A 57,671-nucleotide genomic window follows, 5' to 3' on the forward strand; every position below is an offset into this window, starting at 1 on the left:
GGCAGCCAATTAAGCTAAGGTGTGATAGGATTTCTCCTATCAGAATTACTTTGACACGGAATATTTAACAGTCTCTTTTATAAACTAAGACTTTCTAGAAACTTTTCTTTTTGTGATTTGTCTAAAATTATTTTATTACTATTTTTTAAATTTTCATCGATTTTATCAAACTCACTTGTAGCAAAGAATAGATCAATGTTGTTATTTTTTAAGAACTCATTTAAATCTGATTGTTCAATGAAATCTAAATCCAAAACAATTTTCTTATAAAATTCTTTTTTGTTTTCAAGTTCTAATAATAAATTATCCAATGAATTTACCTGTTTTACAATAAAAGATTTCTTTTTTAATTTTAGAACTATATCCAAATAATATAAAGGGTCCTTGTTCATAAAAAGAATACTTTTATTATCTTTTTTTATAGATATATGTGCTTTCTTAGGAGAAATTTTTTTCTGATTGTTTATTCTATCTTCTGCTTTTCTATTTTGTGTTTCTATATTTTTTTTGATTAGAATAGTAAATTTACTACCCTTATTTAATTCACTTTCAACAGTAATATTCCCACATAACATACTTGTCAATTCTTTTGAAATTGATAATCCAAGACCTGTTCCTTCATATTTTCTATTTAAACTTCCATCAACTTGTTTAAATCTTTCAAAAATGTATTGTAACTTATCACTAGGAATTCCAATTCCATCATCTTTTATTATAAATTCAATAAATTCATTTTTATTGTTTATAATAAATTCTATTTTACCTTTTTGTGTAAATTTAATTGCATTACTTAAAATATTTATTAATATTTGTCCAATTAGTTTTTCATCATTTTTTATAAATTCAAAAGAAGGATCTTTTTGAAAAACAAATTCTAAACCTTTTTTTTGAATTTGTACTAAAAACATTTCGTAAATTTTATTCATTGATTTATTAAAATCAAAAGGCTTTGAGCTAACAATAAGTTCTCCTGCTTCAATTTTAGAAATATCCATTATGTCATTTATCAAAGCAACAAGTTTTTTACCACAATCATTTATTATTGTTAGATTTTTAATTTGAACAGCATCTAAATTTTCTTTTTTATTATTCATCATAATTGATGATAAAATATTTATGGAATTTAAAGGAGTTTTTAATTCGTGGCTCATATTAGCAAAAAAAGAATCTTTATGTTTTTGAGTCTCTATTAATTCAAATTTTTGATTAGTTAAATCTTTTGTTAAATTCTTTAAATCTTTGTTTCTATTTTCTAAATCAATTTGCATTTGATTTAATGAATTAGACAGAATACCTATTTCATCTTTTAAATTTAAGTAAGGAATTTTTATTTTCTTATTTTTACCAATATTTCTTGCTACTTCAGATAGATTTATTAGTTTATTATTTAATTTATTCCCAACTATAAAAGATAGTATTGTGGAAAAAATTATTTCTAAAATAACCAATAAAATATTGTTATTTTTAGTTTCATTTAAAAAAGTTCTATTTTCAGAGTGATCAAAAATTATATAAATAGAACCTATATAAACATCTTCTTCAGTAAAAGTTTCGTGTCTTAATTCATATATCTTGTCATTTAAAGATAAGTCTTGATTAGATTTAATTTTTAAAATTTCTTCAATACTTTGATATTTAAATTTAAACTTAGAAGATACAATCCTATCTTCTTTATCTAATATAATAATTGAATTAATATATTTTAGTTCAGCAACATTTTCAGTTATATTATCCAATGTTCCTAAATCATAAATACTTAAGGGCACAAGTATCAAGTTTTTCATAAATGACATATTAGAATCAATTTTTTCACTAATTAATTGTTTAGAAGAATTAGTTATTGTATTAAAATTAAATACAACAATTAATAGTATAAAAAATACTTCTAATGTTACAAAGGATAATATGAATCTATATTTAAATGACATTATTGGATTATTTAATACCTATATTTTTAATTACATCATATTCATTTGTTGTTGTGAGAATAAATTCATTTATACTTAATAAATCTTTTAAGTCTTCTGGCATTTCTATAATTGCATTTGATATTTTTTCAACTATTTCTTTACTAACTCTTGGGTGACTTGCAAATGGATGAGATGGATAAGGTTTAGTTTTATAAACAATTTCTATTTTATCTTTGTCTTCTATATCTTTAAAATTATCAAAGGTTCTAATAATTCCACCACCAAAATCACCAATTTCTCTAGCAATTCCTTTATAAACAGAATCATGAGAATTTACATAAATTACTTTTGATTCCTTATCAATATCAAAATTATATTTTTCTTTTAATTCATATTTTGTTAAAAGTGTTGCTGCAAAAGCATTTGGTGAAGGAAAAAGAAAAGTAGTACCTTTTAAATTATTAATATTAAATTCTTTATCTTTTTTACCTAAAATTATTCCAACTATATCTTTTTTTGACCTTGCAAATGCACTATAATTTTGTTGCTTATTTGCAACAATAAAATGATAAGGATTCATAAAAGCTATGTCATATTGACCATTAGAAAATTTCTCTTCAAATATTTGTATTGATTTTTCTGTTTTAAAAACAACCTTTATTCCTATTTTCTCAGATAAATACTTTGTTATTTGTAACCATTTTTTTGATAATTCCAATGGACTTTGTTGTGGAACTACACCTAGTGTTATTTCTTGAGAAAATAAAGCTGTGGTAAAAGTAATTAGAAAGAGAATTTTTTTAAACATTATTGTTCCTTATTGTAAAATATTTTTTATTGTTATGTATTAGATCTTTTAAGAATTATTTAATACAATCATAAATTTTAAACCATTTTCACTATTCATAACTTTTAAATCACCTTTAAAATTATTCTTAATGATTAATTTAACCATATATAAACCAATACCCGTACCTGTAGTTTTCGTAGTGAAATATGGATCTAGAAGTTTTTCTAAGATATCAAGTTTTACACCACCTGCATTATCCTCTAAAGTTAAAACTGTTTTTGAATCTTCTTTAAATAATTTTAAAAAGATTTTTCTATCTTCAATATTTCTCTCAATAAAAACATCAAGAGAATTACTAATTATGTTGATTAGAACTTGAACAAGTTCCATTTCGATACCAGTTGTTTTTAATGTCTCATCTATTTCTAAATCTAGTTTTACATTATTTAAAGAAATTTTACTTTCTAAAATTTTTAATGCCCCTTGTATTGAATCATTAATATTAAAAACTTCTGCAGTTTTATTGGGATTATAAAAATCTAAAAATCCATTAATTGTTTCAGTCATATAGTTAATTTGAGATTTCGTATTATCATTAAAATCTTTCATAACTTCATCATTAAGTTCACCATCTTCATAAGAGAATTTTAAACATTCAGAATGTAGAGATATTACATTTAAAGGCTGCTTTAATTGGTGAGATATAATTCCTATCATTTCTCCTAAACTAGCCATTTTACTATTATGAATTAATAAATTCTCTGTTTTATCTAACTGTTTTTTTGATTTATTTAAGTTTTCATAAATATCAATATATACTTTTAATTTAGCTGTTAATAAATTATTGTCAATAGGTTTTGTAATATATTCAATTCCACCTATTTCATAAGCTTTTGATTTATATTGCTCAGTATCATATATTCCTGTAATAAAGATTATAGGAATATCTTTAATAATTTCTAACTCTTTTAAATATAAGGTAAACTCAAAACCATCTACATCTGGCATTTGAACATCCATCAAAATTAAATCAATTGATTTATTTAATAAAATTGCCATTGCATCATTTGCACTAGTTGCTGTAAAAATATTTAAATCAAAATTTTCTTCAATTAATAATTTTAATGAATAAATATTTTCATCAATATCATCAACAATTAATATATTAAATTTCTCCATCATTATTCTCCTCTTTAAAAAGTTGAATACTTTTTAGTTTTTCTATTAAATTTTCCATAACTTCCCCTTCTTCTAAAATCATAAAATTTAAATCTTTATTCATTTTATCATTAATTATATTTTGTAAATTTTCTAATTTAGAATCTAAAATAATCAAATGATTTTCATTTACAATTTCATTTATCTTTTCTTTTAATTTTTGCTCATTTAAAATAGGTGTTACATTAAAAGATTGTTTTTTTAAGTTTATAACTAACTTAAATTGTTCTATACTATTTGAATGATAAATATATATTTGTTTTTTTAAAAAACTATCGTTAATTAAACATTTTGATTCTTTTACATCTATTTTTACATCATTATAATTTAAATCTAGCTTTTCTTGATTTTTTTTATAAATAATATATTTAAATGTAGAGCCTATTCCTATTTCACTTGCAGCACAAATATATCCATTTAACATTTCTGCTAATTGTTTTGAAATAGCTAATCCAAGACCTGTTCCTTGGTATTTTTTACCCATAGAATCATCAACTTGTTTAAATCTATCAAAAACATAATCTAAATTTTCTTTCGCAATTCCTATACCTGAATCTATTATACTTATTTCAAAATATTCATCATACTCTTTTGATAATATTTCTACTTTACCTTCATTTGTAAATTTTATTGCATTACTTAAAAAGTTTTTTATAATTTGTTTTGTTCTTTGTTCATCTGTAAAAATATTATCATTCTTGATTTGAAAATTATTAATAAATTGAATATTTTTATCTTGTGCAACAGGAGCAAATAAATCATATAATTCTTCAATTAAACTTTTTAAAGAAGTATCTTTTTTGTAAATATTCAATTCACCTGCTTCTATCTTAGAAATATCTAATATATCATTTATTAATACAGTCAAATCTTGGGCACATTTATTAATAACCTTTATATTTTTAAGAGATAAATCATCTAATTTATCATCTTTATTATTAGCCATGATTTTTGAAATTATACTAATTGAATTTAATGGAGTTTTTAGTTCATGACTCATATTTGCAAGAAAATCATCTTTTGTTTTATTAGCTTTAATAAGCTCTTTTTTTTGTTCTTTTAATAAATAGTTCGCATTTTCTAATTTATTAAAATTTATACAGGCATGTATACTTAAATTTAATTTTGGAATTAAACTTTCAAACATTGAAAGGAAAAAAGAACAATCAGTCCCTGTATTCTTTGATACTAAAAATAAAATACCATTATCTAAGTTGATTTTTAAAATAATTAAGTCTTTATCATTAATAATTGATAATTTATCTTCATACTTTTCATATTTTTTATAATCAAAATTATTAATTTTTCCAAAGCTATCAAAATCTTCAAATGTCATTTCTTCACTAAGTAATGAAAAATGACCATAGACAGCATATGATTCGCTTACAAAAGTTTTTAAAACTTCATGTATCATTTCTTTTAAATTAAGACTATTACCTATTGCACAATGACAACGATATGCAATTGATATTTGATCTACTAGCAAAGTACACCTACAATACATGATTTATTATAAAAGCTAATATACATATCTGTGTCACTACATATTTCACCCAAGGTTAGTGCACCAAATAAAGTTGAACCTTCTTTCATAAAACTTTTCATTTCTTCTAGTTCACTTGGGAAATTATCCCCTAGAAAAATAGATCTAGAAATACAATCAAATATAATAACATCTTGATTTTCACAAGAATCTGATTCTATTAAAAGTTCTTTAACAGCGAGTCCTGTAGATTTAACTAAAGAGCTAGGCTCACCTTTTAAAATATTTACTGTTGAGTTTTGAAAAATATCACCAACCAAAACTATATGATTATTATCATCAATATAGATAGGATCTCTTACTATTGTTTGGCTATTAAACTTAACAATACCAAAGGGATATGATTTTGCAATATCAAAAAAATTATCATCAGTAAAAGTCATTCCACTATGTTTTTCTATAACACTTTTATAAACATCAAAGGCATTGTTGAAATTCAATGTTTTTAATATATTTTTTTCAGAACTTGTAGCTAAAAATGGTCCCTCTAAATATTCCCAACCACTAGCAATTTTAGTATGAAGTTTCATGGGAGTTGCAATTATTATTGCTGCATTTTTATATATTTTATCTTTTGTAAAAATTACAGGATCATTTTCAAAAGTCATTTTTCCTGCACCACCACCTATAATTTGTGCATTTTCACAAACTACTTCAAACACATTTTCTAAAAAGCTAGTAATATTAGGACTTAATCCATCAAGTAATACTAAGAATGATTTTCTATTTTCAAAAAAAGTAGGATTCGTATCTAAATAATTCAAATCTTCAACAAATAAAAAATCAGAATTTTCTTCTAAAAAACATACAATGATGCCTTTATTATAATAATTTTCATTAAAAACTACAAAAGGAACTATTCCTCCAAAGATTTCGCCATTATAACTCTTTAAATCTTCTAGATTAAAATTAGTATATTCTGCAACTAAAATAAAAGCTTTTTGAGTGTTAGTCTGATTCTCTTCTAAAAAATCTTTTAAACAAAAATAAAATTTACCTTTTTTCATTATAAGCCTTTTAATTTTTCTCTAATTTTACTAGAAAAAAGTACTACAAAAGTATTAAAAAATAATATTATTTATGAATTAATAATATTTATTAGCAAATCTTTTGTAATTGGTTTTTGAAAGAATTTACAACTTGATTTAGAGAATTTTTTATCATTTTCATTTTCATAAATTATAAAAAAACTATCACTAGTATTTGATAATAACATCTCTTTTTCATCATTATTGAGTTTTGAAATATCAATTATTATTTTCTCGTATTCATTTTCATTTTTTAATTTTAGTAATTCTTCTAAGTTTGATGCTTGTTTTACTTCATATTTTTTCTTTAATTCAATAATAATACTAAAAAATAATAAATGATCATTATTTAAAACTAAAATTTTATTTTTCTCTTCTTTAATAATGGCATCACTATTAATTTTGAATTTTGAATTAAAAGCTTCATGATTTTCTTCTAATTGAATATCTTGTTTGATATTATCAACTTCTTCTATATTTACTAAGTCCTTATTTTTAGGCAATATTACTTCAAAAGAAGAACCCTCATTTATTTTACTTTTAACACTAATTTTTCCATTTAATAATAAAACTAATTCCTTGCATATACTAAGACCTAATCCTACTCCACCATATTTTCTTGTTGTAGTACCATCTATTTGAGTAAATCTGTCAAAGATATATTCTAATTTGTTTTCATCAATTCCTACACCTTCATCTTCAACTAATATTTTTATTTCATCTTCACTATCTTTGATTATTAAAGATATAGTTCCTTTATGTGAAAATTTAAATGCATTACTTAATAAACTTTTTATGATTTGATTAATTTTTGTTTCATCGCTATACATTAAATCTAACTTTTCATCTAATATTAACTTTGACAATAAATTTTTTTCTTTGGCTTGTTCTTCAAACTTTTTATAAATTTTATTTATCATTTCTTTTATATTTATAGTTTTATTTGATAAAACAATATCTTTAGTATCTATTTTTGATAAAGCTAACATATCATTTACTAAATATGTTAGGTTTTCTCCACATTTATTTATTATTCCTAAATCTTTAACTTCTTTTTCATTAAAATTATTAGATTTATTTTTAATCATAATACTACTTATTATATTTATAGAATTTAATGGAGTTTTCAGTTCATGGCTCATATTCGCAAGAAATTCATTCTTCGATTTATTTGCATTTTCTGCGTAAATTTTTGCATCATTTAATTTTTTATTTCTTTCATTTAATACATTTAACATATGCATAAAATTATCATTCAATTGAGATATTTCTTCAATATTTGTATTAACTTCTTTAAATTCTATATCTTTTTTGATGATAAGTGTTGTCTGATTTGACAAATCAACTAAAGGTTCAGTTATTTTTTCAGAGAAAAAGTTGATTTTTCTTAAAAGTGAATAGAAAAATATTATATAAAATAATAATAAAAACCCAATAGCTAAATATCCTATTTTATTTGATAAGTTTTCCAAATCCTGTATTGATTTTAGAATATTATTTTTATCAATTACAATCATTAATTTCCAATTTGTTTCTTCAACATTTTGAGATAAAGCTAAATAATCTTTATTATCAATATTTAATGTTTCAGCAGAAGTATCATCTTTTATTAAATTTTTGAATTTCTCAGAATATATATAATTACTTTTCGTAACATTATAATCCTCTGGTTTTTCAATAGTTTTTAAAATAGCATCTGTATAAAGATGTTCTTTTAACTCTTTTAATCCTAATAGTGTCTCTATTTCTTCAGGCATTGCTATTATCATTCCATCTTTATCAACAATAAAAAGCTTTGCATCATAAAGGAATTCTTGATTTAATATATTTTTTACAAAACTATCAATAGTTATATCAATACCAGTTACACCTTCTAAAAAGTCTTTATTGTAAATTGGAACAATACAAGATAACATCCAACCTAAACCAGCAGGATCTAAATAAGCGCCTGTCCAAACAGCTTTTTTTTGGGGATTATGATTTTTATCTGCTAAATAATAGAAGTTATAATCTTCCATTTGAATATGCTCACCATATTGAGTAGAAACATCATCGATAAAAGGATACAACCTATTCATATTGTCCCAAGAATTAAAATAAGCAGCAACGGCTAAGGGATTTACATCTACAATATTTTTTAAAGAAACATCCATGGCTTCTGTAAAAATTGCTTTATTTTTTTCAACTGGAGTAATTTGCGTTTTTGATGAATAATATAAACTAGAACCTACTTTATTAGTTTTATAAAATACATTATTATCTGCAAAATCAAATTGTGGTTCTTCATTTGGAAGTGAAATTCTATTAGGATTAGAAAGAATTAATTCATGTTCTCTTTGTAGTATAGTAGCTAATTGAGATATTTCAGAAAGTTTGTCATTAACAATATTTGATTCTTTTTTTAATAATTCTTTGGTGTTAGTTTGTGCTTGATTTAGTAAAAAATCTGTATTTTGAATTGAAATATATTTATTGATAGAAAAATATAATACTAATAAAGTAATTTCTACTATCAAAATAGGAATTAATGAAAATTTTATAAAATGATTGGATAAGATTTTTCTAAGTTGTAGTTTGTTTATGTTATTCATGAATTTTCCCATTATTTTTTTAAATATTAAGAGTAAAATTCATTAATATAATCTTTTTTAAAGTTTTACTCCAAAAAGATTATATTGTTTAATAGTATCAAAAACGTATCATTTTATGAAATTAACCATATCTTTAGATTTTTGAATTAATTGAATAGGTTATTCATTTAAACCAATGATTTTTAAAGGAATAGTTTGTTCCATCAAATCCCTTGTGTATTTTTTGTAAATATTTCTAAATATTTTTTAATAAATAAGATAAAACTCCACCATTTTTATAATAAATAAGTTCTGTTTTTGTTTCTAATTTACTTTTTACAGTTATTATTTTTACCTCATCATTTCTTTTTATTTCAATATTGATTCTAGCGTTTATTTTTATTTCACTTGATTTTATTGATATTTGCTCATCACCTTTTAAATGTAAAGTTTCAATATCATCATCAATAAATTCTAAAGGTAATATTCCCATTGAGATTAAATTTAATCTATGATTATGAGCAAAGGATTTTGCAATAACAGCCTTTACTCCTAAAAGTTTCGTTCCTTTTGCTGCCCAATCTATTGACTCACCTATTCCATAATAGCTTCCTGCAAATATTATAAGTGGAGTATTTTGTTTTTGCATTTCTTCACTAAAATCATATATAGATACTATTTCACCATTTGAAAAATTTTTTGTAAAACCACCCTCTTTTGGACTTACTATTTTATTCTTTAATTTTGAATTTGAAAAAGTTCCTCGAAGCATTATCTCAACATTTAATCTTCTATTCTCATATTTACCAAATTCATCAGCTTTAAGCTCTTTTGATTCAAGATATTCTGCTGTTTTTGTATATGGCAATATTTTTCCAGTAGGTGTTATCTGCTCTGTTGTAATAGCATTTCCTAAAAGAGCTAATATTTTTGCATCTATTATTTCAATTTTATCTAGGTTTTTATTTTCAAATAATTTTTTATTTTTTTCTACTTGTATATTAGTATCTTCTTTATCCCATTTATATATAGGTAGATTCTGATATCTTAATTCTCTATAATATTCATTTCCATAAAAAATATTCTCATATGCTTTTTTATACACTTTATAATCAATATTTTTTAAATACTCATTTACCTCATCATTACTAGGCCATATATCACTTAGTTCAATATCTTTATATATATTATTTTCTAAAATATTAATATCAATACGACCAACTAAACAATATGCTATTACTAATGCAGGTGTCATTAACCAATTTGAATTTATTTTAGGATGTATTTTCTCTTTAAAGTTTTCCATAGAAGATACAATAGATACAACATTTAAATCAAATTTATCTATATCCATAGAAATTTTAAGCATATCTAATTCTTTTGTAGAGTAAAAAGCTAAATCTTTAGTAACTATTTCAAAACCCAATTCTTCAAAATATTTATATAAATCTAGTTTTATTAAATACTCTTTTATAATTAATGAATCAGCAAAAAGTATTCTTTTTATATTATTGTTAATACTTAGTTTTAATTCACAAGCTTTTTTTGCCAATAGGCCTGCTTGTATTAATGAAGCACTAGTAGTTGATGAGATAATAGCTAAGACAATATCATTATCATTTACATAATGTCCTTTTTTAAAAGTTGTAAACTTAGATACTAGTTCTTCTATACTTAAGCTATCTTCTATTTTTCTAGGACCAGCAACTGTAGTTTTTATAGATGATAAATCAAGAGTTATGTACTCATCATATATTAAATCATTATTATTAAACATTCCTTGTTTTGTATAATACTCTTCTACTAGACTTACACTCACTCCTCTTGTTTTCTCCATATATGCAATAGTTGTATTATCTATTGCAAAATAAGAACAAATCGCACCATATTTTGGCGTAAGACTCGTTATTGTTGCTCTATCTTCTATACTTATATATTTTAGACCACTTCCATAAAATTCTACTATAGTATCAGATATTTTATGTTCTCTTAATATATTAATAAGATTTAATAAAATATCATTTATTCCTACTGCTTTATTAGGTGAGCCAATTACTTCAATACCTATTACTTTTGGAAATAATAAATTAGTTGATGAGCCTAAAAGTAGTGATTGGATTTCTATTTCATGTATATTATAAGAAAGAACGCCAAGAGCATTTAACATAGTAGTTTGAGAATCACTTCCAACTAATGTTTCTGGATATAGATATATTTTATCATCTTCAATTTTTGAACTAATCATAGTAGATAAATATTCTAAATTTACTTTTTTACAAACTCCTAAAGAACAAGGAATCACAGAAAGATTTTCAAACTCATTACTAGCCCACTTAATAAAACTATACTTTTGTTTATTTATATTTTCATTACTACTATGCAAAGAGTTATTTATTACTAAATCTAACATAATTTTAGGATTTAAATCTTTTGGATTTTTACCTTGAGAATAGACAAATTCTTTCATTAAAGCTAATTCTATAAGTATTGGTATACCAACACTATCTTCAAGTATTACTCTATTTGGATAAAAATCAATTTTATTTAAAAAATTTCTATGTATAAAAGTTGATATTATTGCAGATATATCTTCTTCTTTTGCATTTCTTATATTTGATTCTAATAATATTTTTGTAGCATTTGGTAGTTTTCTTAGTAATGGATATTTATCAAAAATCCTTTTCAAATCACAATAATAGTAAACATTTTTGTTAAAAATAAAACTATTTGTAAATCTATTCACTACTATTCCTTTTATAAACAAAGATATATTAATCTTTTTATTTTTTTCTTTAATATTATAATTTTAATACTTATATATATTTTATCTAAGAATTATACTTTTATTTATTTTGAAATGATACTTTTTTGTTTTATTTATCATACAAAAAGTAAAAAAATTTAAATACTTTCAGTGGATAAACTATTTTCTATTTTTCTATCTATAAGTGTGTAAACAATAAATAATACTAGCAACCATATAAAACAAAACACCTTTGAGTTAATTACCATAAATTGTATCTCAAAACATATACAATAATTATAAATAAAAGAATTTAATCTCTTTAAATCAAATACTTAAACTTATCATCATTTATTCAATAAGCTATTAAGAAATCTATCCTATAATATAGGCTTCAAAATTTTAAAGGCGATATATGCAAGATACTATAAAAATTTTTAACGCAAAAGAAAACAATTTAAAAAATATAAACCTAGAAATACCAAAAAATAGGCTTATTGTATTTACAGGACTATCAGGTTCTGGTAAATCAACACTAGCTTTTGATACACTTTATGCCGAAGGGCAAAGAAGATATATAGAATCACTTTCTGCTTATGCTAGACAGTTTTTAGATAAGGTTGGAAAACCTGATGTTGAAAGAATTGAAGGATTAACTCCTGCAATTGCAATTGATCAAAAAACAACTTCTAAAAATCCACGTTCTACTGTTGGAACTATTACAGAAGTTTATGATTATTTTAGACTTTTATATGCAAGAGTTGGAAAACAACATTGTCATCAATGTGGAGAACCAATTTCTCAAATGAGTGCAAGTGATGTAATCACTCAGGTTTTAACACTACCAAATGAATCAAAAATAGTTATTTTAGCTCCTATTATAAATAGAAAAAAAGGAAGTTTTGCTGATTTACTTGAAAACCTAAGAAGTAAGGGTTACGTAAGAGCCATGATTGATGGGGTAATGGCAAGACTTGATGAAGAAATAGAACTTGAAAAAAATAAAATGCACACTATTAAAATAGTAATTGATAGGGTTGTAATAAAAGAAGAAAATAGAGATAGAATTGCTCAAGATGTTGAAAAAGGTTTAAAAGAGAGTTTTGGAGAACTAGAAATCGAAGTTTTAAATCATGAAGAAATGGGTGTTGAAAAACATATTCATTACTCTGAGCATATGGCTTGTTTCTCATGTAAAATCTCTTTTGAACCACTTGAGCCTTTATCTTTTTCTTTCAATTCTCCTAAAGGTGCTTGTTCATCTTGTGATGGTTTAGGTATTAGATACGCACTTGATATGAAAAAAGTAATTGATGAAGAGCTTACTATTGAAGATGGTGCTATAAAAGTAATATATGGATTTAATAAAGGTTTTTACTTTAAAATGCTTTTAGCATTTTGTGAAAAAATGGATATTGATACTAAAATTCCATTTAAAGAGTTAGAAGAGCATCAAAGAAAAGCTATATTACATGGAAGTGTAGAAGATGCTGTATTCTTTTGGAAAAAACATAAACTTACAAGAAAATGGGAAGGAATCATAAAATTAGCCTATGACATGATAAAAGATGAAAAAGAGATGGCTGATTATATGACAGAAAAAAAATGTGACTCTTGTAATGGAAATAGATTAAAGCCCTCTTCTCAAAGTGTTTTTGTAGCACAAAAAACTATTAGTGATTTATTAAATGTTCCTATTGAAGATGCCCATGCATTTTTCCAAGATGAAAAAAACTTTGAATATCTATCAGAACAAAACAAAATGATTTCAAAACCTATATTAAAAGAGATAAAAGAGAGAATCTATTTTCTATATGATGTTGGCTTGGGATATATTACTTTAGGAAGAGATGCAAGGACTATTTCAGGAGGAGAAGCTCAAAGAATTAGAGTTGCCTCACAAATTGGTTCTGGACTAACTGGAGTTATGTATGTACTTGATGAACCTTCTATTGGATTACATGAAAGAGATACGAATAAACTTATCAAAACTCTTCGTGCATTACAAGAAAAAGGAAATACTGTAATTGTAGTTGAACATGATAAAGAGACTATTCAAGCAGCTGATTATATAGTTGATATTGGACCAAATGCTGGAAAATTCGGGGGAGAGATTGTATTTGCGGGAACTTTAAAAGAGATGAATAAAGCGAAAACTCTAACTGCGAAATATGTAACTGGTGCTAAAAAAATTGATTATGTTCATAATCGTCCTCAAGAAGAGTTTATTGAAATAAAAAATGTAACTATAAATAATATCAAAGATTTAGATGTGAGAATTCCTCTTAAAAACCTTTGTGCAATAACAGGGGTTTCAGGAAGTGGAAAATCATCACTTATTTTACAAACCCTACTTCCTGTTGCAAAAGAGCTTTTAAATAGAGCTAGAAAAGTTAAAAAAGTTGATGGTGTAGAAATTGAAGGATTAGAAAAACTTGATAAAGTTATCTATCTTGACCAAAGCCCAATAGGAAGAACACCAAGATCAAATCCAGCAACTTATACAGGTTTAATGGATGAAATTAGAGAACTATTTGCAAAAACAAAAGAAGCAAGTCTTCGAGGTTATAAAATAGGAAGATTCTCTTTTAACGTAAAAGGTGGACGTTGTGAAAAATGTCAAGGTGAAGGTGAAATCAAAATAGAAATGCACTTCTTACCCGATATTATGGTGAAATGTGATGATTGTCATGGGAAGCGATACAATGCTCAAACTTTAGAGATTTTATACAAAGGTAAAAATATTTCTGATGTATTAAATATGAGTGTTGATGAAGCCTTAGAGTTTTTTGCGAAAGTTCCAAAACTAAATGCAAAACTTCAAACACTAAGTGACGTAGGTCTTGGATATATCACACTTGGACAAAATGCTGTTACGTTAAGTGGTGGAGAAGCACAAAGAATTAAACTTTCAAAAGAGCTAAGTAAAAAAGATACGGGAAATACTTTATATGTATTAGATGAGCCAACAACTGGTCTTCACTTTGCAGATGTTGATAGACTTACAAAAGTATTACATCATTTAGTTGATTTAGGAAACTCCGTTCTTGTAATTGAACATAATCTTGATGTTATTAAAAACTCTGATTGGGTTATTGATATGGGACCTGAGGGTGGAAATAAAGGTGGAATGTTAGTTGATGAGGGAACTCCTGAGCAACTAGCAGCAAATCATAAAGTATCAGGCTCACATACGGGTTACTATCTAGACAAAGAGATAAATGGTTAATGAAAATAGATTACACTATTTTTAATCAAAAAACTGCTATTGATAGATTTTTATTTGCTATTGAAAATGGCTATTTTGTAGAAGCTCATGAGCTACTTGAAGATGATTGGAATTTATATAAAAAACAAGGGCAAAAACAAAAAGCTCTTGTTTTAAAAGGTCTTATAAATGGAGCAACTGCTTTGGCATTGTTTTATATAAAGAAAAAACCTGAAGGTTATAAAAAAGTTTGGCCTGCATTTTTAAAATACATACCTTTATTAGATGAAATTGAATTAGATTATAAAGAAAAGTTTTACGAAGCAAAAGAAATATTGATAAAAATAAACTCTCAAATAGAAATCAAGTAATATAAAAACTTGATTTCTAAGAAGCTGAATTAGCTTGACTCATCATAAATGACTTGATTCTCATCATATTTTCTGTTGGATATTGATTTTCAGCGTTTCCACGTACTGCTTTTACATAAAAATCTTTTGAAGAATCATTAAAACCAAAATTTGTATTAGTTAAAACCACTTCATATTTAGCTTGATTTGAAGATTGAGTAGAAACTTCACTTGCTTTAGATACTTCTTTTGATTCTATTGTTGTTTCTTGTGATACTTGATTTAAATCATTTTTATTTGCTATTGCTGATGATTCGCTTGATGATTGAACTCTTTGAATATTCAGAGCCCTATTATCTGTAAATTGATCAAGTTTAGGTATTGTTCCATATTCCATAATAAACCCCCCTAATAGAAATAATATAAGGTATTATACTATAAAAAACAAATATTTTACAAATTATTTTTATTTATTAAAGTTTATTTTGATATTATTGTTTATAAAGTTTAAATAAAAAAAGGAGTTTCCTTGGAAGATAATTCCCCGAGGCGTAATTTATTAAGAAGTGAGAATAAATGGAAATTTTAGTCTTACTATTTATTGCGGTTATTGGTACATCGTTTTTATGTTCTGTTTTGGAGTCAGTTTTACTATCTACAAATGCATCTTACATTTCTGTTTTAGAAAAAAACAATCCTGTTGCTGGAAAGCTATTAAAAAAATTAAAAACAGATATTGATAAATCAATCGCTTCAATTCTTATTTTAAATACAATTGCTAACACACTTGGTGCAACTGCAATTGGAGTTCAAGCACAAAATGTTTTTGCAGGTAATAGCACTCTTGTTATGGTTGTCTCAATTGTACTTACATTTATGATTCTATTTTTTGCAGAAATTATTCCTAAAACTATTGGAGCTGTTTATTGGAAACAGTTAGCTCCTCACTCACCTAGGCTTATAAATATATTTATATTCCTTACTTATCCTATTATTATAATTACACAATTTGTAACAAGAAAAATAGGAAAAGAAAGTAGTGATGCTATATCTAGAGAAGAATTAATTCATTCTACACTTTTAAGTGAAGAAGAAGGAATTATAGGTGATTTAGAATCTCAAATAATTGAAAATACTCTAACTTTAAATAATATAAAAATAAAAGACATTTTAACACCTCGTTCTGTTGTTTATGCAATAGAAAAAAATACTTTAATAAAAGATATTGTTGAAGATAAAAGGACTTTTAAATTTTCAAGAGTTCCTGTATATGATGGAAATATTGATAATATAGTTGGAATTGTTTTAACAAAAAAAATATTTAAACAAGCACTAACAGAAGGTGATAAAAATCTTGAAGATATTATGAAACCTGTATTTTCTTTACATGAGAATATTCATGTAGCAAAAGCTTTAAATATGTTTATACAAAAAAAAGAGCATATGTTTATAGTGCATGATTCATACAATCAAACCGAGGGAATTGTAAGTTTAGAAGATTGTATTGAAACATTACTTGGTCTTGAGATAATGGATGAACTTGATACAACTGCTGATATGAGAAAACTTGCTTTAAATAAAATGAAAGCAAAAAGAAAAGAGAAAGAAAAAGAATCTCACTAACTGTAATAAAAATTACAAAATAAGAAATATAGGGATAATCCCTATATTTAAAATCTAACAATTATCTAAAATAATAAATAAAATTCTTAATAAATAAGAACTTTTTAAATTTCTTTTCTATAGAATCTATAGGAATTTATAAAAAAGGAAAAATCATGACTATAAAACTTAGAAAAAGCGATGCAAATGAACCATTTTCATTTATATTTGTAAATGAAGAAGGAAAAACTATTGTAAAAAGTGAAAACTACGCTCAAAAAGCAAGTGCAAAAAATGGAATAGAATCGGTAATAAGAAATTGTCAAGAAGACTCTAGATATGAATTAAAAGAATCATCAAATGCTAAAGCTTTTTTCAACATTAAATCATCAAATGGACAAATTGTAGGAACAAGTGCTTTATTTGATTCAGAAACAGCTAGAAGTGCTGCAATTGCTGAATTAAAAGCAAATAGCAAAAATGCAGAGATAATTGAAGAATAAAATCTAAATTTTCTATATACAAAAGTGAATGTCCAAAGAGGCATTCACTTTTTTTTGCTATAATATTTATAAATATTCGCAAAATATCTGAAATAAAGGGCTATTATGAGTAGTACTATTGATTATGAAAAACTAAAACTTTTTTATATTGGAAAAGAAAAAACAAATAATGATTCTTATGTTCCACTAGTCTATAAAAACAAAGATTTACTAACCCATGCTGCAATAATTGGAATGACAGGAAGTGGGAAAACAGGACTTGGAATTTCACTTTTAGAAGAAGCAGCTATTGATAATATACCTTCTATTATTATTGATCCAAAAGGTGATATGACAAATCTTTTACTTACATTTCCAAATTTACAAGGAAAAGATTTCGAACCATGGATTGAAGCTCAAGATGCACAAAACAATGGTGTAAGCGTACAAGAACATGCACAAAAAACTGCAAATATGTGGGAAAAAGGAATTGAAGAAGATTTTCAAAGTCCTCAAAGAATTGAAAAACTAAAAAACTCTGCTGATTTTACCATTTATACACCAGGAAGCTCTGCAGGAGTTCAAATATCAATTTTATCTTCTTTTAAAGCTCCTTCACGTGAAATTTTAGAAGATAATGATTTACTTGTTTCACTTATCAATTCAACAGTATCTTCTATTTTATCTTTAATTGATGAAAAAAATGACTCTATTTCTAAAGAGAGTATTTTAATTTCTTCAATTTTTATGAATTATTATACTGCTGGAAAAGATTTAAATTTAGAGCAATTAATTTCACTAATAGTAACTCCCCCTTTTGAAAAAGTTGGGATATTTGATTTAGAAACTTTTTTTGCCCAAGATGATAGATTAAAACTTGCTCTTAAATTAAATACAATTATTGCAAATCCATCTTTTAAATCTTGGATAGAGGGTGAGACTTTAGATATATCAAATCTACTTTATGATGAAAATGGAAAGGCTAAGGTTTCTATTTTTTCAATAGCACATTTAAATGATTCGCAAAGAATGTTTTTTGTATCACTTTTATTAAACCAAATGGTTTCATGGATGAGAAGACAGGAGGGAACAACATCACTTAAAGCCCTACTTTATATGGATGAAATCTTTGGATATTTTCCACCAAGTGCAAATCCTCCATCAAAACAACCTATGCTTACACTTCTTAAACAAGCAAGATCTTTTGGTGTGGGAATCATTCTTTCAACTCAAAATCCAGTTGATATTGATTATAAAGGTTTAGCAAATATTGGAACTTGGTTTATCGGAAGATTACAAACAAAACAAGATAAAGAAAAAGTAATAGATGGATTAAGTTCTGCAAATGAAGGGAATCTTGATAAAAATGAACTTATGAACTTAATATCAAATCTTGAAAAAAGAACATTTATTTTAAAAAATATAAATGAAGAGGGAATAAAAGTATTTAAAACAAGATGGGCATTATCTTATTTAAAAGGTCCTATAACAAAAGATGATATTAGAAAACTAATGGCAACTAAAATAGAAAAATTTGTTGCAACTCCAACAGAAAAAACTATTGAAAAAGAGCATATAAAACCTCAAATAAAAGATGTTGAACAAAATATAAAACCAATAATAACAAGTAATATAACTCAAAAGTATTTATATACTTCACAAAACAATAGTTACTATCTACAACCATATTTAACATTTTCTTGTGATGTTCATTTTGTGAATACATCAAAAGCAATCGATTTAGAACAAAAAGAATCATTTAAAATTTATTTAGATGAATCTATGCAAGATATTAATTTTGAAGAGCAAGAAGTTCTTGAAAATAGTACTTTTGAGGATAAAGATAGGGCAAACTCATCTTACTATTCTATTCCTACTTTTATTCAAAATGAAAAAGAACTAAAATCAATAGAAAAAAACTTTTCTGACTATATATATAGAAATAAGAAACTAACTCTTTATAAAAATGATGCTTTAAAATTAGTTTCAAAACAAGATGAAACATTAAGTGATTTTAAAATTAGATTGCAAGATAGATTAAATGAAAAAATAGATGAAGAAGTTGAGAAACTACAAGTAAAATTTGCAAAAGATAATGATTCCCTAGAAAATAAACTCTCAAGCTTATACCAAAAATTAGAAAAAGAAGAGCATCAAGCAACATCTACAACAACAGATACTATAATTGCTATTGGAACTTCACTTCTAGGAGCTTTTTTTGGAAAATCTGTTATTAATAAAACAAATATAGGAAAAGTTGCAAGCAGTGCAAAGGGTGCAACTAGAATATTAAAAGAAAGAAATGATGTAAAATATGTTGAAAGTGACATAGCACAATTACAAGAAGAGCAAGCAAATTTAAAAAAATCACTAGAAGATGAAATAGAAAAAATAAACTCTTCAAATTTTAGTTCAAACTATGAAATAGAAGAGATTTTTATAAAACCAAAAAGAAGTGATATTTATAATATAAAAATAGAATTACTTTGGAAAGAACAATAACAATGTCAAAAAACTTAAATGAATTTCTAAAACCCTTAAAGAGTCTTACAATAAGCTCTCTAGATGATAAAGGATATCCTTTCTCATCTTATGCACCTTTTGTAAAATATGATAGCAAATATTATGTGTATTTATCTTTGATGGCAAAACACTCATCAAATTTAACACAAAATAAAATAGCATCTATTTTCTTTTGTGAAGATGAACAAGATTGTAAAAATATCTTTGGTAAAAAAAGAGTCTCAATTCAATGTGAAACAAAAAAATTAGAACAAGATACAGTAAATGAAGCAAATATTTTAGAACAATTTAGAATTAAATTTGGAGCTGAAATGCCAGATATGCTTAAAAAAATGGGTGATTTCTATCTATTTGAGTTTACACCATTTTATGGTGAAGCAGTGTTTGGATTTGGGAAAGCATACAATCTTGGTGGTGAAAACTTCGAAGAGTTTGTACAAAGAGAAAATACAAATTTATCCTCAAGTCATGGACATGGAAGTAAATAATAGATAAAATAGTATTTAAAATAATAATTAAAAAAGGATTTAAATGAAAGGTTTAGTATTTACAGAATTACTAGAATATGTAGAAGAAAATTTTGGTTTTGATATGGCTGATAAAATTATAGAAGAAGCAAATTTAGAAAATGGTGGTTCTTTTACACAAGCTGGGAACTATCCATTTGAAGAGCTTGTTAAATTACTAAGTGCACTTAGTAAAGAATCAAATATTGAAATTCCAAAACTTTTAGAAATATTTGGAGAGCATATGTTTACTAAATTAATTTCATTAAATCCACAATTAAAATATAATTTTAAATCTTGTTTAGATTTGATATCAAATGTAGATAATATTATTCATCCTGAAGTACAAAAACTTTATCCAGGTGCTGATTTACCAGCTTTTAATTTAATTGAAAAACTTGACAATAAGATTATTATTGATTATATTTCAAGTAAACATTTAGAAGCATTTGCTATAGGATTAATGAAAGGTTCGGCAAAATCATTTGAAGAAAAAATTAATATTAAACAAGAAGTAAATAATGGGTTTACAAGATTTACAATAGAAGTTGAAAAATAATTATATGTTAGAAGATGAAAGCCCTTGGAAAAAACGTTTCGAAAGAGAAAGAAAAGCTAGAAAAGAAGCAGAACAACTTTTAGAGCAAAAAAGTAGTGAAGTCTATGATATAAATAAAAATCTTGAAAAACTTATTTATGAAAGAACTTTAGCATTAGAAGAAGCTCTAAAAAATGCCAATGCAGCAAAAGAAGCCAAAGCAAATTTTATGGCAAATATGTCTCATGAAATAAGAACACCAATGAATGGAATAATTGGATTTACACAATTACTAAGTGAAACAACTCTTGATACTACACAAAAAGAGTATGTAGAGATAATTGAATCTTCAACAAAAACATTAGTTTCAATTATAAATGATATTTTAGATTACTCTAAAATTGAAAATGGAAAAATGCAAATTGAATTAATTGATGTTAATTTAAAAAAAGAATTAACAGATAATTTTATGCTATTTTCAAATAATGCAAAAGAAAAATATCTTAAATATAATTTTTATATAGATGAAAAAATAAATGAAAACTTATATTTAGATATTCATAAAATAAAACAAGTAATGTCTAATCTAATTAGTAATGCAATAAAATTCACATCAAATAATAAAAGTATTAACATAAAAATAGTTCTTAAAAAAGATTTATATAATAGTCAAATTATATTATTTAGTATTTTAGATGAAGGAATTGGGATAGCACTAGATAAACAAAAAACTATTTTTGAAGCTTTTTCACAAGCCGATAATTCTACTACAAGAAAGTTTGGTGGGACAGGATTAGGATTAAATATATCTTCATCTATAGTAAAATTGTTAGGTGGAGAACTTAAAGTTGAAAGTCAAGAAAGTAAAGGTAGTAATTTCTTTTTTGAATTACAATTTGAAAAATCAAAGAAAAAGGAACAAATACAAATGCCTTTAAAGAAAAATATAACTATTAATAATAAAAATTTAAAAATTTTACTTGTAGATGACAATGAAATAAATCTTCTTCTTATCTCTGAAATTTTGAAAAAACTTAAAATAACATCATTTACTTTAGCTAAAAATGGCCAAATAGCTATAAATAAATGTCTAGAAAACAGTTTTGATATAATCTTAATGGATATTAATATGCCTATTTTGAATGGTGTTGAAGCTACAAATATTTTAAGAAAAGAGCATCATATAAAAACTCCTATTATTGCACTAACAGCAAATTCTTTAGAGGGAGATAAAGATAAATTTTTAGAAAATGGAATGGATGATTATTTATCAAAACCATTTACTTTAGAAAAGTTTATAGAAATAATAAATAAATATAGTTAAATACCTAAGTACTAAATATTTTAAATTATGTAAACCAAAAAGAGTAGTTATTTACTCTTTTTCGCTTTTGGGTTTGGTAAGTCTGTAATACTTCCCTCATAAATCTCAGCTGCCATTCCAACTGATTCGTGTAGTGTTGGGTGAGCATGTATTGTAAGTGCTATATCTTCTGCATCACAATCCATTTCAAGTGCTAGTGTAATTTCTCCTAGTAACTCTCCTGCGTTTTCACCAACTAAAGCTCCACCAATTAAAGTATGGTCTTTTTTATCAAAAATTAATTTTGTCATACCATTTTGACTTACATCACTAGCTAATGCTCTACCTGATGCACTCCATGGGAATGTTGACACTTCATAATCAATTCCAGCAGCAATTGCTTCTTTTTCAGTCATTCCAACCCATGCAACTTCAGGGAAAGTATATGCAATTGATGGGATAACTTTTGGTTCAAAGTAGTGTTTTTTACCTGCAATTACTTCAGCAGCAACGTGAGCTTCATGTACACCTTTGTGTGCAAGCATTGGTTGTCCTACGATATCACCAACTGCAAAAATATGTTCTACATTTGTTCTCATTTGCTTATCTACTTCGATAATTCCCCAATCATTTACTTTAACACCAGCGTTTTCAAGGTTAAGAAGTTTTCCATTTGCAGCTCTTCCAATAGCAACTAAAACAGCATCATAAACAAAAGGTTCAGACTGAACTCCTTCACCTTCCATTGATACATGAATACCATCCTCTTTAGCTTCTACTTTTGCAACTTTTGTATTTAACATAATATTAAATCTTTTAGCATTTGCTTTTGTATACATTTTTATAACATCTTTATCAGCAACAGGAACTAATTGGTCTTGCATTTCAACAACATCAATAGTAGAGCCTAATTTTTGATAAACAGTTCCCATTTCAAGTCCAATAATTCCTCCACCCATAATAAGTAGTTTTTTAGGTATTACTTTTAAATCTAAGGCATCTGTTGAATCCCAAATTCTTGGATCTTCATGGGGAATAAATGGTAACTTAATAGGTCTTGAACCAGCTGCAATTATGGCATTTTCAAAAGTGATTGTTACATCTTCTTTTCCACTTACTTGAACTGTGTTTTTATCTACAAATAGAGCTGTTCCTTGCACTACTGTAACATTTCTCATTTTACTCATAGCACCTAAACCATCTGTTAATTTCTTAACAACACCATTTTTATAAGCTGCAATTTTTTCTATATCTATAGTTGGTTCTGCAAAAGTTAAGCCATGAGCAGAAATATGCTCAGCTTCTTCTTTTACTTTAGCAACATGAAGTAAAGCTTTTGAAGGAATACAACCAACATTTAAACAAACTCCACCTAAAGTAGAAAATTTTTCTACTAAAACAACCTTCATTCCTAAATCTGCACTTCTGAACGCAGCAGAATATCCTGCTGGTCCTGAACCTATTACTAATACTTGTGCGTTTAATTCTTTACTCATTGTAACCTCTTATTATATTAGTAATAATCTAATATCACTTAATAGTTCGCAAAGTGTTGTTGAAAACCTTGCTCCATTTGCACCGTCAATAACTCTATGATCATAAGATAATGATAATGGAAGCATTAATTTAGGCTCAAATTGCTCTCCATTCCATACAGGTTTCATTTGTGATTTTGAAATTCCTAATATCGCAACTTCAGGAGCATTAATAATTGGAGTAAATGAAGTTCCACCGATTCCACCTAAAGATGAGATTGTAAAACAAGCACCTTGAATATCTTCAAGTTTTAATTTTCCATCTCTAGCTTTTAAAGAAATCTCTTTTAATTCAATACTTAATTGCTCAATTCCTTTTTTATCAACATCTTTAATAACAGGTACAACTAAACCATTTGGAGTATCAACTGCAACTGCTATATTTATATATTTTTTATAAATAATACTTTGACCATCTGTACTTAATGATGAATTAAAGATTGGATGAATTTGTAAAGCTTTTGCAACTGCTTTTAAAGCAAATACTAAAGGAGATATTTTATAATCTGCTTTTTTCTTAGTTAAAACTTCATTTTGTGCATTTCTAAACTCTTCAAGCGCTGTAATATCACTTTCATCAAATTGTGTAACATGAGGAATAGCTAAATAATTTCTATGTAAACTTGGTCCTGAAATTTTTTGAATTCTACTTAATTCAACTGTTTCAATTTCACCAAATTTAGAGAAATCAATCTCTTTTAATTCTGGTAAATTAGAAGCAAATCCAATAGAACTAGTATTTGCAGAAGTTACAGCAGGAGCTGATAATTGTTGTTTTATAAACAATCTAATATCCTCTTTAACAATTCTATTTTTTTCTGAACTTCCTTTTACTAAAGTTAAATCAACACCATATTCTCTAGCCATTCTTCTAACAGATGGCGAAGCATATACTTTTCCTGTATTTTTGAAAACTACAGTTGGTTCTGTTGTTACTTTTAATTCTTTTATAGAAGCTTTTTCTTCAACTTTTGGTGTTTCAACTACTTTTGTCTCTTCTTTTGCAACTTCTACAAATTCAGTAGATTTTAAGGTACAAATAACCGTACCCTCAGATATTTTATCTCCTGCTTTAATTGAAATTGACTCTATAGTTCCAGAAACTGGAGCTGGAATATCCATAGATGCTTTTTCTGTTTCTACAACCAGTATTGCATCATCAGCATCAACATTATCACCAACTTTTACACTAACTTCAATAACTAATACACTTTCTCCACCAACGTCTGGTAGTTTCACTTCAGTGATTGATGTTGTTTGTTTTGTAGCTACTTTTTCTTCAACTTTTACAGGTGTAACTGGAGCTTCTGTTTTTTCTACTTGCACTTCTTGTGCTTTTTCAACTTCTTTAGTTTCTACTTTTTCAACTTTTTCAGAATCAGCAGATTTTAAAGTACAAATAATCATACCCTCAGATATTTTATCCCCTGCTTTTACTAATAGAGATTCAATAGTCCCAGCAGTTGGTGCTGGAATATCCATTGAAGCTTTTTCAGTTTCAACAACGATAATTGCATCATCTTCTTTTACACTATCACCAGCTTTTACACTAACTTCAATTATTAATACACTTTCTCCACCAACATCTGGTAGTTTTACTTCTTCTATACTCATTTTTTCACCTTATGCATATAATGGATTAATTTTATTTGGATTGATTTTAAATTTAGCAATAGCTTCATTTAATACTTTTTTATCTAATTTACCATTTTCTACTAATAAATATAGAGTTGTGTAAACAATAAAGTTAGCATCAACTTCAAAGTGTTCTCTTAAATTTGCTCTTGAATCAGATCTACCAAAACCATCTGTTCCTAAAGTTTTAAATGAACCTTTTACATAAGCTCTAATTTGTTCAGAATAAATTTTCATATAATCAGTTGCTGAAACAATGATATTATCTTCATCTTCACCTAATACAGTTGTTAGATAAGGAGTTTTATCCTCTTCATCTGGATGTAATAAGTTATATCTTTCTACATCTTGTGCTTCTCTTGTAATTTCATTATATGAAGTAACAGAATAAACATCTGATTTTACACCATATTGCGATGCTAAAATATCAGCAGCTTGTCTAACTTGCTCTAAAATTGTACCTGAACCTAATAATTTAACTTTATAATTATTAGCTGCATCAACAGTATCTAATTTATAAATACCTTTTAAAATTCCCTCTTCAACACCTTCAGGCATTGCAGGTTGTTTGTAGTTTTCATTCATAGTTGTTAAATAATAGAATATATCTTCTTGTTTTTCACCATACATTCTATTAATACCATCTTGAACAATTACAGCTAACTCATAACCATAAGTTGGGTCATAAGAGATACAATTTGGAATTGTATTAGCTAAAATATGAGAATGTCCATCTTCGTGTTGTAAACCTTCACCATTTAATGTAGTTCTACCTGCAGTTCCACCAACTAAGAATCCTCTAGCTCTTAAATCACCTGCTGCCCAAGCCATGTCCCCTGTTCTTTGGAATCCAAACATTGAGTAATAGATGTAAAATGGAATCATAGGTACATCATTTACAGAATATGAAGTTGCTGCTGCTGCCCATGAACCCATAGCTCCTAGTTCATTAATACCTTCTTGAAGTACTTGACCTTCTTTATCTTCTTTATAATATGCAACTTGATCTCTATCTTGAGGAACATATTTTTGACCCTCATTTGAATAAATACCAATTTGTCTAAACATACCTTCCATACCAAATGTTCTAGCTTCATCTGGAACAATAGGAACAATTTGTTTACCGATATTTTTATCTTTTACTAAGATATTTAAAATTCTTACAAATGCCATAGTTGTAGAGATTTCTCTATCACCACTTCCTTTTGTAATAGATTCAAATTCAGCTAAAGAAGGAATCTCTAATTTTTTAGTAAATTTTTCTAATCTTTGAGGAACAAAACCATGAAGCTCAGCTCTTCTTGCTTTCATATATTTCATTTCAACAGAATCTTCATCAAAAGTATAGTATGGTAATTTTTCTAACTCTTCATCAGAGAAAGGAATTCTAAATCTATCTCTAAATTTTCTTAATGCCTCTGAATCAACTTTTTTTACACCGTGAGCAATATTTTTACCTTCAGCTGCTTCACCCATTCCGTAACCTTTTACAGTTTTAGCTAAAATAACTGTTGGTCTATCTTTTGTTTTTTCTGCTGCTTTATATGCTGCATAAACTTTTAATGGGTCATGTCCACCTCTGTTTAATGCAAAAATATCTTCATCTGACATATTTTCAACTAATTTTGCAGTTTCAGGATATTTATTAAAGAAATGTTCTCTTGTATAAGCTCCACCTTTTTGTTTAAAGTTTTGGTACTCACCATCAACTGTCTCTTCCATTAATTGTAAAAGCTTACCAGATTTATCTTTTTGTAATAAAGCATCCCAGTGTCTTCCCCAGATTACTTTAACTACTCTCCATCCATTTCCTCTGAAGTTTCCTTCAAGTTCTTGAATGATTTTTCCATTACCTCTAACTGGTCCATCAAGTCTTTGTAAATTACAGTTAATTACAAATACTAAATTATCCAAACCTTCTCTACCTGCTAAAGAAATTGCTCCTAAAGATTCTGGCTCATCACACTCACCATCACCCATAAAACAATATACTTTTTGCTCGCTACAATCTTTAATACCTCTATTTGTTAAATATTTTAAAAATCTTGCTTGGTAAATTGCTTGAATCGGCCCAAGTCCCATAGATACAGTCGGGAATTGCCAATAATTAGGCATTAATTTTGGGTGAGGATAAGATGATAAACCTTTTCCATCTACTTCTTGTCTGAAGTTATCCATTTGTTCTTTTGTAATTCTTCCTTCTAAGAAAGATCTAGCATAAATACCAGGTGCAATATGACCTTGGAAGAAAATTAAATCTCCACCATCTTTTTCATTCGGAGCTCTAAAGAAGTGATTAAATCCTACATCATATAATGTTGCAGAAGATTGGAATGATGCAATATGACCACCAAGCTCTAAATTCTTTTTAGATGCTCTTAATACCATAATTTTAGCATTCCATCTAATTGCAGATCTAATTCTTCTTTCGATATCTCTATCACCTGGCATCTTAGGCTCATCTTCAACATCAATACTATTTAAGTATGCAGTTGTTGCTCTAAATGGTAAATAAGTACCTTTTCTTCTTGCCTTATCAATTAATTTTTCTAAAATATAGTGAGCTCTTTTAGGTCCACCTTCTTCTATAATATTTTCTAAGGCTTCAAGCCATTCATTTGTTTCTTCTGGATTAATATCATTTTCGTATTTATTGTGCATCAATATCCTTAAATTTTTTATTTTATTTAATTTTTATTATTATAATTCTAAACTAAAGAAATCTAATATTTATTATGATACAATTATAAACTTATACTAATTTTAATTTTTAAGACTTATATAAGATATGTTACTTTAAAGTGATAAATTTACACTTTAGGAATAGAATAAATGATTAATAAAAAAGAATTTAGATTAATTTTAACTAATATTAATGATGCAAAAATGAATATGGCAATAGACAAAGCTTTAAGCATTTCATATGAAAAAGATGATATCCCAATTTTAAGATTTTATACATGGGAAAACTCATTTACAGTAGGTTTGGGTCAAGATATAGAAAACTATGAAGATTTGAAAGATATATACAAAGATAATTGTTCAAAAAGAATAACAGGTGGTGGAGTCTTATTTCACGGCCATGATATATCTTATAGTTTAGTATTATCAAATACTGAATTTGGGAATTTAAGTATCAAACAATCCTATGAAAAAATATGTCAATTTTTATTAGAATTTTATAAAAATTTAGGATTAAATCCCTCGTTTGTAAAAGATTCTGAATATATAAAATTGAAAAAAAATGAATTTTGCCAAGTTGGATTTGAAGCCTATGATATTATTGTAAATGGAAATAAAATAGGTGGAAATGCACAAAAAAGAAATAAAAAACTGATATTTCAACATGGCTCAGTTCCAATTTTTAAAACAAGTGAAGATAAGAAAATGGGAATATCTCTTGAAGATTTTGAAATCCATTTAAGCTTTGAAGAGGCACAAAATAAGCTTATTAAAGCTTTTGAAAAATGTTTTGATGCAAAATTAATATTATCACAATTAACACAAATTGAAAATGAAAATTTAAATAAAATATTAGAAGGTAAGTAAATATGACAATACCAGAAAAAATAAATTTTAATAAACCAGAATGGTTAAGAAAAAAACTATCAGGCACAGCGCAAAAAGATATGGAAAAACTTCTTAAAGATGGTGGATTACATACTATTTGTCAAGAAGCAAAATGTCCTAATATTAGTGAGTGTTTTTCTAAAAAAAATGCAACATTTTTAATATTAGGTGATACATGTACAAGAAGATGTACATATTGCAATGTAAAAACTGGAAAACCAGATGGTGTGAATGAAGATGAAATAGAACAAGTTACAATAGCTGTTCAAAAATTAGGTCTTAAATTTGTAGTAATTACAAGTCCTGCAAGGGATGATTTGGACGATGGTGGAGCTTTACAGTTTTACAAAGTTACAAAAAATATTTTAGAAAATACTACTGATGCTCAAGTTGAGTTACTAATTCCTGATTTTAAAGGAAAAATTGAATCAATTCAAAAAGTTGTAGATTCAGGTGCGGTAATCATTGGTCACAATGTAGAAACTGTTCCTAGATTATATAGAGTAAGAAGAAATGCAACATATGAAAGATCGCTAGAAGTTCTTCAAAAAATAAAAGATTTAGGTGGAGATGCTATTAAAACAAAAAGTGCTTTAATGGTAGGGCTTGGTGAAACAGAAGATGAAATGGTGCAAGTATTTAAAGATTTACTAGCTGTTGGTTGTAAATTTTTAAGTATTGGACAATATTTAGCACCATCGGGTGATTATGAAAAAGTAATTGAATTTGTAAGACCTGAACAATTTGATAGATATAAAAAACTTGCTTTAGACCTAGGGTTTGAGTTTGTACATAGTACTCCATATGCAAGAAGTTCATATTTAGCACATGAATACTTAAGTAATAATACTAATAATGATTTAATAAAAGGATAATTTTGAATACTAATAAGAAAGTTGGAATAATAGGTGCAGGAAATGTTGGAGCTACTTTAGCTTCTGTATTAGCAAATAAAAATATTTGTTCACAAATTGTATTAAAAGATTTAAGAGCTAATGTTGTTGAAGCTATGGCTTTAGATGTTTCTCAAGCAGCAAGAGCTGCTAAATCATCTACAAAAGTTACTTTTGCACAAACAGCGCAAGAGTTTAATAATTGTGATGTAGTAGTAATTACTGCTGGAATTCCTAGAAAACCTGGGATGAGTAGAGATGATTTATTACTTACAAATGCAAAAATTATGACATCAGTAATAAATGAAATTGCACCATTTAATAAAAATGCAATTTATATAATCGTTTCAAATCCATTAGATGCAATGGTTTATACAGCTTTAAAAGCTACAGGATTAAGCAAAAATAGAATTGTAGGAATGGCAGGAGTTCTTGATAGTTCAAGAATGGCTCACTTTATAGAAGAAAAATTAACATTTACTCCAAGTGAAATAAAAGCTGCTGTTATGGGTGGACATGGCGATGAAATGGTTCCATTAGCAAACTATTCTTCTGTTGATGGAAAAGATTTAAAAGAGTTCTTTTCTAGTGAAGAAATTGAAGATATCATTGTAAAAACTAGAAATGGTGGAGCACAAATCGTAAAACTATTAGAAACTGGGTCTGCTTATTATGCTCCTGCATATTCTACAGCTTTGATGGTTGAAGCTATATTATCTGACTCAAAAGAGACTTATCCTTGTGCTGTTATGTTAAATGGTGAATATGGATATGAAAATATTGTTGCTGGAGTTCCTGTTACATTAGGAAAAGATGGTTTTGAAAAAATCGTTGAACTTGAATTAAATGAAGAACAAAAAGTGCAATTTGCAAAATCAATTGCATCAATTAAAGAGTTAGTTAATACAATTGACAATAATTTTTAATTAAAACTTTTAAATCTACCAGATATTATTTGGTAGATTTAGATGAACTCAAAATACTTCCATCTCCTGATATCAAAATAGCTAAACTTTTTGTACTATCAAATTGAGATAAAATTATTAATAAAATCATCATCAATGGAACTGATAAAAACATTCCAATAGTTCCCCACATAGCACCCCAAATAACTAATGATAAGATAACTATAAATTGAGAAATATTTAATTTATTTCCCATTAATCTTGGATAAACTATATTCCCAATTACAAATTGAACAATAACTAATGCTAAAGATAAAAATAAAACATCAGAAATTTCAGGAAACTGAATAAGTGCAAAAATAGCTGGAATTAAAACTGCGATTATACTTCCAATAGTAGGAATAAAATTTAATACAAAAGCAATAAATCCCCAAAGAACAGCTCCTTGCAATGAAAACATCTCACAAATTAGATATGTTAAAAAACCAGTTATTAAACTAATAATCGTAGTAATTGAAATATAAGTTCTAATACCTTTTGAAATAGATACTAAAACATGTTCAGCTTTATCTCTATTTACTTGTTTTGGGAAAAGTGCATTTAATTTTGTTTTAAAATATCTTTGATCTATTAATAAAAAAAGAACATATAATAAAATCTGTATTAGATTACTAAAAATTGCACTAAAAGCAGCTATCACTTTATTTATAATACTTGATAAACTAAATTCTTGGAAAAACTTTTGAATTGGAGTTAATAAATCAATCGAACTAATCAAAGAAAGCTTTTGTATTAGTGCGTTTACCTTTGTGTCTAATTGAGCTATTGTAGAGCTTAATTCAAGCATACTAGAAGCTATAAAGCTACCTATTTCAACCATTGAATAAACTATAAAAATTAAAGATAGTGGAATAGCTATAATATCCCCTACTTTAGGATTTAAAAAAGGTAATCTTTTTATTTGATTTGCAAAGGCATTTATTAAAAACCATATTAAAATTGCAATTGCAATTGGTGTTAAAATATTACTTAAGCTATTTAAAGAGTAAACTGCTAAAAACATAAATCCAAAAAAATAAAAAGCATTAGCGAAATTTGTGTTTACAAAAGTTTCTTTTCCTAGTTTTTCCATAGAAAACTCCTTAATAATTTGTGCAATTATAATGATTTAATCAAAAAAACTTATAAATATAAACACTATTTGACTATAATTACGAAAAAATAAAAAAAGTTGAAGTATTGCTAGAGTTTGAAAATAGAGAAATATGTTATAAATGTTATAGACCAAAATCTTCTTGTATTTGTGAATTTGTTACAAATCCCATAAAAACTAATACTAAATTTGTTATATTAATGCATCCAAAAGAGTTTCGTAAAACAAAAAATGGAACAGGTCATATGACAAATAATTCATTGGAAAATTGTGAATTACATGTGGGAATTGATTTTACAAAAAACAATAGAGTAAATGAACTTCTAAATAATCCTCTATATGAACCTTATGTTTTATATCCTGATGTTAATAGTATAAAATTAAATACCCAAGCTCTTTCAAGTGAGAAAACAGCTTTAGTATTTATAATTGATTCTACATGGCCTTGTTCAAAAAAGATATTAAGAGTTAGCAAAAATCTACAAAATTTAAGAAAAATTAGTTTTGAACATGATAAATCTTCTCAGTTTAAAATTAAAACTCAGCCAAATCAATATTGTCTATCTACAATAGAATCAACACTTTGTGTTTTAGAACAATTAAATAAACATAATATAGAAAGCATTTCAGAAAAAAAATTATTAAAATTTTTACTACCTTTTGAAAAAATGGTTGAGTATCAAGTAAAATGTGCTTTTAATGAAAATAATATTCGTTTTAAACCCGCATATAAAAAAACTTTTTTGTCTTAAAATAGATATTTTTGAAAATTTATTATAAAAAAATATTTCTTATTATTAAGTTTTAATGATATTTTAGATATTTTATATAAATTTAAAATACGAAATCTATATGGAGATTATTTTTATGAGTAAACTAAAGTCAATGGTTGTTAGTTTTGCTTTATTTAATAGTTATTTATTTGCTAATATTGTAAATAATGAAGTAGAAAATAAAGAAAAAAGTTTTATTGAAAAAAATTTAAAAAACACCAATAAATCTTTTTTAGAAAAAGATTATGCCCCATTTTTAATAAATAAAAAAATATTAAAAGATTATTATAAACATAACAATTATGAAACATACTGGATAGATGAAAATGGAATAAAAGATATTTCTCTCTCTTTAATAGATAAAATAAAAAAAGACCCTGTACTTGCTCCAAAAGTTTCACAAATATTTAAAATAAATGAAGTAATTGAAAAATTAAATACTTCAGATATCAAAAAAGTAGAAAATCATAACAATTTATTAACTCTTGATTTTATGTTAACAGAACTATATGACAAATATTTTACTTATCTTTTAAAAGGTTCTATAAACTGGCAAGCTTTTGCAGAAAAGCTTGAATTATTAAATAAAGCAACAGAAATAAATAATCAATGGGATAGATATTATACGTCTAAAGATTCTAAGTTATTATTATCAAAAGCCATAGAAGGAAATGATTTATCTATTGCTTTTAAAGAGATTGATTTTTCATTTCCAAATGCTAATAAATTAATCCTTGCAATAAATGATTTAAAAACTATTTCAACAAATGGTGGTTATACTAAAATACCTGAAATAAAAAGCTTAAGACTTGGAGATAATTCAGAAGTTGTAAAGTTTCTAAGAAAAAGATTACTTCAAAGTAATGATTTAACAAAAACTTGTGAAAACAGTATAAATGCTGAAAATATTGTAACAAATAATATTGATATTAAAACGCAAGAAAATACAAATAAAGAAATACTAGAAAAAGCAGTAGTTATTTCTTGTGAAGATAATTTTGATGAAGATTTAAAAACAGCTGTTATTTCATTCCAAAAAAAGCATGGTTTATATGCAGATGGAATTGTTGGTGCTCAAACACAAAAATTCTTGAATATGAGTGCTGAGGAAAAGATAGAAAAGATTAGATTAAACCTTGAAAGAATGAGATGGCTTCCTAGAGATTTGGGTGAAAAATATTTGATTGTAAATATTCCTGAATTTAAATTAAAAATGATTGAAAATAATAATGTTAAATTAGATATGGCAGTTGTTGTTGGTGAAAGAAAACATCCTACACCTATATTTTCAGATAAAATGTCATATGTTGTTATAAATCCAAAATGGAATATACCTCAAAGTATTACAAAAAAAGAAATAATTCCTAAACTAATAAAAGATCCAAATTACTTAGCTTCAAAAGGCATTGATATTTATGAATCATGGCATCCTGAATCAGAAAAAGTAAATACTCAAGATATTATCGATGCATTTATTTTAGAAGATTTAGATTCTATTCCAAACTTTAGATTAACACAAAGTCCAAGCTCTGAAAATCCACTTGGTAGAATGAAGTTTATGTTTCCGAATAAACATGCTGTTTATTTACATGATACACCTGCTAAAAGCCTATTTGGAAATGCAAGAAGAGCTTATTCTCATGGTTGTATTAGATTAGCAAAACCAGAAGAACTAATGGCTACGATTGCATCTGAAGATAAAAATTTTAATATGGATAAAATTAATAATATTTTAAAAGAAACTGATGAAAAATCATTAGGGTTAACAAAAAAGATTCCTATACATTTAGTTTATTTAACTTCATGGGTAGATGAAAATGATGTATTACAATTTAGAGAAGATATTTATAATTATGATAGTATGCAAAAAGAGTTCTTATATTAATAAGAACTCTTTTTAAAATGTAAATTTAAAATTAGACTAGGTCTTACGCTAGTCTAATTTTTGCTAGCCTTTTCTTTTCAACTAACATTTTATCTTGAAACTGCTTATTTTTATTTTTTGCAAATACTTGCATATCTTCAACTTCATCCATTTCATCAACTATTTCAACACCTAAAAGAGTTTCTATAGCATCTTCAAGAGTTACAACTCCACTTGTTTGTCCATAGTTATCTTGAACTACAAATAGATGTGTTTTTCTTTTTATAAACTGATCAATTAAAGAAGATACAGGTACATTTTCAGAGATTTTATGAACAGGAACTGTAATATCTAATAATAGAGTATTATCTCTTTCTTCAACACTCTCTTCTAAAATTATTTGATTAAATACTATTCCAATTACATCATCAATTGTATCTGTATAAACAGGAATTCTTGAGTGAATATACATTTTATCATCTTCAATGGCATCTTCAACTGTTGTACTTGATTTAAAAGCAAAAACAACACTTCTTGGAGTCATAATATCTTTTGTTTTTATATTTTTTAACTTAAATAAGTTTTCAATTAAAGTACTTTCAGTAGAAAGAATAGAACCTTCTTTCTCACCCATTGTAACTGCAGCCATAATCTCATCTCTTGAAAAAGAAGAATCTTTTGTTTTCCCTTTTGAAATGGAGTTTGTAATAAACATAGAAATCCAAACTAATGGATATGTGATTTTTATTAAAAAATTGATTAAATATGCAGAAGGAACTAAAAGTTTTTTCCAATAAACAGCACCTATTGTTTTAGGAATAATTTCAGAAAAATATAAAATCGCTAATGTTAATAAAACAGCTATTATAGTTTCAAATTTTTCACCATATAATACTTGTGCTTGTGCACCAACACCTGCTGCACCCATAGTATGAGCAAAAGTATTTAAAATTAGAATTGAAGATATTGGTTTATCAATATTTGATTTTAAATCTCTTAGCATTTCTGCAGTATCTGGATTGTCTTTTTTACCTAGTGATTCAATATATGAAGGTGTACTTGAAAGTAAAACAGCCTCTAAAATAGAACACAAGAAAGAGACAAGTAACGCGATTAGAAGATAAGTAATTAGAAGAGTCATTTTGCAAACCCTAAGTGTTTAGAATAAATTAAATTACGCCTACGATAGGAGTCAGTTAAATTCATTGATATAATCCTTTGAAAAATTTTAACGAGGATTATACCATATTTTATTTTATTAAGGATATATTATTTAAAATATGTTTTATATTTTCTACTGTAAGGTGATGTTTTTCTTCTAAAACCTTCATAAAAAACCTAACTTCAGCGTTTGTGAAACCATCAAGCTCTTTATCTTTAATAGAAATTTTATCCTCTTCTAAACGAACTCTTTTTAATTTTCCATTTGTTTCTTTAGCATAATAAACAATATCTAGTTGTGTTTGGTTTACTTTTTCTATTGTTACAATTATTCTATCCGACTTAACTTTTAAATCAAACTCTTTATATAACTCTAAAAATTCTGCTGTTGTAATATAACCTATATAAAGTTTTGTAAAAATATCAAAATAAAGACCAAGTTTAGGTGATGAAAAAAATCTTAAATCAACTGTAAATTTTTGATGTTCCCTTGATTTATTTAAAATCCACTCTAAAGTAGGAAAGTATTGAAACTTTTTATACTTTACTTTACAAGCTTCTATAAACTTACTATTTCTTGGAGACTTTAAAGTTTGAATATCATTTTTAACTTTTTTAGCAAAAATAATCTTCTCAATTAATTCTTCATCTTCCAAATCATCTGTTAGCCAAATAGTTGCATATGGAGGAAAGTTTTTTAATCCAACTGAACCTTTTGTAACAACAATAAGTGCATTTATATTTAATGTTGGAAATATCATCTTTAAAAGAGCATATTTTTTTGCTAATCTTTTATTTAAGCTTGATGTTTTTTTAGATGTACTCATTTCCACAAAAAATAAAGAATCTTTTGTAAAAAATAAAGCATCAAATTCACTAATATCTTTGTAAGCTGATTTATAAACTATTTGAGAACTTCTATCTATTAAAAGTCCACTTTTAATATATAGATTTTCTTTATCTTGGTATGGACCTTTTAGTACAAATCTAGTAATTTCATCTTGAGTTAGTGCATATTGCATTAAAAGTTCATAAACAATATTTTCGTAAACTTCACCCTTGAAGCTACTATATGCTGATATATATGAAATATCTTCTTTTGATGTATTGCTTTTAACTAGTGCTTTTAAGCTCTTGCTATCATATGAATAATGAAAAAGGTTTTCTTTTATGTCTTGTATATCAAGACTTTTTATTTTATCTGTGATTGTAAATTGCTGCAAATTTTATTAAGGTAAATAAATACCTTCTTCCTTCTATTCTTAAGTAATTTTGATTATAGCTAAAAAAATTTTAAATACCTTAATAATTAAAAGGGTCAGGTCATGAATTGCTACTTTTAAGTCTCCTTAATAATTTTTGATACAGTAAATAAAATATCTTCAAATTTCACTTTACTGATTAAAGCCTGCTAATTCTATTCTTACTCTTCTTGGCATCTTTTATCCTTTTACAATACAATATTAGGATTAGTATATAATAACTTTTTATTTTATTTTCTTAAAAGTGGGAATTCATGACCTGACCCCTAATTAAATCGTATCGCACTATATTTTGTGTGATAATATTGCTTTTACACACAATTTCTATTATAATAAAATAAAAAAGGTATTTCTGATGAGTAAAAGATGGATATGGGAATTTGATAATTACCCTAACTTTTCATATGATAAAGAAGAATTAAATTCTCTTATACAAGATATAGTATTTCTACAAGGTTCTCTATCTAGTATTGTTTCATTTGCATCAAAAGAAACACTGGAGGAAAAACTAAAAGACTCCTATGCAGATGAAGTAATAAATAGCTCTGCTATAGAAGGTGAATTTCTAAATAGAAATAGTGTAAGAAAATCTATTGCAAAAAAATTAGGCTTTGATAGATTTGCTAATACCGATTATGTAACAGATGGCTTGGTTAATATACTAATTGATGCTTGCACAAACTATGAAAAAGATTTAGATATTGAGAGAATATTTACATGGCATGCTGCAATATTTCCAACAGGTCGTAATAATAAAGGTGAGATAGTTAATATAGCTGAGACTAGAGGTAATTATGAAATGATTATTGGCGGTGGAGGAGTAAAAGAAATTATTTACTATCAGGCTCCCCCATATGATGAACTAACTGATCAACTAATTGAATTTTTTGATTGGTTCAATAAGACAAAAGATTCTATAATAAAAGCTGCTATTGCTCAACTATGGTTTCTAATCATACACCCATTAGATGATGGTAATGGAAGAATTGCAAGAACTATTTGTGAGTATGTTCTTGCACGAGTGGAAAAATCATATTATTCAAAGATTTACTCTATTTCAAAAGCAATATATGAGAATAAAAAAAGTTATTATGAAGTTCTTGAGCAAACAACTGGATTTAGAATAAAAGAAAATCCCTTAGATATTACAGCTTGGCTAAAATTCTTTTTGCAAACTCTACAAAAATCATTACAAGAAGCGCAATTGGGACTTCAATATATCAAAGAAAAAACTAACTTTTGGGATAAACATAGAGATAAAGAACTCAACGCTAGACAAAGAAAAGTATTAAATAAAATTCTTGATTTAGGTTCTAAAAATTTTGAAGGTGGATTAACTAAAAAAAAATACGTTGCAATTGCCAAGACTTCAACTACAACAGCAACTACTGATTTAAAACAATTACTTGATTGGGGATGTATAAAACAAACTCCTGGAACTAAAGGGAGAGGAACTAGTTATTTTGTGGATATTGAATTTTAGTAAGAAAGAAAAGAAAGAAAAGAAAGGAGTCAGGTCATAAGAAGAAAGAAGAAAGGGGTCAGGTCATGAATTGCCACTTTTAAACCTCATTAATAATCTTTGATTCAGTAAATAAAATATCTTCAAATTTCACTTTACTCATATAAAGCCTAATAGTTCTACTCTTACTCTTCTTGGAATCTTTTACTTTTACAATATTCATTTATAATAATTTTATTTTTTTTCTTAAAAGTGGAAATTCATGACCTGACCCCTAATTTTTCTAATTTTCTAATTTTCTAATTTCAATTTCCTAATTTTCTAATTTTTGACCCCTAATTTCTATCTGAAAAAATATATGTAAAATTGTTTTATATTTTACTTTTTTATTGTAAAATGATTGTTATTTAAAAGGATTAAAATGAAACCCTCACAATTTAAATTATATATTATTAGTCTATTGATACTTATTTTTATGTCAGGTTGTGCTCTAAAATCTGTTAGACAACAAGATTTAAATTCATGGAAAGGAGTTTCTGTTGAAGAGTTAGATACACATTCTTTATTTTTAACATTACCAGTTATAAAGACGAAAACTGAAAGTGGAATTGAAATAAGGGTCTATCCAAATAAAGTAAATGTTAGTAGCTGTTATGAAAATGGGAATATAAATAATAATGGTTACTTAAATTATTCTCAATTTAATATGTATCAAAATTGTTCAAATCAATTAGTTGGTTGTGATAATATATTTTATATCAAAGATAAAAAAATTATAGAATATAAACCTGTAGGAAGCTGTTATACTGATGAAACAGTTCAACCAGAAAAAAGAAATTGGAATTGAAAAGTAATCTATTTTTTACTAATGCTCAAATAGAAAATGATTTAATTGAATTATTTATAAAAAACTGTAAAAATTATATATTTACAGATATATCAGAAATAAAGAAAGAAAAATCAGAAAGTCCTGATTTTATTTTAACCAATAATTCACATTTTATTGGTGTTGAAATTACAAGAGCATTAAATCAAAATCTCCAAAAATGTATTAAAATAAATCATAAATATTTTAATGGAAAGATGATAATTTCTACAATAGAATTTGAACAAAATAAACAAATGTCAAAAGAAGAAATTATCTATCAATTAAAAGAAACGAAAAACAAAAATATTGGGAAAGCATATATTGGAAATGATATGGAAGATTTAGCTTCAGATACAATTATTGAATCTATTAAAAAAAAACAAAATAAGTTCCAAAATTTTGAAAAATTTGACAAAAATATACTTTTAATACATAGAGAAATGGAACCATCGCTTGACATAAAAATTGTTGCATTAAATATTGAAAACTATCTCAAGGTTAACTTATTACAATTCGATTTTCTATTTATAAAATTGTCAAAATATTTTTTATATTTTAATAAAAATAAATTTTTAGAATATATAAAAATAATAGATTAAAATTAACTATACTTATATTAGTATCTTTTTGGTTGTTCCTATAACAGTAGGTATAGTTTTTTTATAGATAAAAAAAATGGGACAGGTACCTTCTTTTTATATTCTTTTGCAAATATTCATAATCTTTTCTTGCGATTATATTTAAACTCATAAAATATCATCTGCCTTTATTTATAATATTTTTAATTATAACAAACAAATGACTCTCAAATGACTCTTTTTTTGAAATTATTGATAATTGGAAAGTTTTATTAAAAAAACTCTAGAGGTAGGACATATAATTTACTAATCTTTTATTCTTATTCGTAAATATACTTTATATTTTAATTTATCTAATTTAACTGATAATTCTTCGATATTTTGGGCTTCTAATATTTCTAACATCTTACTATAACTTCTAATTTTTTCATCTGTAATATCTACAATCAATAAATCTTTATTTGAAAATGATTTACTATTAACAGCGTTTATCATCTCATCTATACTTTCTTTATTTACTTTTTTATATAGTTTTCCATTTCTATGGTAAACCTTATCAAAAAAGCCTTGTTCTTCAAAACTCATATTTTTTCCTATTTTTCAAATTTAAATTATAAGTAAAACTTCTAAAATATATTATTGTATTTATTCTATCAAAAAAAATTAAATATCTTAAATATTTCAAGAGAGATTTAATTCAAATGATTATGAGATACTGGTTTAAACAAACAAAAACTTAACAAATCGCAATATTTTCAGTTATTAAGCCTAAAAATTTATATAATACAAAATATAAATTTCAAAGGCTAAAAATGCAAGAGTTAATAATCAATGAAAACAATATAAAAAATAAAATTTACACTATACGAAATCTTCAAGTTATGTTAGATAAAGACTTAGCAGAGCTTTATGGGGTTGAAACAAAACATATAAATCAAGCAGTAAGAAATAATCAAGATAAATTTATGGAAGATTTTTATTTTGAATTATCAGATATTGAGTTTGATAATTTGCGGTCAAAAAATTTGACCGCAAATTTTGCTAAAGTAAGAACAAATCCAAAGGTTTTCACAGAACAAGGTATTTATATGTTGGCAACAATTCTAAAAAGTAAAATTGCTTCTCAAGTTACAGTTTATATTATAAAAACTTTTGCAAATATGAGAAGTCTTATTTCTTTAAATATATCTATGTTTGAACGATTTGAAAGAATAGAGAAAAGATTAACTATCCATGATGAACATTTTGACAAACTTTTTGAAGCTTTAGAAGACAAAACTCTCAAACCAAAACAAGGAATATTTTATAATGGAGAAATTTTTGATGCTTATATTTTTATAAATAATTTACTAAAAAATGCAAAAAATGAAATAATCCTACTTGATAATTATATAGATGAAACTGTATTAACTCTTTTTAGTAAATATGCAAATATCAAAGTTAAAATCTATACGCACACTATTACAAAACAGCTAAAACTTGATTTTCAAAAGTATCAAACTCAATATAAAAATATACAACTAAAAGAGTTTAAAAAGAGTCATGATAGATTTCTGATTATTGATAAAGATGAGATTTATCATCTAGGGGCTAGCCTGAAAGATTTGGGCAAAAAATGGTTTGCATTTTCAAAATTTGATATTAACAGTTTAGATTTACTAAAAAAATTAGAATAATAGCTATTTCCACAAAGAATCCTTTTTAATATATAAATTTTCTTTATCAAGAAAAATTTAATTCAAATGATTCTTTGATTCAAAAAAGCAAGATTTTCCCAAATCATCAAAATGCATAAAAAGTTCTAACTCTTTTTTAAAATTCTCATCAAGATTTTCAAAAGCTCTTTTCATACGATGATATCTACCTAAGTGATTTTTTTCTTTTGCTTTTTGCATACCTCTTATTAAATAATGATATCGAACAAGTTTTTTTGTATATTCTGAAATTTTCCACTTTTTTATAATATGATAACTAGCTTCTTCGTGATTATGAAAAGAGTATTCACCTGTGATTTTATCTTCTTTAGTTTGGTAAGCAACATATGGTTTTCCAATATCGTGTAAAAATGCAGCACTTAGCATTGAGTATCTTTTGGCTTTAAATACATGAAAAGCTACAGCTAAAGTATGTATTAAAATACCAAATCTATGCCATTTGTTTTGTTTGATAAATAAAGTTATGAAAAACTCTTTTTTTAGGATTCTTTTTGTATTCATAAAGCAATTATATCTTTTTTATAAATGGTTTAATTTTTCAAACCATAAATCACAAAGGTTCTTATATATTATTTTAAAGTGTTTTAGTTTTGAATAATGATTTATATTTATTTCTTCTAAATAATTTTCTAAAAACAACTTCTCTTCTTTTTTATTTAATTTAAACTCAATACAAACAGCAGCTAAATCAAAAAATCTGTCATTTATTCCTGAGTATTCCCAATCTATGATTTTAATTTTGTTTTTTCTGAAAATTATATTTTTAGGATTTAAATCATGGTGAGTCAAAACTAATTCTTTTTTGAATTTCTTTAATTTCTTTAGACTTTTAAGTGATTGACTTATGAGTTCTTTACTTTCTTTATCTTTTAAAATCTTTTTATAGTTTAATAAATCACTTTTTAAATCATATGTTTTTGCTTTTGTTTTTATTTTATGAAGTTTTTTTATCTGTTTTGCAAGAGTTTTAATATCTGAACTTTTAAGTTCTGATTTATGAATACCTTTTGTATACTCATAAATCATAAATTCACTATTTAAAAAAATAGCTTTGGGTGCAATATCTTTTTTATGGGCTTTTTTTTGAGTTTTAAATTCAAATTCTCTGCTTATATTTACGCTTTCATTTGATTTAAAAACTCTTATTATATATGATTTTTTAGAAGTTTTTAGAAGATAACTTATATTATTAAAACCTTGAGTTTTTAATACTTCAAGGCTTAATAATTCTTCTTTAAAAATATTATATGTTTTAAGCAGTTTTAAATTCAAAATTTTTATACTCATTTTTCCATTTAATATATGCAACAACAGCTAAAACTGTATAAACAGCAAAAAGCACAGCCGTTAAATAAAATCCTTTTTGTATATAAATATAAATAGAAACAGTATCTATCATAACCCAGTAAAGCCAATTTTCAAGTACTTTTTTTGTAAGCATATATGTAGAAAATACAGCAAATACAGTAGTAAAAGTATCTAAGTATGCAAAATCAGCGCTAGTATAATTTGCCATTATGTAGCCCAATACAAGTGAAACTAGTATTAAAACTATTATAATTTTAATATTTCTCACCATTCCATAAGTGCTAATATTTAACTCTTGCATTTGAGCTTTGATATTCCCATATTTCCAAGAATACCAACCATAAACAGCCATTACTAGATAAAAAATATTTAAAGCACTATCCATTAAAAGTGAAGCATCAAAAAAAAGTATACTGTAAATCAATGTACTAAAAAATGCAGCAATCCAACACCAAAGATTTTGTTTTATGGCTAAAAGTAGATATGAAACTGATAAAAAAACAGCAAGCATTTCCCAAGAAGTCATATATCCTATTGCTTCTTGAATATTATTAATAAAATTATCTATTTTTTATTCCTTGTTTTAAATAAGACAAATTTTATCCAATTTTCTATTAAAGACATCTATTCAAATCTTCTAAAATCCTTATCTTCGCTTCCATCTTTTTTTCTATTTTTAAATTTCCACATAGTTATAAAATACTTCACACTAGCGAAGCACAAAATTAATGTGATTAAAAATAAACCTACATATGTAAAAAGAATAAAAATCTCCATGAAAAATCCTTTTTATTTAGTATAACTTATTTTTAAAATATACTTGTTATTTTGATATACATACAATCGTTTATTATAAAACTTTTTCAAATCTTTAAGTCCTCTTTTTTCAATTAATAAATCATAATGCTTTTTGTTTTTATTTATAATTGATAAAGTACCTTGCCAATTGTTGTGTTCTTCATTTTCTTCATACTTACCAGTATCATCAAAAGCAAAATCTTCCTTAATTATATTTGTAAACCTCCCATTTTTAAATCCTTCTACCAATAAAGAGGTATTTGTATATCCACCTTGGCTATAACTCGATATATATTTAAAAGCTATATCATTTTTTCCAATTTTAATTAAATCAGGAGTTGTTAAATCTCCCCATGAACCAAGATAAAATTCTCTATTAATTATCTTACTTAAAAGTTTCCATTGGCTTTCCTCTTTTTTAAAATAAAACCAATTCATTTTTGGGATGCACGCATGACAATCAAAATCTTTTATTGAAGAAGCAAATAAAAATAGAACTTCATTTTTATTTATCTCATATTTATATTGCATTTTATGAATAATTTCACTATTTTTTTTATTTAAAAAGAAAGGCTGATTTTGACCATAATTGATAAGCTCAGATAAAATTATATTTTCAAAGAAAATGTTATCTTCTTTTAATTTCTTTTTGTGAATCATTTTTATCAGTTGATTTTCTTTAGGTGTGATTTCATCAATATCTCTTGATCGTTCATTCCCAAATAATGAATAAAAATTTATTATAAATATAATTAAAATTCTAAACATATTATCTCCTAAATACAAAAAATTCTATAATTTTAATTCAGCGAAGATAAATGGCTTGAAATCAAATCTAGTTCCTCCAGATTTTACATCAATTAAATAGCTATTTTTTTCAGTTGATAATTCTAAATCAAAACTATTTATACCATTCGAATTTTTAATTCTGAAATCTTCTTCATTTAATGTATTTGCTGGAATTTTCAGATATATAATTCTTTTTTCTTTCTCATCCCTTAAAATAAAAAACATATCACTCAAAATTCTATTATCTACTGTCGGATTAATCCAAAATACATTTTTAGATTTGTTTCTATTTGCATATCTTACATTCCCAGTTTTACGAGATAAATTTATTTCATTAGAATATTGTGAATTTTCTAGAAATTCATACGCTATTTTGTCCTTCATTTCACTAACCTCAATTATTTTTTCATATTCATTAACAATAAAACTTGCAACAGGATTCCATAATGTAATAATTCCATTTTCTTCTGTGAAAACTTTTCCATGATTTTTATATGAAATAATTTTCATTTGATTAAAATTAGAAATAAATTTTTGACTATTTTCTAATCCAGCTTCATTTTCTAAATCATTTATATGTACAGTATTTATATTCTTATTTGATAATTTCAAATATGCAATTAATATCTTATAATTGAATTGATTTGGTTTAGATAGCCAAGACGGTATTTTCTTTTTTACTCTTTGTATTTCTTCCTCTTCTGTTCGTTCTAAAGTACTTGATTCTTTTTTATTTATTTCATTATCATTTAGATTGTTTAAAAGTCTATTTGAATCAGATAATATTGAAAAAAGTAATTCTTCTAATTCTTCATTACCAAGTAAAATTGCTTTCTTATATGCTAGTTTTGAATTCTCAAATATGCTATTTATTGTTTCATTCATAAAGTACTCCTTTTCGTAAATTATAATTAAATTTTACTTATAAGTAATTTAAAATACTTATAAGTACTTATAAGTTTAGATAAATATATTTTAATTCAAAATTAGTTTTTACAGCTTTGAATTTATTGAAATTGGAAGAAACTTGTTTTTTATCTTGCTAGTTCATATTTATTTATCTGCTATAATTTCTTTTATGAAAACATTTATTATAAACAACTGGAATAAACTTTTATTAGTTGCACTTACTTTTATGGCTTTATTTTTTGCTTTTTCTTTTACTCTTGATGAAAACTCTAAAAAATTAGTTGATGATTCTTTTAAACAAGCTGCCATAGTTTTTGGGAGTGCAAAGGCTTTAAATGGTGTGATATCACTAGCTCAAGGAACTGAAATTAATCTTCCTTTTGTAGTTGTTGCTATTGGAGAAATACTTGACCCTATAAATGACTTGGTTGAGCAATTTTCACTTATAATGCTTGCAAGTTTAGTTTCACTTGGTATTCAAAAAATTTTATTAGGCTTTTTAACAAATGATATTTATAATTATGTATTATTTACTTTTATTTTAGTTTTTAATATTTGGCTATTTATTCGTTTTTCAAAAGATGAAATAATCAGAAATATCTTTTTTAAAGCTACTTTTATACTGCTATTTCTAAGATTTTCTATTCCTTTTATTGTCTATGTGAACGATGTTTCTTACACATATTTTGTAAAACCTCAATACAATATTGAAATACTAAATGACAACATCTTAAAAGTAAAAGATGAAGTTAGCAAAATAAATAAAGACACAATAGTACAAAAAGAAGAGAGTTCGTTTTTCAATAAAATCGTAGAAAAATTTGATATTAGTTTTTATGAAAAAAAGGTTGAAGAGTACAAAGATGCTGTTGATAATTCAAGTCAATATTTAATAGATTTGATTATTGTATTTATATTTCAAACGATTCTTTTACCAATCATTTTTTTATATATTCTTTACATCTTATTTAGAAAAATTGTTTAGATAATATCCCTGAAAGATTATTATAAAAATAATCTTTCAAACTCTTTTATGATAGAAGTAGCAATTACAGTATCTTCACTTTGACTTATTAATTTACTTGCATCTAAATTTTTCTTTTTAGAAACTTCATTTATATATAAATTCATTGCATCTACATCAAATTCAGGGTGAAACTGTACTCCCCAAGCTTTTGAACCAACTTTATAAGCATGATTTATATCATGACTATTAAAAGCTAATCTTATAGCATTTTTTGGCAGTTCTAAAACCGTTTGAGAATGAACAGTATGAGCTTTGAAACTATTTGGAAGATTTGAGAAAAGCTCATCATCTTTGGCAAAATCTTCTAAAAATATATCCACTGTTCCTATTTCTATTCCATTTTCATGATAACCTGAAACTCCACCTAAACATTTTGCTAATAGCTGATGCCCATAACAAATAGCTAAAAGAGGTATTTCTTCCTCTATAATTTTTGGAAGCCAATTTTCAAGCTCTATACTCCATGACTCTTCATCTGTTACCATACTGTGAGAACCTGTGATTATAATTGCATCATTTTTATCTGGTTTTGGTAAAGTTTGATTCTTTTGAACATCAATAGTAGAAATATTTAAATCTTTTTTTTCAAGTTTCTCAATAATCCAATCTTCAAAATCACCATTTGGATTTTCAAAAGTAGAACCACATTTTATAATATATAATTTCTTCATATCTTCCTCAAAAGCATTGATTAAAAAAATTATACATTATTATGTAAAAAAATATAATCTAAACTGTTTAAAATATAATCTATTATAAGCAAAGCTTTACTAAAATAAAAAAAATCAAAAAGGCTTATTTTGCAAAAAAACATATTAATAACAGGATGTAGCTCAGGATTAGGTCTTGCGTTGAGTCATTATTATTTAGAAAAAGGTTTCAGAGTTTATGGAATAAGTAGAAATAAACCTGAGATAAACAATCCAAACTTTATTCATAAAAATTTTGATTTATCACAAATCTCAAAAATAAAAGATGAATTAAGCTCTTATATAAATGATATTTCACAGTTTGAAACTGTTTTTTTAAACGCTGGAATGTTAGGAAAAATCAAAATCTTAGAAGAGTTATCAATACAAGAGATGCAAGAAGTATATAATCTAAATGTATATGCAAACAAAGAGTTATTGGATATTTTAGAAACAATAGAAGTAAAAAATATTTTAGCTATTTCATCAGGTGCTTCAAAGACTGGATATAAAGGTTGGGGTTCATATTCTTTGTCAAAAGCAGGAGTAAATATGCTAATAAATCTTTACTCAAATGAGATGCCAAATACCAAACTTCTGGCCGTTGCACCAGGAGTCATAAAAACTCCTATGACTGATTATATAAGATTTGAAATAGATTCAGAGATTTTCACTTCTGCTAAAAAACTAAATGAAGGAACAGTTCAAACACCTGAAGAAACAGCTATAAAAATAGGCAATTTAGTAAATAGAATTGATGAATTTGAATCAGGTATTTATGTGGATGTAAGAAAGATATAAACAAAGTATGGTTTTATACTTGTTTATATCCAAAGAAGTTTAAATAGCCAAGTTTCTCATAAAATTACTAGCGATTATTGAAGCTCTTTCCTTGAACTTCAGTGCAATATCTTCTGTATAAAGTTTATCTAAAGATTCAAAAAATAGTTTTAACCATGTTTCAAAAGATTCTCTATCTAATCCTGATATTTGCATATGTGGAGCAAAAGGAGAACCGTTGTAGTTCCCTCTTCCAAAAGATATTGTATACCAAAAATCAGTAAGTAATGTTATATGTTTTTGCCAAATTTCAGACTTCATATCAGGTCCTAATTTTTCTATAAAAAAAGGAGATATCTTTTCATTTTTCATAACTTTTGTATAAAATGTTATTACTAACTTATTTATATTCTCTTTTGTGATTTCATTACTTTGCATTATGATATTTTTTTCTCTTAATTGATTTTATATTTATAATCATAGCAATTGAAACAATAAATGCAATTACAAAGAATCCAGCAAATACATAAAGTGTTTGAGAGTATGAACCCGTTGCGTCTTTTACCATAGAGATAATTAGTGGTCCCACAAGACCAGCTGCTGCCCATGCTGTTAAAATATACCCATGAATTGCTCCAAGCTCTTTTGTTCCAAAAATATCTCCAATGTATGCAGGAATTGAAGCGAACCCTCCCCCATAACATGTCATAATGAAATATAAAACAACTTGAAATACTAAAATTTCTGTAATAGATGGTAACATATAAAATGCCACTGCTTGTGTTGCAAAAAATATTACATAAACAACAGGTCTTGTAAGATAATCACTAAGTGATGCCCACATGATTCTTCCTGCTCCATTAAATATTCCCATTAAACCAACAGCTGCAGCTGCTGCAATTGCTGATACTCCTAAAACTTCTTGTAAAAGAGGTGAAGCTACACCAATAATCGCGATTCCACAAGTTACATTTATAAATAACATAATCCAAAGACCATAAAATCTTGGAGTTTTAATAGCTTCATTAAGACCTAGAAATGCTAAGTCTTCTTTGATTTTCTTTTTACCTTCTTTGATTTTTTGCTCAAATTTCTTTGGTAAATATTCATCATGTGGCTTTTCTAAATATAAAGCTGATGCAAACATTACTACAAAATAAACAGCTCCTAAAATAAAGAAAGTTCCAGCAATTCCTACAGCTTCTATTAATATTTTAATAGTTGGTCCCCAAATAGCAGAAGCAAACCCAAATCCCATAATAGCAAGTCCTGTTGCCATTCCTCTTCTATCGGGAAACCATTTTACTAAAGTTGATACAGGAGAAATATATCCAATTCCAAGACCACAACCACCTAATACTCCATAAAAAAAGTATAAAAGTAACTTTGATTCCATCATAATTGCAAGACCTGAACCCATCGTACCTAATCCAAATAAAGAAGCAGCAATTATTGCTGAAACCCTAGGACCATTTTTCTCAACAAATTTCCCCATAAGTGCAGCACTTAATCCCAAAAAGAAAATTGCAACACTAAAAGCTATTGTAACATCTGTTAAATCCCAACTCATTTGTGCTTGAATTGGTTTTACATATACACTCCATGCATAAACAGACCCTATACATATATGAACTCCAACAGCACTAAGTGCCATGAGCCATCTATTTTTTTCTACCATTAAATAATCCCTTGTTTATATTGTGTGCGCGATTTTAACAATTTTTTCTGATAAATAGATAAAAGTAATAAATTAATTCTATACATTTTATTTATTTTTGAATAATCTCATTAAATATAAAATAATAAGAATTATTTTAAAACTATTTGTCTCTTTTAAAAACCAAATTTTTAAGAGCTTTCTCATTATCAATTGCAGGAAAAGTATCAAGATTTTCCAATCTTTTTTCAAATGTAAAATCACTTGCAAACTCTTTAAAGATATTTTTTATAAAATCACTATAAAGCTCTGGCGCATTTAAACATGATAAAACTATACATTTATTAGCTGCTAATTCATCTAATCTTTTTATGATTTTTTCATAATCCTTAGTTGCAGCAAAACTTCCTTTTTGAAATGATGGTGGATCTATAATGATAATATCATAAGGTCCTTCTTTTTTAATTCTGCTCCATGATTTTAAAATATCATAGGGCATAAATTTTACTTTCTTTGTATCAAGATTATTTAAATGATGGTTTTCTCTACCTATTGTTAAAGCACCTTTTGCCATATCTACATTTACAACTTTTAAAGCACCTGCACTAATAGCTGCTACAGAAAAAGCACAAGTATATGAAAAAAGGTTTAGTATATTTTTATCTTTACAAATATTTTGTATAAATTCTCGCCCTATTTTCATATCAGGAAAAATTCCCATATTTTGATTCGAAAAATTTATTTTATATTTTAACGAGTTCTCAATAGCTATTAAATCAGAAGATAATTTTCCTCTTAAAACTTCATTTAGATTATCTTTTTTATATCTTCTTTGAATAATAAAATTTTTGAAATTTTTAAGCGCATAAATCTCATCAAGCAGTTTTATTAACTTTTTTTCAATATTTTTATCAATCTCTTCAAAAAAAATGGCCAATAAAATATCATCTATACTATCAACTACTAAATAGTTATAATCAGAATAAAAATTTCCTCGTCCATGAAAAACTCTTTTTAGCTCTTCATTTTTATTTTCTAGATTATTTAAAATAATCTCTTTTAATTTTTCTATATTTATTTGGATTTCTTTATTCAAAGTTATACTCTTTTATTGAGATTATTTGATATTCATAAAAAGTATCATTTATTTTAAACTCAAACTCTTCATCAATTTTTTTACCTAAAAAAGCTCTTCCAAGAGGAGATTTATTTGATATTTTATTTTCATTTGGATTTGTTTCGTGAGTTCCTAGAATAATATAAGTTTTTATCTCATCATTATCTAGGTTTTTCACTTGTATATGTGAGCCAAAATTGACTCTATTGTGAGGAATCTGAGATATATCTATTACTTCACTAGTATTTATAATCTTATCAAGAAATCTTAATCTTTTATCAGTATTTCGTATTTGCTCTTTTGCAGCTATGTACTCAGCATTTTCACTTCTATCACCTAATTGTGCTGCTATTTCTTTCTCTTTTACCCAATAAGATTTTTCTTTTAGTAATCTTTTGAATTCTTCAACAATTTTTTCGAAACCATTTTTTGTAATTAAATCTTTTTGCATAAAGCAATTATATTAAGTTTTTTTATATTTCTTTGTTAATCTTACATAATCATAAAAATCACTTAACATCAAATATCTCATTTGAACATCTTGAAATTTTTTTACTAACATAAAATTACCTTCATTAAAAAGGCTAATATCATGAGTAAACTCTTTGGGATATTCTAGTTTTTCCTCTTTTATTGAAGGAAATCCTTCCATAAAATCTAAAAAAAGACTATTTATTAATTCATTTTTTTCTTCACTTGGTTTTGTTAAAAAATCTTCTACTGTTTCAAACTCTTGACAGATTTCTACTAAGCATTTGTGCATGAGTCACTACTTGAACAGGTATTTAATTTTTTGTTTGTATCTATATTTACATTTAAAAGTTTATTTATTTGTTCTATATTAAATCCACAAAGTTTTATACCATTTATATCTAATAGCGGCCTTTTTATTAATATAGGTTCTTTTATCATTAAATTTATTGCTTCATCTTTTTTAATACTTAAAATATTTATCTCTTCATTTTTTATTTGAGGAGCAAAGGGATTAAATATATCTTTCACTTCTAAACCTTTAAAATATTCACTTAGAGTTTCAAATGTCCATTTCTCATCAAGTAAACTTTTTACTGTAAAAGATATATTATGACTTTTTAATACCTCTTTTTGTTTAGCATTTCCATTACATCCTATTTTTTCATAAAATATGAAATTATAAAAAACAAAATCAGCCATAAAATTCCTTTTTATATATGGCTATGCAATTTGCGTACCTTTTTATAAAGCTTTATTATTTAAATTAATCATACTTATATAATAATAAGCTCCTAAAATTATATTATTAAGGATTTATTTTGCCATACATAAAAAAAGAGTTTAAAACTATCAAGGGTGAAAAGATTGAAAACTTCTTAGAAACTTTGAATTTAGATTTAAAACTTACATTAACTCTTTTAGAAAAAGGTAAGATTACTGATGAAAATAATAAGCGACTTCAAAAAAATCAAATCATAAAATCAAACTTTATTTATATCGTAATATTTGAACCCATAACAAAAGGTTTAAAACCAATATTTAATTCTTTTCATTTTGCTATTTTTGATAAACCAAGTGGAATAATAGTTCATCCTTCATCCCATCAATTAAACATTTATACACTTTTAGATGAAATAAAATACCATTTTGGGCAAAAAGCTTCGTTAGTTCATAGAATCGATGCTGAGACATCAGGGTTAATTCTTGTTTCAAAAAATGCTTTTAGTGATATGATTTTAAAAAATATGTTTGAAGAGAAAAAATATATCAAAAAATATCATGCAATAGTTGAAGGGAAAATAGAAAAAAATCTAGAAATAGATACACCTATTACAAATGATATAGGATTAATCAAACTTAAAATGAAAGCTGATTTAAATGGTAAAGAATCTAAAACATTGATAAATCCAATTTCTTATGATAAAGAAAAAAATCAAACATTAGTTGAAGCCATTCCATTAACAGGAAGACAACATCAAATAAGAGTTCATTTGAATTCAATAGGTCATAGAATAATTGGTGATCCATTATATGGAATAGATGAAAAAATTGCTGATCTTTTTTTAAAAAATAAACTTAGTGATTCAGAAAGATTAGAATTTACTAAAAACCATAGATTAATGCTTCAAGCAAATTATTTAGAATTTGAATTTTTAGACATAGTTTATAAATTTTCCTCTTTGCACAAGTTTTAGCTGTATAAGCAATTATTACACAATTTTGTACTAATATTCCGAAAAAATTTCACCCTTTTTAAATAAGGACTTTATTGCTATTTAACTCATATGAATTTATTTTCTTATTTTTACCAATAAGCTTTTTAATATACTTTTATTTAAATAAAAAAAAACTCGTAACTTCATCAAAAATATTTTTAGTTGTTGCTTCTTTAGTATTTTATTCATGGTGGAATATAATTTATCTTCCTTTACTTTTAGCAAGTATGCTTTTTAACTTTTTAGTTGGTCAATCTTTAGGTAGAAACAAAACAAAAGCAATGCTTACTTTTGGAATACTAGGAAATGTTATCCTTCTTGGATATTTTAAATATACAGATTTTTTCATATCAAATTTTAACTGGACATTTAATAAAGATGTAAATTTATTACACTTAGCTCTTCCATTAGCTATTAGTTATTTTACATTTCAACAAATAGCTTTTTTAGTGGATTCATATAGGGGTGAAACAAAAGAGTACAACTTTTTAAATTATGCACTATTTTTAACATTCTTCCCTCAACTTCTAATGGGTCCAATAATGCACCATAAAGAAATTATCCCACAGTTTCAAACAAGATGGAAATCTTTTATAAATTGGCAAAATGTGTCTTTAGGACTATTTATTTTTTCAATAGGACTTGCAAAAAAAACACTCATTGGTGATCCACTTACAGACTATGCACAATTTGGCTTTGATTTTGCACAAAGTTTATCCCCTATTGAAGCTTGGTATGCCTCGGTTTCTTATGTACTATCTTATTATTTTGATCTATCTGGATATGCTGATATGGCAGTTGGTATTGGAAAAATGTTTAACATAGATATTCCAAAAAACTTTAATAGTCCCTATAAAGCTAGAAATTTTGCTGATTATTGGAAGAGATGGCATATTACACTTTCAAGATTTTTAGGTGATTATATTTATAAAAGCTTAGGTGGAAACCAAAAACTTGCAATCGTTATGTATATGAATATTATGATTACATTTTTTGTATCAGGGTTTTGGCATGGAGCTGGTTGGAACTTTATAGTTTGGGGATTATTAAATGGTATTTTTGTTGTAATGGCACATATGATGAAAAGAGCACATCTAAAAATGAATTTTTATATTGCTTGGTCATTGATGTTTATGGGACTTATACTTACAAGAATTTTATTTGTATCAAATAACTTTACTGATGCTTTGTATGTCGCAACTACACTTTTTGATATTTCAAGTCTTAGTTTTTCAGATTTATATTATATAGATCCCTATATGCAAAGTTTTTATATAGTTTTAGCTTTTACTTTAGCAGTTGGTGCAAAAAACAGTATGGAAATTGCTGAAAATTTTAAACCAAATACAAAATATATGTTTTATACAATAATTCTTTTAACAGCTTCTTTATTCACTTTTTCAAGTGCAAAAGAGTTTTTATACTTCCAATTTTAAGGATAAAAGATGAAAAAACAATACAAAAAATACTTTATTTTATCTGTTCTTCTTACATCTTTTATTTTTATATCTGGAATTGCAATTAGATATATTATTGATCCTGTTGGAATCAATAATAAAGTTAATTTAGGACTTTATAAAGATGTGGCATTAGCATATAGAATTCAAAAATTTGTAGAGCTAAATGAAGTAGAACCTAATAGTATAATATTAGGTGGAAGTAGAGCTCACTATTTAAATCCAAAAGATTTAGAAAAATACACCCATGATAAAGTTTATAATTTAGGTCTTACATATTCAACACTTGAAGAACAATACTATTTTTTAAAATATTCAATAGAACATTTTCAGATAAAAAATGTCGTTATTGCATTAAATTTATATCCATTTAGTGAAAAATTAGAAGATAATAAAAGTGATTTTGATGAAACATTATTTGAAGATGGCTTTACGATTTTAAAACAAATAAAACACTATCTTAGCTTACCACTTATTAAATATTTGAAATATGCTTATGAAAATAAATATACAGAACCTTTTTATAAAGATGGTGCAATTACAGCTTATCATCAAAGCATAGTATTAAAAGATCATACTTGGGAAGATAGAAAAAAAAGCTCATTAGATGGTTACTATAGAAAATATAATGAATATTTAGAATGGGGAGATACTCAATTTGAATACTATAGAAAAATGGTTAAACTTTGTACAGATAATAATATAAATCTAAAAGTATTTACAACAGCTATACATGTATCTCAACTTAATATTTTAAAAGACGTAAATAAAATGGATATATTTTATAAATGGAAAGAGGAATTAGCTAAGATTTATCCTTTTTATGATTTTATGACAGAAAATAGTATTACTATAAATGATGATAATTATATTGATACCTCTCATATAAAGCAAGAATTTGGTTATTTATATTTTGCTAGAATTTTTGAAGATGACTCAGTAAATATTCCAAAAGATTTTGGAATATTTACAAAATAACTAAACATCAATATTATAGTATCTATGAGCTATAAAAAGCTATTCATAACTTTTGAGGAAATGTTAAAGATTTTATCTCAATAAATGAGTAAGTGTTTTATTGAAGTAAAGCTCTTGACAAACTTTTTTTATTTTATTATAATTCGATAATTATCAAACTATGAAAGAGTAAAATGAATTCGAAAGAGTTAGCAAAAATTTTTAAAGCCTTATCTAATGAAAATCGATTAGAGATTTATAAAGAGATAGCCAAACAAGAGGATATTGACTATGAACAAAAGTGTGAATGTAGTATCTCTGATATCTTATCATGTTTAAAAATTGGTGCACCAACGATTTCTCATCATCTTAAAGAGTTAAGTAATGCTAATTTAATTACTACTGAAAAAAATGGTAAGTTTTTAATGGCACATATTAATAAAGAGACATTAGAAAAAATTAGAAATTTTATTGATTTAGATTAATAAAAAAAGGCGCTCTATCTTGAGCCTTTTTTTTGTCTATATAGTTTGATAGTTATCGAAATGTGAAAGAAGAGATTATGAAAAAAAGATATGAAAATAGTGAAAAAGTTTACAAATTACAAGCAAAAGAAATATTTCCACTAATAATGAGTTTGATAAAAGAGAAGTCAAAAGATGCTAAACCAAAATCAACACTAGATATTCCTGTTAAGTTCTTAAACAAACAAGACTTAGAAGCTTTAGAAAACTATAGTGTAATTCGATTTGGACACTCAACTTTACTTTTTAAGATAGAAAATGAGTTTATTTTAACTGATCCTGTTTTTTCAAAAAGAGCTTCTCCTTTTTCTTTTATGGGACCAAAACGTTTCCATGATATGCCAATAAGTATTGAGGAATTACCATTTATTGACTCTGTGATTATTTCCCATGACCATTATGATCACTTGGATAAACAAAGTATTAAAAAGCTTGTTTCTAAAGTAGGTAAATTTTATACCACTTTAGAAGTTGGAAAACACCTTATGAAGTTTGGTGTTTCACGACAAAAAATTGTGGAATTAGATTGGTGGGAAAGTTCTAAGCCAAATAATATAGAGTTTGTCTGCACACCTGCACAACACTTTTCAGGAAGAGGACTTTTTGATAGGGATAAAACCTTATGGTCTTCATGGGTCATAAAAGCACCAAAGGGTCGCTTTTATTTTGGTGCAGATGGTGGATATTTTAATTGCTTTAAAGAGATAGCCTATAATCATGGGCCTTTTGATATGACATTTTTAGAAGTTGGTGCTTATAATCAAAAATGGAGAGATATTCACATGCTTCCTCATGAATCAGCGCAAGCACACAAAGATTTAAGAGGAAAGGTAATGTTTCCTATTCATAATGGAACCTTTGATTTAGCATTGCATGCATGGTATGAACCTTTTGAGAAGATAGCATCATTAGCAAAAGATTTGAATATTGATATTGTTTTTCCAAAAATGGGAGAAGCCATACCTCTACTTACAAAAAAAGAAACCTCTTTATGGTGGAAATCTTAAGAAAAAAATAGATTTAAGTGGTCTTTATAAAATAAAAGGAAAGTGATGAAAAAATTAATTTTATATATAAGAATAATTATGTTAAGTACTAATGCAATATCTACACAAGAGAGTGTCCAAGACATGGAAGGAAATGTGTATCTAAAAAAGTTCTTCTAGGAATTCCAAGTTTTTTTGTAAGTTCACTTGTTGTTCCCTCTTTTACTTTTTCAAGTATTAGCATAAAAATAGTGATAATACAATTATTTTTTGTGCATTATTGTGCGAAAAGTATGATTTTTAAATTTAAATTAATCATCTAGTAAATATAGCTTACTAAATCAATAATTATAATGTTTAATTATAATTGATACATATCATTTTATAATCTTTATTTTTCTTATAAACTCCAAAAATATTTGGAAAAAGGAAACAAATGAAAATTATATTATCAATAATATTTATGATTTTATCTATTCAAGCAAATGAATTTGTAGATAGTAATACTTGTAAGGGATGTCATCCTACTATTTATAGTGAATTTTATGATTCATCCCATAGAAAAGCTTCAATTTTTGAAAATAAAGTTCATAAAGGAATGTGGGATTTACATCCTGATAAACAAAAAGAGAGTTACACTTGTGCAAAATGTCATACACCAACTGATTTAGAACTTCTAAAAAAACTTGATGAAAATCAAAAGGCTCTTCCAGAACAAAATAATGTTCAAACACAAGAAGCTATTTCATGTGCTTATTGTCACAGTATCAAAGATGTTGAAAGTCATGCAAAACTA

Annotated in this window: 53 protein-coding genes (1 of these 53 running past the window's edge); 25 read left to right on the forward strand and 28 right to left on the reverse strand. The window is 25.7% G+C overall.

Annotated elements, in window-relative coordinates:
• Positions 1-77 precede the first annotated feature (77 nt).
• The 7 genes from ABVS04_RS02915 to acnA all read right to left on the reverse strand — a co-directional run bounded on the left by ABVS04_RS02915 (position 78) and on the right by acnA (position 11,802).
• Positions 78-1,928: an ATP-binding protein gene (locus tag ABVS04_RS02915; protein ID WP_368029168.1), complete on the reverse strand. Its 1,851-nt coding sequence runs from the start codon at positions 1,926-1,928 to the stop codon at positions 78-80.
• 7 nt (positions 1,929-1,935) lie between these two features.
• Positions 1,936-2,718, reverse strand: a complete 783-nt coding sequence (locus ABVS04_RS02920; RefSeq protein ID WP_368029169.1) for a phosphate/phosphite/phosphonate ABC transporter substrate-binding protein — start codon at positions 2,716-2,718, stop codon at positions 1,936-1,938.
• A gap of 48 nt (positions 2,719-2,766) precedes the next feature.
• Complete coding sequence (locus ABVS04_RS02925) at positions 2,767-3,879, reverse strand: response regulator (protein WP_368029170.1); 1,113 nt, start codon at positions 3,877-3,879, stop codon at positions 2,767-2,769.
• Positions 3,866-5,404, reverse strand: a complete 1,539-nt coding sequence (locus ABVS04_RS02930) for a sensor histidine kinase (protein WP_368029171.1) — start codon at positions 5,402-5,404, stop codon at positions 3,866-3,868. The genes ABVS04_RS02925 and ABVS04_RS02930 overlap by 14 nt, the downstream gene beginning before the upstream one ends.
• Positions 5,398-6,468, reverse strand: a complete 1,071-nt coding sequence (locus ABVS04_RS02935) for an FIST signal transduction protein (protein WP_368029172.1) — start codon at positions 6,466-6,468, stop codon at positions 5,398-5,400. The genes ABVS04_RS02930 and ABVS04_RS02935 overlap by 7 nt, the downstream gene beginning before the upstream one ends.
• 71 nt (positions 6,469-6,539) lie before the next feature.
• A complete protein-coding gene (locus tag ABVS04_RS02940; protein ID WP_368029173.1) occupies positions 6,540-9,080 on the reverse strand; it encodes an ATP-binding protein in 2,541 nt (846 codons plus the stop codon).
• 235 nt (positions 9,081-9,315) lie between these two features.
• Positions 9,316-11,802, reverse strand: coding sequence for an aconitate hydratase AcnA (gene acnA / locus ABVS04_RS02945; protein WP_368029174.1), 2,487 nt, complete (start codon positions 11,800-11,802; stop codon positions 9,316-9,318).
• Positions 11,803-12,217: 415 nt separating this feature from the next.
• Here acnA and uvrA point away from each other — a divergent pair, with 415 nt between their 5' ends.
• The gene (gene uvrA / locus ABVS04_RS02950; protein WP_368029175.1) at positions 12,218-15,031 is read left to right on the forward strand and encodes an excinuclease ABC subunit UvrA; all 2,814 of its coding nucleotides are present in this window, start codon (positions 12,218-12,220) and stop codon (positions 15,029-15,031) included.
• Positions 15,031-15,381 (forward strand): DUF309 domain-containing protein, encoded by a 351-nt coding sequence (locus ABVS04_RS02955; protein WP_368029176.1) that lies wholly within the window; start codon positions 15,031-15,033, stop codon positions 15,379-15,381. Before uvrA ends, ABVS04_RS02955 begins: the two co-directional genes overlap by 1 nt.
• Before the next feature lie 16 nt (positions 15,382-15,397).
• Here ABVS04_RS02955 and ABVS04_RS02960 read toward each other — a convergent pair whose 3' ends face one another.
• Positions 15,398-15,757 (reverse strand): hypothetical protein, encoded by a 360-nt coding sequence (locus tag ABVS04_RS02960; RefSeq protein ID WP_368029177.1) that lies wholly within the window; start codon positions 15,755-15,757, stop codon positions 15,398-15,400.
• Between the two features lie 179 nt (positions 15,758-15,936).
• On the opposite strand from ABVS04_RS02960, the gene ABVS04_RS02965 reads away from it, so the two are divergent.
• The 6 genes from ABVS04_RS02965 (at position 15,937) to ABVS04_RS02990 (ending at position 22,335) form a co-directional block, all read left to right on the forward strand.
• Positions 15,937-16,983 (forward strand): CNNM domain-containing protein, encoded by a 1,047-nt coding sequence (locus ABVS04_RS02965; RefSeq protein WP_368029178.1) that lies wholly within the window; start codon positions 15,937-15,939, stop codon positions 16,981-16,983.
• 155 nt (positions 16,984-17,138) lie between these two features.
• Positions 17,139-17,465 (forward strand): DUF1508 domain-containing protein, encoded by a 327-nt coding sequence (locus ABVS04_RS02970; RefSeq protein ID WP_368029179.1) that lies wholly within the window; start codon positions 17,139-17,141, stop codon positions 17,463-17,465.
• 105 nt (positions 17,466-17,570) lie between these two features.
• Positions 17,571-19,946, forward strand: a complete 2,376-nt coding sequence (locus ABVS04_RS02975; protein ID WP_368029180.1) for a DUF87 domain-containing protein — start codon at positions 17,571-17,573, stop codon at positions 19,944-19,946.
• Positions 19,947-19,948: 2 nt separating this feature from the next.
• Positions 19,949-20,455, forward strand: a complete 507-nt coding sequence (locus ABVS04_RS02980) for a HugZ family protein (protein WP_368029181.1) — start codon at positions 19,949-19,951, stop codon at positions 20,453-20,455.
• A 43-nt stretch (positions 20,456-20,498) separates the two neighbouring features.
• Entirely contained in the window at positions 20,499-21,032 is a 534-nt protein-coding gene (locus tag ABVS04_RS02985) for a heme NO-binding domain-containing protein (RefSeq protein WP_368029182.1), read from the forward strand.
• Between the two features lie 4 nt (positions 21,033-21,036).
• Entirely contained in the window at positions 21,037-22,335 is a 1,299-nt protein-coding gene (locus ABVS04_RS02990; protein ID WP_368029183.1) for a response regulator, read from the forward strand.
• A gap of 47 nt (positions 22,336-22,382) precedes the next feature.
• Here the strand turns inward: ABVS04_RS02990 and lpdA are convergent, their stop codons facing one another.
• The 3 genes from lpdA to aceE are packed head-to-tail and all read right to left on the reverse strand — an operon-like array spanning position 22,383 to position 28,145.
• Entirely contained in the window at positions 22,383-23,810 is a 1,428-nt protein-coding gene (gene lpdA, locus ABVS04_RS02995; RefSeq protein ID WP_368029184.1) for a dihydrolipoyl dehydrogenase, read from the reverse strand.
• A 12-nt stretch (positions 23,811-23,822) separates the two neighbouring features.
• A complete protein-coding gene (gene aceF / locus ABVS04_RS03000; RefSeq protein WP_368029185.1) occupies positions 23,823-25,463 on the reverse strand; it encodes a dihydrolipoyllysine-residue acetyltransferase in 1,641 nt (546 codons plus the stop codon).
• A 9-nt stretch (positions 25,464-25,472) separates the two neighbouring features.
• On the reverse strand, positions 25,473-28,145 hold the full coding sequence (aceE, locus tag ABVS04_RS03005; protein WP_368029186.1) for a pyruvate dehydrogenase (acetyl-transferring), homodimeric type: 2,673 nt from the start codon (positions 28,143-28,145) through the stop codon (positions 25,473-25,475).
• A gap of 171 nt (positions 28,146-28,316) precedes the next feature.
• On the opposite strand from aceE, the gene ABVS04_RS03010 reads away from it, so the two are divergent.
• Genes ABVS04_RS03010 through ABVS04_RS03020 form a run of 3 tightly spaced genes read left to right on the forward strand, consistent with a single transcriptional unit; the run spans position 28,317 to position 30,873 of the window.
• The gene (locus ABVS04_RS03010) at positions 28,317-29,033 is read left to right on the forward strand and encodes a biotin/lipoate A/B protein ligase family protein (protein WP_368029187.1); all 717 of its coding nucleotides are present in this window, start codon (positions 28,317-28,319) and stop codon (positions 29,031-29,033) included.
• 2 nt (positions 29,034-29,035) lie between these two features.
• Positions 29,036-29,929: a lipoyl synthase gene (gene lipA, locus ABVS04_RS03015; RefSeq protein WP_368029188.1), complete on the forward strand. Its 894-nt coding sequence runs from the start codon at positions 29,036-29,038 to the stop codon at positions 29,927-29,929.
• Positions 29,930-29,931: 2 nt separating this feature from the next.
• The gene (locus tag ABVS04_RS03020; protein ID WP_368029189.1) at positions 29,932-30,873 is read left to right on the forward strand and encodes a malate dehydrogenase; all 942 of its coding nucleotides are present in this window, start codon (positions 29,932-29,934) and stop codon (positions 30,871-30,873) included.
• Between the two features lie 25 nt (positions 30,874-30,898).
• Here ABVS04_RS03020 and ABVS04_RS03025 read toward each other — a convergent pair whose 3' ends face one another.
• A complete protein-coding gene (locus ABVS04_RS03025; RefSeq protein ID WP_368029190.1) occupies positions 30,899-31,984 on the reverse strand; it encodes an AI-2E family transporter in 1,086 nt (361 codons plus the stop codon).
• 107 nt (positions 31,985-32,091) lie between these two features.
• On the opposite strand from ABVS04_RS03025, the gene ABVS04_RS03030 reads away from it, so the two are divergent.
• Positions 32,092-32,757, forward strand: coding sequence for a tRNA-uridine aminocarboxypropyltransferase (locus ABVS04_RS03030; RefSeq protein WP_368029191.1), 666 nt, complete (start codon positions 32,092-32,094; stop codon positions 32,755-32,757).
• Positions 32,758-32,872: 115 nt separating this feature from the next.
• Complete coding sequence (locus tag ABVS04_RS03035) at positions 32,873-34,663, forward strand: murein L,D-transpeptidase (RefSeq protein ID WP_368029192.1); 1,791 nt, start codon at positions 32,873-32,875, stop codon at positions 34,661-34,663.
• A 43-nt stretch (positions 34,664-34,706) separates the two neighbouring features.
• On the opposite strand, the gene ABVS04_RS03040 is transcribed toward ABVS04_RS03035, so the two are convergent.
• Together ABVS04_RS03040 and ABVS04_RS03045 are read right to left on the reverse strand one after the other, a co-directional pair.
• Complete coding sequence (locus ABVS04_RS03040) at positions 34,707-35,783, reverse strand: CNNM domain-containing protein (protein WP_368029193.1); 1,077 nt, start codon at positions 35,781-35,783, stop codon at positions 34,707-34,709.
• Positions 35,784-35,892: 109 nt separating this feature from the next.
• The gene (locus ABVS04_RS03045; protein WP_368029194.1) at positions 35,893-37,026 is read right to left on the reverse strand and encodes a hypothetical protein; all 1,134 of its coding nucleotides are present in this window, start codon (positions 37,024-37,026) and stop codon (positions 35,893-35,895) included.
• A 394-nt stretch (positions 37,027-37,420) separates the two neighbouring features.
• Here ABVS04_RS03045 and ABVS04_RS03050 point away from each other — a divergent pair, with 394 nt between their 5' ends.
• The 3 genes from ABVS04_RS03050 (at position 37,421) to ABVS04_RS03060 (ending at position 39,994) form a co-directional block, all read left to right on the forward strand.
• Positions 37,421-38,548 (forward strand): Fic family protein, encoded by a 1,128-nt coding sequence (locus ABVS04_RS03050; protein ID WP_368029195.1) that lies wholly within the window; start codon positions 37,421-37,423, stop codon positions 38,546-38,548.
• Positions 38,549-38,948: 400 nt separating this feature from the next.
• A complete protein-coding gene (locus ABVS04_RS03055) occupies positions 38,949-39,374 on the forward strand; it encodes a hypothetical protein (RefSeq protein WP_368029196.1) in 426 nt (141 codons plus the stop codon).
• Positions 39,371-39,994 (forward strand): hypothetical protein, encoded by a 624-nt coding sequence (locus tag ABVS04_RS03060; RefSeq protein WP_368029197.1) that lies wholly within the window; start codon positions 39,371-39,373, stop codon positions 39,992-39,994. Before ABVS04_RS03055 ends, ABVS04_RS03060 begins: the two co-directional genes overlap by 4 nt.
• Before the next feature lie 285 nt (positions 39,995-40,279).
• Here the strand turns inward: ABVS04_RS03060 and ABVS04_RS03065 are convergent, their stop codons facing one another.
• The gene (locus tag ABVS04_RS03065; protein WP_368029198.1) at positions 40,280-40,558 is read right to left on the reverse strand and encodes a hypothetical protein; all 279 of its coding nucleotides are present in this window, start codon (positions 40,556-40,558) and stop codon (positions 40,280-40,282) included.
• Positions 40,559-40,785: 227 nt separating this feature from the next.
• Here ABVS04_RS03065 and ABVS04_RS03070 point away from each other — a divergent pair, with 227 nt between their 5' ends.
• A complete protein-coding gene (locus ABVS04_RS03070; protein WP_368029199.1) occupies positions 40,786-41,649 on the forward strand; it encodes an ORF6N domain-containing protein in 864 nt (287 codons plus the stop codon).
• A 57-nt stretch (positions 41,650-41,706) separates the two neighbouring features.
• Here the strand turns inward: ABVS04_RS03070 and ABVS04_RS03075 are convergent, their stop codons facing one another.
• The 6 genes from ABVS04_RS03075 to ABVS04_RS03100 form a co-directional block, all read right to left on the reverse strand.
• Positions 41,707-42,189 (reverse strand): HD domain-containing protein, encoded by a 483-nt coding sequence (locus tag ABVS04_RS03075; RefSeq protein WP_368029200.1) that lies wholly within the window; start codon positions 42,187-42,189, stop codon positions 41,707-41,709.
• Between the two features lie 18 nt (positions 42,190-42,207).
• The gene (locus ABVS04_RS03080; RefSeq protein ID WP_368029201.1) at positions 42,208-42,975 is read right to left on the reverse strand and encodes a choline/ethanolamine kinase family protein; all 768 of its coding nucleotides are present in this window, start codon (positions 42,973-42,975) and stop codon (positions 42,208-42,210) included.
• On the reverse strand, positions 42,941-43,522 hold the full coding sequence (pnuC, locus tag ABVS04_RS03085) for a nicotinamide riboside transporter PnuC (RefSeq protein ID WP_368029202.1): 582 nt from the start codon (positions 43,520-43,522) through the stop codon (positions 42,941-42,943). The genes ABVS04_RS03080 and pnuC overlap by 35 nt, the downstream gene beginning before the upstream one ends.
• A 98-nt stretch (positions 43,523-43,620) precedes the next feature.
• The gene (locus ABVS04_RS03090) at positions 43,621-43,773 is read right to left on the reverse strand and encodes a hypothetical protein (RefSeq protein ID WP_368029203.1); all 153 of its coding nucleotides are present in this window, start codon (positions 43,771-43,773) and stop codon (positions 43,621-43,623) included.
• A 12-nt stretch (positions 43,774-43,785) separates the two neighbouring features.
• Positions 43,786-44,562 carry a hypothetical protein gene (locus ABVS04_RS03095; RefSeq protein ID WP_368029204.1) on the reverse strand — a complete coding sequence of 259 codons (777 nt, stop codon included), beginning with the start codon at positions 44,560-44,562 and terminating at the stop codon, positions 43,786-43,788.
• A gap of 24 nt (positions 44,563-44,586) precedes the next feature.
• The gene (locus tag ABVS04_RS03100; protein WP_368029205.1) at positions 44,587-45,468 is read right to left on the reverse strand and encodes a hypothetical protein; all 882 of its coding nucleotides are present in this window, start codon (positions 45,466-45,468) and stop codon (positions 44,587-44,589) included.
• Positions 45,469-45,610: 142 nt separating this feature from the next.
• Here ABVS04_RS03100 and ABVS04_RS03105 point away from each other — a divergent pair, with 142 nt between their 5' ends.
• Positions 45,611-46,477 carry a hypothetical protein gene (locus ABVS04_RS03105; protein WP_368029206.1) on the forward strand — a complete coding sequence of 289 codons (867 nt, stop codon included), beginning with the start codon at positions 45,611-45,613 and terminating at the stop codon, positions 46,475-46,477.
• A 20-nt stretch (positions 46,478-46,497) separates the two neighbouring features.
• Here the strand turns inward: ABVS04_RS03105 and ABVS04_RS03110 are convergent, their stop codons facing one another.
• On the reverse strand, positions 46,498-47,190 hold the full coding sequence (locus ABVS04_RS03110) for a glutamine amidotransferase (protein WP_368029207.1): 693 nt from the start codon (positions 47,188-47,190) through the stop codon (positions 46,498-46,500).
• A 129-nt stretch (positions 47,191-47,319) separates the two neighbouring features.
• On the opposite strand from ABVS04_RS03110, the gene ABVS04_RS03115 reads away from it, so the two are divergent.
• Positions 47,320-48,009, forward strand: coding sequence for an SDR family NAD(P)-dependent oxidoreductase (locus tag ABVS04_RS03115; RefSeq protein WP_368029208.1), 690 nt, complete (start codon positions 47,320-47,322; stop codon positions 48,007-48,009).
• A 39-nt stretch (positions 48,010-48,048) separates the two neighbouring features.
• On the opposite strand, the gene ABVS04_RS03120 is transcribed toward ABVS04_RS03115, so the two are convergent.
• The 6 genes from ABVS04_RS03120 to ABVS04_RS03145 all read right to left on the reverse strand — a co-directional run bounded on the left by ABVS04_RS03120 (position 48,049) and on the right by ABVS04_RS03145 (position 51,935).
• Positions 48,049-48,426 (reverse strand): group III truncated hemoglobin, encoded by a 378-nt coding sequence (locus ABVS04_RS03120; protein WP_368029209.1) that lies wholly within the window; start codon positions 48,424-48,426, stop codon positions 48,049-48,051.
• Positions 48,416-49,666: an OFA family MFS transporter gene (locus tag ABVS04_RS03125; protein ID WP_368029210.1), complete on the reverse strand. Its 1,251-nt coding sequence runs from the start codon at positions 49,664-49,666 to the stop codon at positions 48,416-48,418. Before ABVS04_RS03125 ends, ABVS04_RS03120 begins: the two co-directional genes overlap by 11 nt.
• 142 nt (positions 49,667-49,808) lie before the next feature.
• On the reverse strand, positions 49,809-50,723 hold the full coding sequence (locus tag ABVS04_RS03130) for a class I SAM-dependent methyltransferase (protein ID WP_368029351.1): 915 nt from the start codon (positions 50,721-50,723) through the stop codon (positions 49,809-49,811).
• Between the two features lie 10 nt (positions 50,724-50,733).
• On the reverse strand, positions 50,734-51,213 hold the full coding sequence (locus tag ABVS04_RS03135; RefSeq protein WP_368029211.1) for a GreA/GreB family elongation factor: 480 nt from the start codon (positions 51,211-51,213) through the stop codon (positions 50,734-50,736).
• Positions 51,214-51,225: 12 nt separating this feature from the next.
• A complete protein-coding gene (locus ABVS04_RS03140; RefSeq protein ID WP_368029212.1) occupies positions 51,226-51,525 on the reverse strand; it encodes a hypothetical protein in 300 nt (99 codons plus the stop codon).
• A complete protein-coding gene (locus ABVS04_RS03145) occupies positions 51,510-51,935 on the reverse strand; it encodes an ArsC/Spx/MgsR family protein (RefSeq protein ID WP_368029213.1) in 426 nt (141 codons plus the stop codon). The genes ABVS04_RS03140 and ABVS04_RS03145 overlap by 16 nt, the downstream gene beginning before the upstream one ends.
• Before the next feature lie 119 nt (positions 51,936-52,054).
• Between ABVS04_RS03145 and ABVS04_RS03150 the strand changes: the two genes are divergently transcribed.
• From ABVS04_RS03150 to ABVS04_RS03175, 6 genes are all read left to right on the forward strand, one after another.
• Positions 52,055-52,930, forward strand: a complete 876-nt coding sequence (locus ABVS04_RS03150; RefSeq protein ID WP_368029214.1) for an RluA family pseudouridine synthase — start codon at positions 52,055-52,057, stop codon at positions 52,928-52,930.
• Between the two features lie 74 nt (positions 52,931-53,004).
• On the forward strand, positions 53,005-54,387 hold the full coding sequence (locus ABVS04_RS03155; protein ID WP_368029215.1) for an MBOAT family protein: 1,383 nt from the start codon (positions 53,005-53,007) through the stop codon (positions 54,385-54,387).
• A gap of 9 nt (positions 54,388-54,396) precedes the next feature.
• The gene (locus ABVS04_RS03160) at positions 54,397-55,386 is read left to right on the forward strand and encodes a hypothetical protein (RefSeq protein ID WP_368029216.1); all 990 of its coding nucleotides are present in this window, start codon (positions 54,397-54,399) and stop codon (positions 55,384-55,386) included.
• A 173-nt stretch (positions 55,387-55,559) separates the two neighbouring features.
• Positions 55,560-55,850, forward strand: coding sequence for an ArsR/SmtB family transcription factor (locus ABVS04_RS03165; protein ID WP_368029217.1), 291 nt, complete (start codon positions 55,560-55,562; stop codon positions 55,848-55,850).
• A gap of 77 nt (positions 55,851-55,927) precedes the next feature.
• Positions 55,928-56,896, forward strand: coding sequence for an MBL fold metallo-hydrolase (locus ABVS04_RS03170; RefSeq protein WP_368029218.1), 969 nt, complete (start codon positions 55,928-55,930; stop codon positions 56,894-56,896).
• Positions 56,897-57,311: 415 nt separating this feature from the next.
• Positions 57,312-57,671, forward strand: the 5' end (the start) of a protein-coding gene (locus ABVS04_RS03175) for a multiheme c-type cytochrome (RefSeq protein WP_368029219.1). It continues 801 nt past the right edge of the window; 360 of the gene's 1,161 nt are visible here — the first part of the coding sequence; its start codon is at positions 57,312-57,314; the stop codon falls past the right edge of the window.

This window comes from Arcobacter sp. s6, from assembly GCF_040884245.1.
Lineage (GTDB): Bacteria > Campylobacterota > Campylobacteria > Campylobacterales > Arcobacteraceae > Aliarcobacter.

Coding starts and splice junctions, on each gene's coding strand:
- ABVS04_RS02925 (WP_368029170.1), bottom strand. CDS start 3,879: ATGGAGAAATTTAATATATTAATTGTTGATGATATTGATGAAAATATT.
- ABVS04_RS03135 (WP_368029211.1), bottom strand. CDS start 51,213: ATGCAAAAAGATTTAATTACAAAAAATGGTTTCGAAAAAATTGTTGAA.
- ABVS04_RS02935 (WP_368029172.1), bottom strand. CDS start 6,468: ATGAAAAAAGGTAAATTTTATTTTTGTTTAAAAGATTTTTTAGAAGAG.
- ABVS04_RS03040 (WP_368029193.1), bottom strand. CDS start 35,783: ATGACTCTTCTAATTACTTATCTTCTAATCGCGTTACTTGTCTCTTTC.
- ABVS04_RS03025 (WP_368029190.1), bottom strand. CDS start 31,984: ATGGAAAAACTAGGAAAAGAAACTTTTGTAAACACAAATTTCGCTAAT.
- ABVS04_RS03120 (WP_368029209.1), bottom strand. CDS start 48,426: ATGCAAAGTAATGAAATCACAAAAGAGAATATAAATAAGTTAGTAATA.
- aceF (WP_368029185.1), bottom strand. CDS start 25,463: ATGAGTATAGAAGAAGTAAAACTACCAGATGTTGGTGGAGAAAGTGTA.
- ABVS04_RS02970 (WP_368029179.1), top strand. CDS start 17,139: ATGACTATAAAACTTAGAAAAAGCGATGCAAATGAACCATTTTCATTT.
- ABVS04_RS02915 (WP_368029168.1), bottom strand. CDS start 1,928: ATGTCATTTAAATATAGATTCATATTATCCTTTGTAACATTAGAAGTA.
- ABVS04_RS02990 (WP_368029183.1), top strand. CDS start 21,037: ATGTTAGAAGATGAAAGCCCTTGGAAAAAACGTTTCGAAAGAGAAAGA.
- ABVS04_RS03110 (WP_368029207.1), bottom strand. CDS start 47,190: ATGAAGAAATTATATATTATAAAATGTGGTTCTACTTTTGAAAATCCA.
- pnuC (WP_368029202.1), bottom strand. CDS start 43,522: ATGACTTCTTGGGAAATGCTTGCTGTTTTTTTATCAGTTTCATATCTA.
- ABVS04_RS02960 (WP_368029177.1), bottom strand. CDS start 15,757: ATGGAATATGGAACAATACCTAAACTTGATCAATTTACAGATAATAGG.
- ABVS04_RS03080 (WP_368029201.1), bottom strand. CDS start 42,975: ATGAGTATAAAAATTTTGAATTTAAAACTGCTTAAAACATATAATATT.
- ABVS04_RS03095 (WP_368029204.1), bottom strand. CDS start 44,562: ATGTTTAGAATTTTAATTATATTTATAATAAATTTTTATTCATTATTT.
- ABVS04_RS03090 (WP_368029203.1), bottom strand. CDS start 43,773: ATGGAGATTTTTATTCTTTTTACATATGTAGGTTTATTTTTAATCACA.
- ABVS04_RS03075 (WP_368029200.1), bottom strand. CDS start 42,189: ATGAATACAAAAAGAATCCTAAAAAAAGAGTTTTTCATAACTTTATTT.
- ABVS04_RS03170 (WP_368029218.1), top strand. CDS start 55,928: ATGAAAAAAAGATATGAAAATAGTGAAAAAGTTTACAAATTACAAGCA.
- ABVS04_RS02965 (WP_368029178.1), top strand. CDS start 15,937: ATGGAAATTTTAGTCTTACTATTTATTGCGGTTATTGGTACATCGTTT.
- ABVS04_RS03160 (WP_368029216.1), top strand. CDS start 54,397: ATGAAAAAACAATACAAAAAATACTTTATTTTATCTGTTCTTCTTACA.
- uvrA (WP_368029175.1), top strand. CDS start 12,218: ATGCAAGATACTATAAAAATTTTTAACGCAAAAGAAAACAATTTAAAA.
- ABVS04_RS03010 (WP_368029187.1), top strand. CDS start 28,317: ATGATTAATAAAAAAGAATTTAGATTAATTTTAACTAATATTAATGAT.
- ABVS04_RS03035 (WP_368029192.1), top strand. CDS start 32,873: ATGAGTAAACTAAAGTCAATGGTTGTTAGTTTTGCTTTATTTAATAGT.
- ABVS04_RS03065 (WP_368029198.1), bottom strand. CDS start 40,558: ATGAGTTTTGAAGAACAAGGCTTTTTTGATAAGGTTTACCATAGAAAT.
- ABVS04_RS02940 (WP_368029173.1), bottom strand. CDS start 9,080: ATGAATAACATAAACAAACTACAACTTAGAAAAATCTTATCCAATCAT.
- ABVS04_RS03125 (WP_368029210.1), bottom strand. CDS start 49,666: ATGGTAGAAAAAAATAGATGGCTCATGGCACTTAGTGCTGTTGGAGTT.
- ABVS04_RS02955 (WP_368029176.1), top strand. CDS start 15,031: ATGAAAATAGATTACACTATTTTTAATCAAAAAACTGCTATTGATAGA.
- ABVS04_RS02920 (WP_368029169.1), bottom strand. CDS start 2,718: ATGTTTAAAAAAATTCTCTTTCTAATTACTTTTACCACAGCTTTATTT.
- ABVS04_RS03100 (WP_368029205.1), bottom strand. CDS start 45,468: ATGAATGAAACAATAAATAGCATATTTGAGAATTCAAAACTAGCATAT.
- ABVS04_RS03165 (WP_368029217.1), top strand. CDS start 55,560: ATGAATTCGAAAGAGTTAGCAAAAATTTTTAAAGCCTTATCTAATGAA.
- ABVS04_RS03050 (WP_368029195.1), top strand. CDS start 37,421: ATGAGTAAAAGATGGATATGGGAATTTGATAATTACCCTAACTTTTCA.
- ABVS04_RS03145 (WP_368029213.1), bottom strand. CDS start 51,935: ATGGCTGATTTTGTTTTTTATAATTTCATATTTTATGAAAAAATAGGA.
- ABVS04_RS02985 (WP_368029182.1), top strand. CDS start 20,499: ATGAAAGGTTTAGTATTTACAGAATTACTAGAATATGTAGAAGAAAAT.
- ABVS04_RS03070 (WP_368029199.1), top strand. CDS start 40,786: ATGCAAGAGTTAATAATCAATGAAAACAATATAAAAAATAAAATTTAC.
- lpdA (WP_368029184.1), bottom strand. CDS start 23,810: ATGAGTAAAGAATTAAACGCACAAGTATTAGTAATAGGTTCAGGACCA.
- lipA (WP_368029188.1), top strand. CDS start 29,036: ATGACAATACCAGAAAAAATAAATTTTAATAAACCAGAATGGTTAAGA.
- ABVS04_RS03055 (WP_368029196.1), top strand. CDS start 38,949: ATGAAACCCTCACAATTTAAATTATATATTATTAGTCTATTGATACTT.
- ABVS04_RS02975 (WP_368029180.1), top strand. CDS start 17,571: ATGAGTAGTACTATTGATTATGAAAAACTAAAACTTTTTTATATTGGA.
- aceE (WP_368029186.1), bottom strand. CDS start 28,145: ATGCACAATAAATACGAAAATGATATTAATCCAGAAGAAACAAATGAA.
- ABVS04_RS02980 (WP_368029181.1), top strand. CDS start 19,949: ATGTCAAAAAACTTAAATGAATTTCTAAAACCCTTAAAGAGTCTTACA.
- ABVS04_RS03140 (WP_368029212.1), bottom strand. CDS start 51,525: ATGCACAAATGCTTAGTAGAAATCTGTCAAGAGTTTGAAACAGTAGAA.